Annotated in this window: 59 protein-coding genes (2 of these 59 cut by a window edge); 41 read left to right on the plus strand and 18 right to left on the minus strand. The window is 60.8% G+C overall.

Features of this window, described 5'->3' with window-relative positions:
- The 8 genes from BUC08_RS18795 to BUC08_RS18830 form a co-directional block, all read left to right on the plus strand.
- Positions 1-462 carry the 3' portion of an Lrp/AsnC family transcriptional regulator gene (locus BUC08_RS18795; protein WP_037928364.1) on the plus strand. 15 nt of this gene lie to the left of the window's left edge, so only the last 462 of its 477 coding nucleotides appear in the window; its start codon lies off the left edge, out of view; the stop codon is at positions 460-462.
- Between the two features lie 303 nt (positions 463-765).
- Positions 766-1353 (plus strand): helix-turn-helix domain-containing protein, encoded by a 588-nt coding sequence (locus BUC08_RS18800; protein ID WP_051694551.1) that lies wholly within the window; start codon positions 766-768, stop codon positions 1351-1353.
- A gap of 64 nt (positions 1354-1417) precedes the next feature.
- On the plus strand, positions 1418-3007 hold the full coding sequence (locus BUC08_RS18805) for an ABC transporter substrate-binding protein (RefSeq protein WP_037928367.1): 1590 nt from the start codon (positions 1418-1420) through the stop codon (positions 3005-3007).
- A gap of 78 nt (positions 3008-3085) precedes the next feature.
- On the plus strand, positions 3086-4195 hold the full coding sequence (locus BUC08_RS18810) for a M24 family metallopeptidase (protein ID WP_037928369.1): 1110 nt from the start codon (positions 3086-3088) through the stop codon (positions 4193-4195).
- Positions 4189-5196 carry an ABC transporter permease subunit gene (locus BUC08_RS18815; RefSeq protein ID WP_028956985.1) on the plus strand — a complete coding sequence of 336 codons (1008 nt, stop codon included), beginning with the start codon at positions 4189-4191 and terminating at the stop codon, positions 5194-5196. Before BUC08_RS18810 ends, BUC08_RS18815 begins: the two co-directional genes overlap by 7 nt.
- Position 5197: 1 nt before the next feature.
- Positions 5198-6103: an ABC transporter permease subunit gene (locus BUC08_RS18820; RefSeq protein WP_028956986.1), complete on the plus strand. Its 906-nt coding sequence runs from the start codon at positions 5198-5200 to the stop codon at positions 6101-6103.
- Between the two features lie 3 nt (positions 6104-6106).
- Positions 6107-7084, plus strand: coding sequence for an ABC transporter ATP-binding protein (locus tag BUC08_RS18825; RefSeq protein ID WP_037928372.1), 978 nt, complete (start codon positions 6107-6109; stop codon positions 7082-7084).
- A complete protein-coding gene (locus BUC08_RS18830; RefSeq protein ID WP_037928375.1) occupies positions 7081-8052 on the plus strand; it encodes an ABC transporter ATP-binding protein in 972 nt (323 codons plus the stop codon). The genes BUC08_RS18825 and BUC08_RS18830 overlap by 4 nt, the downstream gene beginning before the upstream one ends.
- Before the next feature lie 154 nt (positions 8053-8206).
- Here the strand turns inward: BUC08_RS18830 and BUC08_RS18835 are convergent, their stop codons facing one another.
- Positions 8207-9682: an NAD-dependent succinate-semialdehyde dehydrogenase gene (locus tag BUC08_RS18835; protein ID WP_037928378.1), complete on the minus strand. Its 1476-nt coding sequence runs from the start codon at positions 9680-9682 to the stop codon at positions 8207-8209.
- A gap of 80 nt (positions 9683-9762) precedes the next feature.
- On the opposite strand from BUC08_RS18835, the gene BUC08_RS18840 reads away from it, so the two are divergent.
- Positions 9763-10551 (plus strand): alpha/beta hydrolase, encoded by a 789-nt coding sequence (locus tag BUC08_RS18840; RefSeq protein ID WP_037928380.1) that lies wholly within the window; start codon positions 9763-9765, stop codon positions 10549-10551.
- A gap of 18 nt (positions 10552-10569) precedes the next feature.
- Here the strand turns inward: BUC08_RS18840 and BUC08_RS18845 are convergent, their stop codons facing one another.
- Positions 10570-11664 (minus strand): Hint domain-containing protein, encoded by a 1095-nt coding sequence (locus tag BUC08_RS18845; protein ID WP_051694553.1) that lies wholly within the window; start codon positions 11662-11664, stop codon positions 10570-10572.
- Positions 11665-11945: 281 nt separating this feature from the next.
- Between BUC08_RS18845 and BUC08_RS18850 the strand changes: the two genes are divergently transcribed.
- From BUC08_RS18850 to BUC08_RS18890, 10 genes are all read left to right on the plus strand, one after another.
- Positions 11946-13178: an aminopeptidase P family protein gene (locus BUC08_RS18850; RefSeq protein ID WP_037928384.1), complete on the plus strand. Its 1233-nt coding sequence runs from the start codon at positions 11946-11948 to the stop codon at positions 13176-13178.
- Positions 13179-13366: 188 nt separating this feature from the next.
- Positions 13367-14443: a hypothetical protein gene (locus tag BUC08_RS18855; RefSeq protein ID WP_037928387.1), complete on the plus strand. Its 1077-nt coding sequence runs from the start codon at positions 13367-13369 to the stop codon at positions 14441-14443.
- Positions 14444-14468: 25 nt separating this feature from the next.
- On the plus strand, positions 14469-15584 hold the full coding sequence (locus tag BUC08_RS18860; RefSeq protein ID WP_037928392.1) for a hypothetical protein: 1116 nt from the start codon (positions 14469-14471) through the stop codon (positions 15582-15584).
- A 70-nt stretch (positions 15585-15654) separates the two neighbouring features.
- A complete protein-coding gene (locus tag BUC08_RS18865; protein WP_037928394.1) occupies positions 15655-17583 on the plus strand; it encodes an AAA family ATPase in 1929 nt (642 codons plus the stop codon).
- Positions 17580-18293: a hypothetical protein gene (locus tag BUC08_RS18870; RefSeq protein ID WP_143186783.1), complete on the plus strand. Its 714-nt coding sequence runs from the start codon at positions 17580-17582 to the stop codon at positions 18291-18293. The genes BUC08_RS18865 and BUC08_RS18870 overlap by 4 nt, the downstream gene beginning before the upstream one ends.
- A complete protein-coding gene (locus BUC08_RS18875; RefSeq protein WP_037928397.1) occupies positions 18290-19654 on the plus strand; it encodes a DUF6638 family protein in 1365 nt (454 codons plus the stop codon). Before BUC08_RS18870 ends, BUC08_RS18875 begins: the two co-directional genes overlap by 4 nt.
- A 3-nt stretch (positions 19655-19657) precedes the next feature.
- Entirely contained in the window at positions 19658-19936 is a 279-nt protein-coding gene (locus tag BUC08_RS18880; protein WP_037928400.1) for a hypothetical protein, read from the plus strand.
- Positions 19937-19949: 13 nt separating this feature from the next.
- A complete protein-coding gene (locus tag BUC08_RS18885) occupies positions 19950-20597 on the plus strand; it encodes a DUF1523 family protein (RefSeq protein WP_037928403.1) in 648 nt (215 codons plus the stop codon).
- A 289-nt stretch (positions 20598-20886) separates the two neighbouring features.
- Positions 20887-21015: a hypothetical protein gene (locus BUC08_RS25145; RefSeq protein ID WP_263596502.1), complete on the plus strand. Its 129-nt coding sequence runs from the start codon at positions 20887-20889 to the stop codon at positions 21013-21015.
- 54 nt (positions 21016-21069) lie between these two features.
- Complete coding sequence (locus tag BUC08_RS18890; protein WP_037928406.1) at positions 21070-21759, plus strand: L,D-transpeptidase; 690 nt, start codon at positions 21070-21072, stop codon at positions 21757-21759.
- Between the two features lie 42 nt (positions 21760-21801).
- Here BUC08_RS18890 and BUC08_RS18895 read toward each other — a convergent pair whose 3' ends face one another.
- Positions 21802-23379 carry a DUF5928 domain-containing protein gene (locus tag BUC08_RS18895; protein ID WP_037928408.1) on the minus strand — a complete coding sequence of 526 codons (1578 nt, stop codon included), beginning with the start codon at positions 23377-23379 and terminating at the stop codon, positions 21802-21804.
- Between the two features lie 144 nt (positions 23380-23523).
- Here BUC08_RS18895 and BUC08_RS18900 point away from each other — a divergent pair, with 144 nt between their 5' ends.
- Positions 23524-24342 (plus strand): sulfotransferase family protein, encoded by an 819-nt coding sequence (locus BUC08_RS18900; RefSeq protein WP_037928411.1) that lies wholly within the window; start codon positions 23524-23526, stop codon positions 24340-24342.
- Here BUC08_RS18900 and BUC08_RS18905 read toward each other — a convergent pair.
- Complete coding sequence (locus BUC08_RS18905) at positions 24339-25007, minus strand: SGNH/GDSL hydrolase family protein (RefSeq protein ID WP_037928413.1); 669 nt, start codon at positions 25005-25007, stop codon at positions 24339-24341. The two genes, BUC08_RS18900 and BUC08_RS18905, sit on opposite strands and share 4 nt — an antisense overlap.
- Positions 25008-25119: 112 nt before the next feature.
- On the opposite strand from BUC08_RS18905, the gene smpB reads away from it, so the two are divergent.
- From smpB to BUC08_RS18920, 3 genes are all read left to right on the plus strand, one after another.
- The gene (smpB, locus tag BUC08_RS18910) at positions 25120-25599 is read left to right on the plus strand and encodes an SsrA-binding protein SmpB (protein ID WP_028957004.1); all 480 of its coding nucleotides are present in this window, start codon (positions 25120-25122) and stop codon (positions 25597-25599) included.
- Between the two features lie 84 nt (positions 25600-25683).
- Positions 25684-26538, plus strand: coding sequence for a 3-mercaptopyruvate sulfurtransferase (sseA, locus tag BUC08_RS18915; RefSeq protein ID WP_037928416.1), 855 nt, complete (start codon positions 25684-25686; stop codon positions 26536-26538).
- Positions 26538-27722: an amino acid aminotransferase gene (locus BUC08_RS18920; RefSeq protein WP_037928418.1), complete on the plus strand. Its 1185-nt coding sequence runs from the start codon at positions 26538-26540 to the stop codon at positions 27720-27722. Before sseA ends, BUC08_RS18920 begins: the two co-directional genes overlap by 1 nt.
- A gap of 150 nt (positions 27723-27872) precedes the next feature.
- Here the strand turns inward: BUC08_RS18920 and BUC08_RS18925 are convergent, their stop codons facing one another.
- Together BUC08_RS18925 and BUC08_RS18930 are read right to left on the minus strand one after the other, a co-directional pair.
- A complete protein-coding gene (locus BUC08_RS18925) occupies positions 27873-29213 on the minus strand; it encodes an ammonium transporter (protein ID WP_037928422.1) in 1341 nt (446 codons plus the stop codon).
- 28 nt (positions 29214-29241) lie between these two features.
- A complete protein-coding gene (locus BUC08_RS18930) occupies positions 29242-29580 on the minus strand; it encodes a P-II family nitrogen regulator (protein WP_028957008.1) in 339 nt (112 codons plus the stop codon).
- Positions 29581-29838: 258 nt separating this feature from the next.
- On the opposite strand from BUC08_RS18930, the gene BUC08_RS18935 reads away from it, so the two are divergent.
- Positions 29839-32031 carry a transglycosylase domain-containing protein gene (locus BUC08_RS18935; RefSeq protein ID WP_174861599.1) on the plus strand — a complete coding sequence of 731 codons (2193 nt, stop codon included), beginning with the start codon at positions 29839-29841 and terminating at the stop codon, positions 32029-32031.
- Positions 32032-32068: 37 nt separating this feature from the next.
- Here BUC08_RS18935 and BUC08_RS18940 read toward each other — a convergent pair whose 3' ends face one another.
- Together BUC08_RS18940 and BUC08_RS18945 are read right to left on the minus strand one after the other, a co-directional pair.
- Positions 32069-32662, minus strand: a complete 594-nt coding sequence (locus BUC08_RS18940; RefSeq protein ID WP_028957010.1) for an MlaC/ttg2D family ABC transporter substrate-binding protein — start codon at positions 32660-32662, stop codon at positions 32069-32071.
- Entirely contained in the window at positions 32652-33446 is a 795-nt protein-coding gene (locus BUC08_RS18945; protein WP_224769703.1) for an MlaA family lipoprotein, read from the minus strand. The genes BUC08_RS18940 and BUC08_RS18945 overlap by 11 nt, the downstream gene beginning before the upstream one ends.
- Before the next feature lie 168 nt (positions 33447-33614).
- Between BUC08_RS18945 and BUC08_RS18950 the strand changes: the two genes are divergently transcribed.
- The 7 genes from BUC08_RS18950 (at position 33615) to BUC08_RS18980 (ending at position 40424) form a co-directional block, all read left to right on the plus strand.
- Complete coding sequence (locus BUC08_RS18950) at positions 33615-35351, plus strand: type I secretion system permease/ATPase (protein WP_037928425.1); 1737 nt, start codon at positions 33615-33617, stop codon at positions 35349-35351.
- Positions 35348-36658 (plus strand): HlyD family type I secretion periplasmic adaptor subunit, encoded by a 1311-nt coding sequence (locus BUC08_RS18955; protein ID WP_037928430.1) that lies wholly within the window; start codon positions 35348-35350, stop codon positions 36656-36658. Before BUC08_RS18950 ends, BUC08_RS18955 begins: the two co-directional genes overlap by 4 nt.
- A 136-nt stretch (positions 36659-36794) precedes the next feature.
- Positions 36795-37253 (plus strand): RidA family protein, encoded by a 459-nt coding sequence (locus BUC08_RS18960; protein ID WP_037928435.1) that lies wholly within the window; start codon positions 36795-36797, stop codon positions 37251-37253.
- Entirely contained in the window at positions 37250-38017 is a 768-nt protein-coding gene (locus BUC08_RS18965; RefSeq protein ID WP_037928437.1) for a glycerophosphodiester phosphodiesterase family protein, read from the plus strand. The genes BUC08_RS18960 and BUC08_RS18965 overlap by 4 nt, the downstream gene beginning before the upstream one ends.
- Positions 38018-38088: 71 nt before the next feature.
- Entirely contained in the window at positions 38089-39276 is a 1188-nt protein-coding gene (locus BUC08_RS18970; protein ID WP_037928438.1) for a GNAT family N-acetyltransferase, read from the plus strand.
- Positions 39273-39569 (plus strand): 4a-hydroxytetrahydrobiopterin dehydratase, encoded by a 297-nt coding sequence (locus BUC08_RS18975; protein WP_037928441.1) that lies wholly within the window; start codon positions 39273-39275, stop codon positions 39567-39569. Before BUC08_RS18970 ends, BUC08_RS18975 begins: the two co-directional genes overlap by 4 nt.
- 3 nt (positions 39570-39572) lie before the next feature.
- Positions 39573-40424 (plus strand): mechanosensitive ion channel family protein, encoded by an 852-nt coding sequence (locus BUC08_RS18980; protein ID WP_037928444.1) that lies wholly within the window; start codon positions 39573-39575, stop codon positions 40422-40424.
- 102 nt (positions 40425-40526) lie between these two features.
- On the opposite strand, the gene BUC08_RS18985 is transcribed toward BUC08_RS18980, so the two are convergent.
- Positions 40527-41015, minus strand: coding sequence for a peroxiredoxin (locus BUC08_RS18985; RefSeq protein ID WP_037928447.1), 489 nt, complete (start codon positions 41013-41015; stop codon positions 40527-40529).
- Positions 41016-41118: 103 nt separating this feature from the next.
- Here BUC08_RS18985 and BUC08_RS18990 point away from each other — a divergent pair, with 103 nt between their 5' ends.
- The 3 genes from BUC08_RS18990 to BUC08_RS19000 all read left to right on the plus strand — a co-directional run bounded on the left by BUC08_RS18990 (position 41119) and on the right by BUC08_RS19000 (position 43799).
- Entirely contained in the window at positions 41119-42321 is a 1203-nt protein-coding gene (locus BUC08_RS18990) for an NAD(P)/FAD-dependent oxidoreductase (RefSeq protein ID WP_037928449.1), read from the plus strand.
- Positions 42318-42869 (plus strand): 16S rRNA (guanine(966)-N(2))-methyltransferase RsmD, encoded by a 552-nt coding sequence (gene rsmD, locus BUC08_RS18995; RefSeq protein ID WP_037928454.1) that lies wholly within the window; start codon positions 42318-42320, stop codon positions 42867-42869. The genes BUC08_RS18990 and rsmD overlap by 4 nt, the downstream gene beginning before the upstream one ends.
- Before the next feature lie 132 nt (positions 42870-43001).
- On the plus strand, positions 43002-43799 hold the full coding sequence (locus BUC08_RS19000; protein WP_037928457.1) for an ABC transporter substrate-binding protein: 798 nt from the start codon (positions 43002-43004) through the stop codon (positions 43797-43799).
- A gap of 4 nt (positions 43800-43803) precedes the next feature.
- Here the strand turns inward: BUC08_RS19000 and map are convergent, their stop codons facing one another.
- The gene (gene map / locus BUC08_RS19005; protein ID WP_037928459.1) at positions 43804-44613 is read right to left on the minus strand and encodes a type I methionyl aminopeptidase; all 810 of its coding nucleotides are present in this window, start codon (positions 44611-44613) and stop codon (positions 43804-43806) included.
- A gap of 69 nt (positions 44614-44682) precedes the next feature.
- Positions 44683-45387, minus strand: a complete 705-nt coding sequence (sfsA, locus tag BUC08_RS19010; protein ID WP_037928462.1) for a DNA/RNA nuclease SfsA — start codon at positions 45385-45387, stop codon at positions 44683-44685.
- 49 nt (positions 45388-45436) lie between these two features.
- Here sfsA and BUC08_RS19015 point away from each other — a divergent pair, with 49 nt between their 5' ends.
- The 4 genes from BUC08_RS19015 to BUC08_RS19030 are packed head-to-tail and all read left to right on the plus strand — an operon-like array spanning position 45437 to position 48394.
- Complete coding sequence (locus BUC08_RS19015) at positions 45437-46159, plus strand: competence/damage-inducible protein A (protein WP_037928465.1); 723 nt, start codon at positions 45437-45439, stop codon at positions 46157-46159.
- A complete protein-coding gene (locus BUC08_RS19020) occupies positions 46156-46878 on the plus strand; it encodes a GNAT family N-acetyltransferase (protein WP_037928468.1) in 723 nt (240 codons plus the stop codon). The genes BUC08_RS19015 and BUC08_RS19020 overlap by 4 nt, the downstream gene beginning before the upstream one ends.
- A complete protein-coding gene (locus tag BUC08_RS19025) occupies positions 46875-47447 on the plus strand; it encodes a peroxidase-related enzyme (protein WP_037928471.1) in 573 nt (190 codons plus the stop codon). The genes BUC08_RS19020 and BUC08_RS19025 overlap by 4 nt, the downstream gene beginning before the upstream one ends.
- Positions 47444-48394: an OmpA family protein gene (locus BUC08_RS19030; RefSeq protein ID WP_234973774.1), complete on the plus strand. Its 951-nt coding sequence runs from the start codon at positions 47444-47446 to the stop codon at positions 48392-48394. Before BUC08_RS19025 ends, BUC08_RS19030 begins: the two co-directional genes overlap by 4 nt.
- A 63-nt stretch (positions 48395-48457) precedes the next feature.
- Here the strand turns inward: BUC08_RS19030 and BUC08_RS19035 are convergent, their stop codons facing one another.
- The 3 genes from BUC08_RS19035 to BUC08_RS19045 form a co-directional block, all read right to left on the minus strand.
- Positions 48458-49363, minus strand: a complete 906-nt coding sequence (locus BUC08_RS19035) for a LysR family transcriptional regulator (protein WP_028957029.1) — start codon at positions 49361-49363, stop codon at positions 48458-48460.
- Positions 49364-49695: 332 nt separating this feature from the next.
- Entirely contained in the window at positions 49696-50634 is a 939-nt protein-coding gene (locus tag BUC08_RS19040; RefSeq protein WP_037928476.1) for a zinc transporter ZntB, read from the minus strand.
- Positions 50635-50637: 3 nt separating this feature from the next.
- Entirely contained in the window at positions 50638-51324 is a 687-nt protein-coding gene (locus tag BUC08_RS19045; protein WP_037928479.1) for an ArsR/SmtB family transcription factor, read from the minus strand.
- Between the two features lie 72 nt (positions 51325-51396).
- Between BUC08_RS19045 and BUC08_RS19050 the strand changes: the two genes are divergently transcribed.
- Positions 51397-51702: an NIPSNAP family protein gene (locus BUC08_RS19050; protein ID WP_037928482.1), complete on the plus strand. Its 306-nt coding sequence runs from the start codon at positions 51397-51399 to the stop codon at positions 51700-51702.
- Positions 51699-52061, plus strand: coding sequence for an antibiotic biosynthesis monooxygenase family protein (locus tag BUC08_RS19055; protein WP_037928485.1), 363 nt, complete (start codon positions 51699-51701; stop codon positions 52059-52061). Before BUC08_RS19050 ends, BUC08_RS19055 begins: the two co-directional genes overlap by 4 nt.
- Positions 52062-52148: 87 nt before the next feature.
- On the opposite strand, the gene BUC08_RS19060 is transcribed toward BUC08_RS19055, so the two are convergent.
- Positions 52149-54179: an NADPH-dependent 2,4-dienoyl-CoA reductase gene (locus tag BUC08_RS19060; RefSeq protein ID WP_037928488.1), complete on the minus strand. Its 2031-nt coding sequence runs from the start codon at positions 54177-54179 to the stop codon at positions 52149-52151.
- Positions 54180-54306: 127 nt separating this feature from the next.
- On the opposite strand from BUC08_RS19060, the gene BUC08_RS19065 reads away from it, so the two are divergent.
- A complete protein-coding gene (locus BUC08_RS19065) occupies positions 54307-54789 on the plus strand; it encodes an RNA pyrophosphohydrolase (protein ID WP_037928490.1) in 483 nt (160 codons plus the stop codon).
- A gap of 3 nt (positions 54790-54792) precedes the next feature.
- On the opposite strand, the gene BUC08_RS19070 is transcribed toward BUC08_RS19065, so the two are convergent.
- The 3 genes in view from BUC08_RS19070 to nth are tightly spaced (each overlapping or abutting the next) and all read right to left on the minus strand, a layout consistent with a single transcriptional unit that may run on beyond the window.
- Complete coding sequence (locus BUC08_RS19070; protein WP_037928493.1) at positions 54793-55389, minus strand: GNAT family N-acetyltransferase; 597 nt, start codon at positions 55387-55389, stop codon at positions 54793-54795.
- The gene (locus BUC08_RS19075) at positions 55389-56378 is read right to left on the minus strand and encodes an adenosine kinase (RefSeq protein WP_037928498.1); all 990 of its coding nucleotides are present in this window, start codon (positions 56376-56378) and stop codon (positions 55389-55391) included. Before BUC08_RS19075 ends, BUC08_RS19070 begins: the two co-directional genes overlap by 1 nt.
- Positions 56375-56576 carry the final stretch of an endonuclease III gene (gene nth / locus BUC08_RS19080; protein ID WP_037928605.1) on the minus strand. 443 nt of this gene lie beyond the right edge of the window, so the window shows 202 of its 645 coding nt (coding positions 444-645); its start codon lies off the right edge, out of view; its stop codon occupies positions 56375-56377. The genes BUC08_RS19075 and nth overlap by 4 nt, the downstream gene beginning before the upstream one ends.

Genomic DNA, 56576 nt, shown 5'->3' on the forward strand with positions numbered 1-56576 from the left:
GCGGTCAATGCCAGGATGCTGAATTTGCTTCAGGAGGATGGCCGCATGAGCAATGCCAAGCTGGCCGAACATCTGTCCATGAGCGAAACACCCTGCTGGCGGCGCCTCAAGCGGCTGGAAGAAAGTGGCATCATCGAGGGCTATCAGGTTCGGCTCAGCCGCAGAAAGATCGGGCTCGGCGTCATGGCCTTTGTGCAACTGCGCTGCTCGGAGCATGACGCGGTGGCCACAGCCGAATTCCAGCGCATTATCGAAACCTCTCCCAATATCCTGGCCTGTCACAATACGACCGGGGCTGACGATTTCCTGGTCATTGCCGTCGCACGAGATCTCGACGACTACAGTGCCTTTGTGGAGAGCACCTTGCGCAGGTTGCCCGGGGTGACCAGCATCCGGTCAAATCTGTCGCTGCGCGAAATGAAATCTTCGAGCCGGTTGCCGATCATGCACGGCGAAACCTGACGCCAATTTGTCCCGGCAATTCCGGAAGGCGAACGCCGGCTTTCTGATCAGCACAACTCCGGATTCCGCACAGCCGATGGATCAGCACGAACAGCCCCGAGCCAGCTTTCGCCAAGATGCCGTGTCATGCGGCACCTGATCAGGAAAATATTTTTGCCTGAGAATAATTTTTATTGTTGACCTAAACCTTTCTGATGGACAGTGTCTGCCAAACGATCATGTGAACCAGTCGTGAGGTCTCCAAAGCCACCCATGCAAAGCAGAGCGGCAACAGATAAGTCTTCCAATCTGCTGGGGGCGCGGATGCGGACGCAGCGGCGGCGGCTGTCGATGACTTTGCAACAGCTTTCTGCGGCGTCGGGGGTTTCAACGGGGTATCTCAGCCAGGTCGAGCGGGGCAATGCCACGCCTTCGCTGGGGACGCTGAACCAGATCGCCACGGCGCTGGCTGTGGATCTTGACCACTTTGTACATTCACCACGCGCGGTCGACAGCCTGACCCGCGGCGCCAATCGCCCGCGGTTTTCCGTGGCCGGGTCGCCAGTGGAATACGAGCAAATCGGCGCTACCTTTTCGGGGCACGAGCTGACCTCTTATGTGATGAACGTGCCGCCGGGGTATGAATCCGAAGTGGTGAACCACATCGGCGAGGAAATCATCTATATTCTGGAGGGTGAAATCTCTCAGATGGTAGGCGAGCGGGAGTATCTCATGCGCGAGGGCGACAGCCTTCACTATCTGGGGGATACGCCACACTGCTGGTCGAACAAGACAGACGTACCGGCCCGCATTCTTTGGGTGGGTCGGATGGAATACGATAAGTCCGGGCAAATCGGGCAATCGGAGGCTGAACAAGCGGACGTCCGCGAGATGTTACCGCTCAGGCGCTGAAATCCGTCGCTGCGGCGGCTCAAGCCCGCCGCAGGATAACAAGCTTCAAACAGGAGAGAATGAAATGTCTTTGAAGAAACTTATGGCCACAGGCCTGTTGCTAAGCACGCTGGGCGTGTCGGCACATGCCCAGTCGCTGGTCTATTGCTCGGAAGGGTCACCGGAAGGTTTCGATCCGGCGCTGTATACGGCCGGCACCACCTTTGATGCGTCCAGCCACCCGATCTACAACCGCTTGTCCGAATTCAAGGTTGGCACGACCGAAACGATCCCCGGTCTGGCAGAAAGCTGGGAAGTGTCGGAAGACGGCAAGAAGATCACCTTTAATCTGCGCAAGGGTGTCAAGTTCCACTCGAACGACCAGTTCACCCCGACGCGCGATTTCAATGCCGACGACGTGATCTTCAGCTTTGACCGTCAGGGCAACGAAGAAAACCCGTATTACACCGTGTCCGGCGGCACATGGGAATACTTCAACTCGATGTCGATGCCCGAACTGATCGAGAGCATCGAAAAGGTTGACGACTATACCGTGGTGTTCAACCTGACCCGTCCCGAAGCGCCGATCATTGCCAACATGGCGATGGATTTTGCGTCCATCCAGTCGAAAGAATATGCCGACGCAATGATGGAAGCGGGCACGCCCGAAATGCTGAACCAGGCGCCCATCGGCACCGGCCCGTTCCAGTTCCAAGCCTATCAGAAAGACGCGGTTATCCGCTATCTGCGCAACGACGAATACTGGGGTGACCCGGCCAAAGTCGAAAGCCTGATCTTCGCCATCACACCTGACGCATCGGTGCGCTACCAGAAAGTGCAGGCCGGAGAATGTCACGTCATGGCCTACCCGAACCCTGCCGATGTGCAGGCGATGAAGGACGCTGAAGACATCGTCGTGATGGAGCAAGAAGGCCTGAACGTCGGCTACCTTGCCTACAACACCAAGGTCGCACCCTTTGACAACGCCAAGGTCCGCAAGGCCCTGAACATGGCGATCGACAAGCAGGCGATCATCGACGTGGTGTTCCAGGGCTCGGGCCAGATTGCAAAGAACCCGATCCCGCCGACCATGTGGTCCTACAACGACGCGATCGAGGACGACAATTACGACCCCGAAGCGGCAAAGGCGATGCTGGAAGCCGAAGGTGTCTCCGACCTGTCGTTGAAGATCTGGGCGATGCCGGTGCAGCGTCCCTATAACCCCAACGCCCGCCGTATGGCCGAGCTGATGCAGGAAGACTTCTCGAAAGTCGGCGTCAATGTTGAAATCGTGTCCTACGAGTGGGGTGAATACCTTGAGCGGTCCAAAGCCGAAGACCGCGATGGCGCGGTTCTGCTGGGGTGGACTGGCGACAACGGCGATCCCGACAACTTCCTTGCCGTTCTGCTGGGTTGCGATGCCGTCGGCGGTTCCAACCGTGCGCAGTGGTGCAACGAAGATTTCGACAAGCTGATTCAGGAAGCCAAAGTGCTGTCGTCGCAAGATGAACGCGCGGCCCTGTACGAGCAAGCGCAAGAGATCTTCAAGGATCAAGCACCTTGGGCGACGATTGCGCATTCGGTTGTCTACATGACCATGCGCCCTGAAGTTGAAGGTTACGTTGTTCACCCGCTGGGTGGCCACATCTTCAACCAGGTTGGTCTGTCGCAATAAGCGACTCTTAACCAAACAGAGGCAGCGCCGCACCGGCGCTGCCTCTTCTGTTTCAGATCGATCAGGAGCAAGCCGCCTGTGCCGGATACACTTTCAAACCGTTTACGCGCCTACGCCGAAGTTGCGGGCCAGCTTGACGTCGATGCCGTGGTATTGGTGCCGGGGCCCAATTTCACCCGCGCGCTTGGTCAAAGCTTCATGAGCCACGAGCGCCCCTTCCTGGTGGTCGTGCCTGCCGACAAGCCGCCTGCTGCACTTGTGCCCAATCTGGAACTGGGAAGCTGGCAATCGACAGGGTTCGAAGGCGCGGTGTTCGACTGGCGCGACCAGACCGGATATCAAGACGCCTTTGCCGGATTGTTGAAGCATCTGAATATCACCTCGCTGGCCGTCGAGGGGCAGGTGATGCGTGTGTTTGTGCATCACGCATTGAAATCCGCCCAACCCGATCTGCGGATCATTGACGGTGAACGCGAAATTTCGGCGTTGCGGATGATCAAGACGCCTCAGGACGTGGCTGCCCTGCGCAAGGCCGTAGAGATTTCAGAGCGCGCCCTGCACCGCACGCTTGAGACGATCAAGCTGGGGCAAAGCGAAAAGCAGATCGAACAGATGCTGGTGCGTATGATGTTCGAAGAAGGCGCAGATAACCTGTCCTTCACGCCGATTGTGGCGGCTGGCGAAAATTCGGCCCGTCCACATGCACACGCGCGGCACGATTATCAGGTCAAGGCGGGCGATGCGCTGCTTTTTGACTTTGGCGCAAAAGCGGACGGGTTCACCGCCGACATCACGCGCACGGTATTTCTGGATCACGTCAGCGACGAGGCGCGGGACGTATATGACACCGTCCTGCGCGCCAATCTTGCTGGCCTTGATGTCACCCGCGCAGGGGTGACTGCCCATGAGATCGATGATGTGGTAACAAGTGTACTTGAAGCATCGCCCTATGCTGACCGCATCCGCACCAAGACAGGTCACGGTCTGGGGCGTGAGGTGCACGAAGCGCCCTATATCATGCGGGGCAACCAAATGGCTTTACCCGCGGGCACCGTTTACACCAACGAGCCGGGTCTCTACGAGCTCGGGAATTTCGGTGTACGGATCGAAGACGACGTATTGGTGACCGAAGACGGATACGAAACGCTGACGCGCTTCCCGAAAGAGTTGATGGTGATCCCATGCTGAATTACATTCTTGGACGGCTTTTGACGTTTATCCCGACCTTCATCGGGGTGACGCTGATTTCCTTCAGTTTCATCCGCGCATTGCCCGGCGATCCTATTCAGGTGATGGCAGGCGAGCGCGGCGTTTCCGAGGCGCGCTACGCCGAACTGGCCGCGCAATACGGATTTGACCAGCCGATCTATATCCAGTTCTGGGACTATCTGACCGGCGTGCTTCAGGGCGATCTGGGCACTTCATTCGTCACCAAACGCCCTGTTTGGGACGAGTTTTTTGCGCTGTTCCCGGCCACGCTTGAGCTGTCGTTTTTTGCGATGCTCTTTGCGGTCCTGTTGGGATTGCCCGCCGGGGTCATTGCCGCCGTGAACCGGGGCAAGCTGTTTGACCGGGCACTGATGTCGACGGCCCTGGTCGGGTATTCGATGCCGATTTTCTGGTGGGCGCTGCTGCTGATCATCGTGTTCTCGGGCAATCTTCAGTGGACACCCGTTTCGGGGCGCATTGACCTGCTGTATTATTTCCCCAACCCCACTGGCTTTATGATCATCGACAGTCTCGCATCGGGGCAGAAGGGGGCCTTTGCCTCGGCCGTGCGCCATCTGGTCTTGCCGACCATCGTGCTGGGCACGATCCCGTTGGCGGTGATCGCGCGGCAAACGCGGTCCGCAATGCTGGAGGTTCTGGGCGAGGACTACATCCGCACCGCCCGTGCCAAGGGCATGTCGCCGGGACGGATCAATGGCATTCATGCCCTGCGCAATGCGCTGATACCGGTGGTCACCGTGATTGGTCTGTCGGTCGGCACCCTGCTGGCGGGCGCTATCCTGACCGAAACCATCTTTAGCTGGCCGGGCATCGGCAAGTGGATGGTCGATAGCATTTTCCGCCGTGACTACCCGGTGGTGCAGGGCGGTCTGTTGCTGATTGCCGTGATGGTCATGATCGTAAACCTAACGGTTGATATGCTGTACGGCGTCATCAACCCCAAAATCAGGAAGCGTTGAGATGGATGACGCCCTTTCCGCCGAAGCCGAGATGGTCCACGAACGGCCCGGACGGCTGCGTGAATTCTGGTTCTATTTCCGCGAAAACCGAGGCGCCCTATTCGGGTTGGCCATTTTTGCGGTCTTTGCCTTTTTGGCCGTGTTCGGCCCCTGGGTTGCGCCACATGACGCCACCCAGCAGTTTCGTGGCGCGACGCTGCAACCGCCGGTCTGGCAGGATGGGGGGACCTGGAACCACATCCTTGGCACCGATCCGCTGGGCCGCGATATGCTGTCCCGCCTGATCGTGGGCGCGCGGTTCTCGTTCTTTGTCGGGGTCTTTGTTGTGACGATCGCGGCCACGGGCGGGATCATCATCGGGTTGATCGCAGGGTTCTCGCCCAGGTGGGTCGACAGCATCATCATGCGGATCATGGACATTGTCCTGGCGTTTCCGTCGCTGCTGCTGGCGCTGGTGCTGGTGGCCATTCTGGGGCCGTCGCTGACCAACGCGATGATCGCAATCGCCATCGTGCTGCAACCGCATTACGTCCGCCTGACGCGCGCCAGCGTGTTGTCCGAGCGGCAAAAGGACTATGTAACTTCGGCGCGTGTGGCGGGGGCGGGCACGCTTCGGCTGATGTTCGTGACCGTGCTGCCGAACTGTCTTGCGCCGATCATCGTGCAGGCGGCGCTGTCGTTCTCGACGGCGATCCTTGATGCCGCGGCCCTTGGGTTCCTGGGGATGGGGGCACAACCGCCAACCCCGGAATGGGGCACCATGCTGGCCGAAGCCCGTGAATTCATCTTGCGCGCGTGGTGGGTCGTCACCTTTCCCGGTCTTGCGATCCTTGTCACCGTTCTGGCCATCAACCTGATGGGCGACGGTCTGCGTGACGCACTTGATCCGAAACTGAAGCGGAGCTAGCGCATGGCCCTTTTGCGTATCAGAAATCTGAGTGTCGAATTCGCCACCGCAACCGGACAGTTCCGGGCTGTGGACGGGGTGGACCAGGATGTAAACGAAAGCGAAATCCTGGCCATTGTCGGTGAAAGCGGGTCGGGTAAATCAGTGTCGATGCTGGCGGTGATGGGGCTGTTGCCGTGGACCGCGACCGTGACAGCGGACGAAATGACCTTTGACGGACAAGACCTGTTAAAGATCGATCCGGCAGCCCGTCGCAAGATCATCGGCAAGGACATGGCAATGATCTTTCAAGAGCCGATGTCGTCGCTGAACCCGTGCTTTACCGTAGGATGGCAAATCCGCGAGGCCCTGCGCAAACATCTTAAGATGGGCCGCCAGGAACGGCAGACCCGTGCCATCGAGCTGTTCGAACAGGTGGGTATTCCCGATCCCGAGAAGCGCCTGTCGGCATTTCCGCACCAGATGTCGGGTGGCATGAACCAGCGGGTGATGATCGCCATGGCGATTGCATGCAAACCCAAGCTGCTGATCGCGGACGAACCGACGACCGCGCTGGACGTGACCATTCAGGCGCAAATTCTGGACCTGCTGGCCAAGCTGCGTGACGAAAACGGCATGGGGCTGGTGTTGATCACACACGATATGGGCGTGGTGGCTGAAACGGCGGAACGCGTCAGCGTGCAATACGCAGGCCAGAAGATCGAAGAGCAGCCGGTGATGCCGCTGTTCCGCACGCCACACCATCCCTACACCTCGGCGTTGCTGGATGCGCTGCCGGAACGGGCGACGGAAAAGCGGCTGCCGACAATTCCGGGCGTGGTCCCCGGTCAGTTCGACAGGCCCGCTGGCTGCCTGTTTTCGCCACGGTGCAAATTTGCGACTGACAAATGTCGCACCGATCCGCCGCCGCCCCTTGGTCCCGACCTTGGATATGCACGGTGTTTCTACCCCCTCAATGTGGACGAAAGGGTTGCGTCATGACGAAACCGGTGATGACAGCAACCGCGCTGGAACGGCACTATGACGTCTCGGGCGGCTGGCTGCGCGCGTCGCGCACGTTGAAAGCCGTGGCGGGCTTGGACTTTGCTCTCTACCCCGGCAAGACGCTGGCCGTGGTGGGCGAAAGCGGCTGTGGCAAGTCGACGTTGGCGCGCATGGTCACGATGATCGAAGAGCCCACGGCAGGTCAACTGACCCTCGACGGCGAAGAATTGGTGCCGGACAACTGGGCATCGCATCGCGAGGCGGTGCAGATCGTGTTTCAGGACCCCTATGGATCGCTGAACCCGCGCCAGCGCATCGGCGCTATCCTTGAAGAACCGCTGAAGATCAATCGCAAGTCGATGTCCAAGGAAGAGCGCCAGAAAAAGGCGCGTGATATGCTGGCCTTGGTCGGATTGCGCCCCGAGCATTATGATCGCTATCCGCACATGTTTTCGGGCGGTCAACGCCAGCGTATCGCCATCGCACGCGCACTGATGCTGGACCCCAAGGTGCTGGTATTGGACGAGCCTGTTTCGGCGCTGGATCTGTCAATTCAAAGCTCGGTTTTGAACCTGCTGGTCGACCTGCAAGAGCGGTTGCAACTGGCCTATCTGTTCATCAGCCATGACCTGAGCGTGGTGCGTCACGTCGCTGACGAGGTGATCGTGATGTATCTGGGGCGTGCCGTCGAAAAGGGCAGCCGGGATGCGGTGTTCAGTGCGCCCTATCACCCCTATGCCAAGGCGTTGCTTTCGGCCACGCCAAAGGCTGATCCGGGTGGGGCAAAGGAACGGATCAAACTGCAGGGCGAATTGCCGTCACCGCTGTCGATCCCGGATGGTTGCCCCTTTGCACCGCGTTGCTGGAAGGTGCAGGACAAATGCCGCGCCGAGCGCCCGGTGTTGCCGGATCTGCCGCACGCTGCAGCCTGCTTTTTCCCCGAGAACGGGGGCGAGCCTGCCTGATTTGGCAAGGCTTTTGCGGCGCGATTAAAAGCCACGCAATCACGTCCGCCACGCGAAATCGCGTTCTTTCGACCAGCAGTCTGGTGGCAGAGATTGGGTAAAAGTAGTTCAGGGGTATCTGAAAATGCTCAGATACCCCTGAACGATGATAATCTTACACGCTCATGCAGATGTATTTCATCTCTTGGTAGTCTTCCATGCCGTGGTGACTGCCTTCGCGGCCCAGACCCGACTGTTTGACGCCGCCAAAGGGGGCCAGCTCGGTGCTGATGATGCCGGTGTTGATTCCGACGATGCCATACTCCAGCGCCTCGGCCACCTTGTACACGCGGCTCAGGTCCTTGGCGTAGAAATAGGACGCCAGACCAAAGATCGTGTCGTTCGCCATCGCGATCACTTCGTCCTCGTTCTCGAACTTGAACAGTGGCGCCAGCGGGCCAAAGGTTTCTTCGGTCGCAACCGCCATATCGGATGTCACACCGGTGATGATGGTGGGCGCAAAGAAGTTGCCTTCCATCGTGTCCTGTGCGTCGCCCAGGATGACGGTCGCACCTTTGGATTTGGCGTCCTTGATGTGTTCGATCACCTTGTCACCGGCTTCGGGGTTGATCAGCGGACCCAGATCCACGCCCGCTTCAAGACCGTCGCCGACTTTCATCTTCGACACGCGGTCCTTCAGCTTTTGGGCAAAGGCGTCGTAGACACCGGCCTGGACGTAGATGCGGTTGGCGCAGACGCAGGTCTGTCCGTTGTTGCGGAACTTGCACATGATCGCGCCCTCGACCGCGGCGTCCAGATCGGCGTCGTCAAAGACGATGAACGGCGCGTTGCCGCCCAGCTCCATCGAGCATTTCATGACCTGTTCCGAGGCTTGTTTCAGCAGGATGCGCCCCACTTCGGTCGACCCTGTAAAGGTCAGCTTGCGGACCTTGGGGTTCTCGCAGAATTCCTTGCCCACGGCAGAGGACGACGACGACGGCACCACGTTGAACACGCCCGCAGGGATGCCCGCGCGTTCGGCCAGCACGCCCATAACGATGGCGCTCAGCGGGGTTTCAGCGGCAGGGCGCGCGACGAATGCGCAACCGGCGGCCAGCGCTGGACCAGCCTTGCGGGTGATCATCGCGTTGGGAAAGTTCCACGGCGTGATCGACGCGGCCACACCGATGGGCTGCTTGATCACAGTGATGCGCTTGTCGCGCTGGTGGCCGGGGATGGTTTCGCCATAGTTGCGCTTGGCCTCTTCGCCGAAGAATTCGATGAAGCTGGCACCATAGGCGATCTCGCCTTTGGCTTCGGCCAGCGGCTTGCCCTGTTCAGCGGTCAGGATGGTGCCCAGGTCGTCCTGATTTTCCATCATCAGGTCGAACCATTTGCGCAGTACGGCGGCGCGTTCTTTGCCTGTCCATCTGGCCCATTCTTTTTGCGCGGATTCGGCGGCGTCGATGGCTTTGCCCACCTGAGCACGCGACAGATCGGCCACCTGGGCGATGACATCGCCACGCGCAGGGTTGGTCACGTCGAAGGTGCCGTCGTCACCGTCGATCCACTGGCCGTTCACATAGGCACGTGTTTCCAGCAGCGAGGGGTCTTTCAACAGGCTTTTCAGGTCGGTCTTTGCACTTGGCATTGCATCTCTCCAGATTTGGTCTCGTGCAGCAAAACCAACTCCTGCTATGAATGTCCAGTTCCAGACGCAAAGGAAGCGATATGCCAGTTAACGACGACGCCTACGCCAACGGTGCCCACATCCCTGACGGGGCCAGTTTTCCGGCCCGCTGGGCGCGTGATGCGACAGCCTTTCGCGACAGCCTGGGCGCGCGCGCGCAGACGTGCCTTCGGTATGGTCCCAGCCCACGCCAGAGCTTTGACCTGTTCCAGCCCGAAGGCACGTCCAAGGGCACGTTGATCTTTGTGCATGGCGGGTTCTGGCGGTTGTTTTCACCCGGCGACTGGTCGCATCTGGCGGCGGGCGCCGTGGCGCGCGGTTGGTCGGTGGCCTTGCCGGGGTACGAGCTGTGCCCAGATTGGCGGATTGCCGGTATCACACAGTCGATTGCGCAAGCCGTTCAGGTGATCGCAGGCCAGACCACGGGGCCGCTGGCCTTGGCGGGACACAGCGCAGGCGGGCACCTGGTGGCCCGGATGTGTGCAGAAGGCATGCTGCCCGTCGATGCGATGGCACGTGTGAGCCATGTCATGCCAATCTCGCCGTTGTCGGATCTTGAGCCGCTGTTGTTGACCACGATGAACGATGATTTTCAGTTGGACGCCGCCATGGCACGTGCAGAAAGCCCGGTTCACCAGCCTGCTCCTGCCTGCGCTGTCACGGTCTGGGTTGGTGGCGCAGAACGTCCTGCCTTTCTGGATCAGGCGCAATGGTTGGCCGAGGCCTGGGGTTGTGATCACCACATCGCGCAGGACAAACACCATTTTGACGTGGTCGATCCGCTGACCGAACCGGACAGCGCCATGTTGGGCCGGTTGCTGGGCATGTAAGGTGAGTGGGTCCAGAGCCTAGGCCATGTGCTCGACCGGCTTCTTGCCGTTCTTGGCCAGACGTTGGGCAAACCGGTCGATCATCGCCCCCTTGGCGAACGGACGGACAGCCGGTTGTGTGTGGGACCTGAGGTCGGGGAAAAGGTTCAGCACCTCGTCCAGCGCCTCTGGCAGTATGGACTTGCGCGCCTCCTGGCCCAGGTACAGCGTTTCGGCGGGGGCTCCGTTGGCAAAGACGATTTCATGGGCGTCGCACATAAAGTGCCAGTAGGTCACGAACCCCATGCTGTTTTCGATGTCGAACCCGCTCAGGTTACACAATTTGTGGGCCGGCATCAGAACTTCGCGCTGGCCGAACATGCGGGTTGCCACCGGGGAGCGGACCATCATGCGATGTTGTCGGGACACCCACAGGGGACGTGTCGGCATCCCACGCCCCAAGGCGTCGGGGGCAATGCGCACCGGGCGCATGTCACCGATGGCGGGCACCATGCGTCCCTTGATCCAGCGGACCGTTTGGGCGCCGCTGTCCAAGGTCGTTACCCTGTCACCCACGTTGAGGGTTTCCACGGCGCGGTCGCCGTCCGGTGTGCGGATCAGCGTGCCTTCGGCGAAACAGACCATGAAATTTGTGGTTTGCCGCGATGCGGTCAAACCTGAATAGTTCGTCCCCTCCAGGCTGTTCAGTTTCAGCGACTGGATCGGTTTCGCTTGCAACGCCGTCTGGTCGCTGTTGGCCGAGAATTCGGGGGCCAGATAGGTGTTGCCATTGGTGTCCTGAAAAATAACGGCAGTGATCCGCGCGGTGGTGCCGTCGGTATAGGTAATTGTGGCGTTGTAGATGGCAGTGCCGTCAAACACCTGGTTTGGACCGCCGTTGATCCTAAAGTTTTCGGACGCGGCGTTGTTGTTCATGTCGTAGGCGTCGTTTGTCCCACGACCATAGCTGTTGGTGCCTGGTGAAAACGACTGCACGTTCTCCCACAGCGGGTCGCGCACGTTCCCAAAGGTCAACCCAACAAGGCTGGACGCGTTCTCTGCGGTTGTGTTGCCCTCGGTCGGGTCGATCAGCGTTTGAACACCCAGGCTGATGACGTTGAACGTGGTGGCCATGTGCGAGACATCCTTTGGCGCGGGGTATTGGTTAACACGTTCCTGCCTTGACCGAGTCGCATGGCGGAGATGGGGCAGAAAAACGGCATCGCTTCAATTTGTCGAAAAATGTGTGAGAAATTTGGGCAATGTCCCGTTTGCGACATCGCAAGGGTAGATAGGGGGCTTTTGCCAGATTTGCGCCTGCCTTATTCTGGTGTCAGACCGCGCGATGGCGTCGCCGGTGTCATTCCCAAAATATGTCCTGAACGCCGGGATCTTTCTGCAAAGGAGGGTCTGACATGACCATTCAAAACCCAATCCCAACCACTGCGCGCCCTGATTTCCACCGCGTGCACAATGGCACCAAGGCACCCTTGCATTTCGCAGGTGCTGAATATGACGCGCGTATCGCCGGCCTGCGGGCGATCATGGCGCAAGCAGGTACATCGGCCGCCGTTCTGACCTCGATGCACAACGTGTCCTATTACTCCGGCTTCACCTATTGTTCGTTCGGGCGTCCCTATGCGTTGGTCGTGACGGATACGCAGGTGGTGACCATTTCGGCGGGCATTGATGCGGGCCAGCCGTGGCGGCGTTGCCATGGCGACGCGATTACCTACACCGACTGGACCCGCGACAACTTTTGGCGGGCGGTGGCACATGTGGCGGGCACCGGCGCGGTGGTCGGGTTCGAGGGCGATCACCTGACGCTGGACCAGCACCGCAAGTTGCTGGCCTTCCTCTCGCCATCACAGGTGGTGGACATTGCCCCGGCGACGATGCGTCAGCGGATGCACAAAAGCGCCGCCGAGTTGGAGTTGATCCGCGCGGGCGCGGCTGTGGCCGATGTGGGCGGCTATGCCATCCGCGATGCGGTACGCGCGGGCACGCGCGAGATTGACGTGGCCATGGCCGGCCGCGATGCGATGGAGTTGGAAATAGCCCGCCGGTTTCCCGACGCAGAATACCGCGACACATGGGTCTGGTTCCAATCCGGCCTGAACACCGATGGAGCGCACAACCCAGTCACATCGCGACAGTTGGAGCACGGCGATATCCTTTCGCTGAACGCCTTTCCTATGATCTCGGGCTATTACACCGCGCTGGAACGCACGATGTTCGTGGGCGAGGTCGACGATGCATCGCTGGCGATCTGGCAGGCGAACGTCGCTGCGCATGAATATGGCATGAGCCTGCTGAAACCCGGCGCCACCTGCGCCGAGGTCACGCATGCGATCAACGATTTCTTCGCAGAACGCGGCTTGCTGCAATATCGCACGTTTGGTTACGGCCATTCGTTCGGCGTGCTGTCACATTACTATGGCCGCGAGGCGGGGCTGGAACTGCGCGAGGATGTGGACACGGTGATCGAGCCGGGCATGGTGATCTCGATGGAGCCGATGCTGACCTTGCCGCAAGGTGCTCCGGGTGCGGGCGGATACCGCGAGCATGATATTTTGATCATCACCGAAGACGGTGCCGAGGATATTACAAAATACCCATATGGCCCGGACTTTAACGTGGTCGGTTAGGTCGATACCCCTGCGAAAAGGCGCAAGGCCTGCTCTGGCCTTGCGCTTTACCGCGTGCAGACACGCTTGGTTCTTTCCTTTGAACGCCGGATTTGCGAGAGTTTTTGCAAAATCGGGCTTCTGCCTGATGTAAATGCAAGTAACATTGCCTATATAGATGGCAACACATTGATACGAGGGAGAATTTGATGGCGAACTTTGATGCACAGGTGCGCGAGTCCCAAAGCCAGGTGGCCGAAGCACAGGCCAAGATCAGCGAGCTGACAAGCCGCATCGAAACCGCCCGCGCCAAGTTGAAGGCCGGCGACGACGCGATGATCGACATCGAGAACGCCACGCTGGAAGACGTGCACGCCCACACCGACGTGATGAACGCGAACATCGCCGAGCTGATCATGGGTCTGGACGATGTGACCTCGGCCTTCTCCAAAGACTTTGACGAGATGCGCAACAAGACGGGCTGGGAAAGCTTTGTCGGCATCTTCTCGCGCGGCAAATCCGACAGCATGCGTCAGGAACGGGTACGTGCGGCGTCGATCGACGACAAGCTGCAGGACCTGATCTCCAAATCGGACGTCATCGTGCAATTGCTGCAAGGGCAGTTGAACATGCTGGAAGAGCAAAAGGTCAAGGTCGAGAGCAACCTGACCGAAACGCTGGACGAGCGTGAATTCACGGTGCAGGAACTGACCGCGCTGCAAAACGACATCAAGGCGATGGACCCGAAAATCATCGGTCTGGAAAACCAGATCGCGTCGGAAACAGATGCGGCAAAGCGGACCAAGCTGGAGACCGAACTGGCCGATCTGAACAGCCAGTACAACCAGATGGTGCAGACCGAACAGGTCAAGCTGGCCAAAAGTCAGACGCTGGAACGCTATATCGAAAAAGGCAAAACCTGGATCGACTCGCTGCAAAACCAGGCAGCGACGCAGATGGTGCTGATCAACAAGCTGCAAACAGACACCAAGCAGCGTGTGGTTCTGTACGACGCGTTGACCAAATCGCTGAAGACGGCGCAACAGCAGGACGTGGCACACCGCATCAACGAAATCGGCGTGAAAACCGACCAGGAGGCACAAACCGCCATGGCCGGTATCGGTGCTGCCACCAACGCGCGGATGGCCGACATGCTTGAGGCGCACGAGGATCACATGGTCTTTGCCCGCGACGTGCTGGAACAAAAGGCCAAGGCTGACGAACGCTTTGCCCGCCGGTTTGAGGCCATCGTGAAAAAGCACGACAGCAATGCGTATGGCGGGTGAGCGGGCGAAAAGGACAGCCTGAGCAATGACCGCCCTGAATGACACCGTCGGCCTGACCGACCTTTTCGCCTCGCGCCGCTATTTCCGCAAGTTCGAGGGGATCATGGCCCACATGACCCGCGTCGCGGGCGTGATGGAGGCCGAAGGCACGCTGACCCGTGACGAAGTGAACATCCTTGTCGGCTATGCCGCGGCGCTGAACTATACGTTCAAGGCGCTCAGCCTGAAATACCTGTTGGTCGGGCGCGATACCGGGCGGTTCTTTGGATCGCTTGCCATCGACGCCACCGAAAGCGGCTTTCCAACGGCGGACGAGCTGATCACCATGGCATCGGACGCGCAACAGGCCGAGAAACACCTGTTGGGCATGCCCTCGGCGGCTGAGCTGAAGACGCAGATGGTGCAGGTGATCCTGGGCGAACGCACGGTGCCGACCAAGCTGCAATTCGCGCTGTCGCAACGGCTGTATTACGAGGAACTGCTCAAGGGCAAACTGTTCTGGCCGCGCAATGATCCGGCGATCGACTGGCTGGGCAACATGGGCGAACGGCGGCGGTTCCGTATGCACTGGGCGGTGTATGACAGCCAGGTGAACCTGCCGGTGATCTACATGATGGAGCTTGAGGACACGGGCCGCACTGCCCTGCCCAAGGATCAGCGCCGCTGGCCCGAGGTGCAGGCGCACCTGATGGCGCAGTCGCTGGGGGGGCTAAAACTGATGACCATCGCCAAGGGCTTTGACGAGGATTTCAACGACCTGCACCCCAAACGTCTGCGTCGGTTTCACGTGGGGCCGATGTATTCGGATGCGTTCACCAAACAGTCGGGGCCGATTGGCGACGTGCTGTCACAGGCGCGTGCGCCGGACGGGCAGGACTGGGCGCTGGTCTGGACCGAGGAAGATTTGCAATCTGACCGCGTGGTTGAAGAGCGCGCAGGCTGGTTTTCGTCCGTCGAGCGCGAGATATTCAAGCTGGACCCCTTTGCCGGGCGCGGCGCCGATACGGGCACCACGCGGATGGAACGCAGCATCATCCTGCCTCAGCGGCCCTATCAGGTGTTGGAAGAATTGAACCCGCCGGGGTTCCGGTCAGTAGCCAAGTTCGTGGTCAGCGATGCGGGGCGTGTGCTTCGGTACTAATCGGGGCGTTTTTGGCGCTCCGGCCCTCCGGGGGGAGTTTATTTTGCAAGATGAAGATTGAGGAAACGAGATGAGCCAGACAGCCGACCAGATGGAGCTGCGTGAGGAAGAGATCACCGCGCATTACGCGATGGCCCTGGCGATGTTGCAGGGATTCGACCACGCGCCGCGGATTGGCAAGGCGGCCGAGGCCCCGCAGCAAGAGGCGTCATCCGGCATCGGCACGCGGCGGCGGTTTCGTACCACGACACCCGGCCTGGTGACACGGCGCAGCACGGTGACGGGTGCGGTGCAGTTGATCGCGCGGGTCGAGGGGGAGGACGATGCGCTGATGTCGCCCTTGCAGGCGACTGTGCTGAACGGGCTGCGGCGGGCGATTTCCATCGCCTTGGCGGTGGCCGAGAATTACGCCGACGTGTCGGGGCTGGGGGATTTGAAACGTGCGAACCTTGAGGGCAATTTGCCCGACGCGCGCAAAGTCGAGTTTTCGGAGCTGCTGGCGGGCGAGGCATTGGTCACGCTTTATGTGTTTGGCAATGCCACTGCGTACCTCATGTCTTCGCACCAGTCCGAAGTGACCGTCGAAGTGGGCGATGTGCAGGAAATGCTGACCGACAACGGCCAGACCGCCCTGCACGGTGCGCTGTGGGAGCTGGATCAGGACATCGCCGCCCACGCCACCGACGACGCGCGTCTGGTGGCGACGGTTGCCGCTTTTGCCGAGGCGCTGATGGAAAAGGTCGCCCTGCGCGCGCAAGAGGCCCCGCGCCTGTCCGGCTTTACCAACGCCGTCTGGCGGGTCGAGGCGGATGATTTCACCATTGCGGGCTTTACCCCCGCGACCAAGGCGAAATCGACCAAGCTGACGATGACCTTCAAGAAACCCAACGAGGTCGTGGGCAACCATATCGCCAAATATCAGGCGATGAAGCTGGCCAAGATGCTGATGGCCTATGACTTTGAACGCAAGCTGAACCCCTTTGCCGAACTGGGCGGGTTCATCTTTACTTTTATGGGCGATGGCAAGCCGGGCACGGGCAAGACGACGCTGATCCAGATGATGGCGGGGCTGATCAACGATTATTGCGCGGTTGCGGGCTATCCCTTCCGCTATCAGAACCTGAGCACCGACAACATCGACAGCTATCAGGGCAAGTCGGGCCAGAACGCCAAGGCGTTTATCAACACAATCATCGACTCCAATGCCATCGGCTTTGGCACCATCGACGACATCGACCAGCTTGCCGGCAAACGCGGCGACAGGCAGTCCAGCGCGGGGCAGCTTGAGATCACGGCGGTGCTGATGGAAAGCTTTGCCGGGGCCAACACCGTGGTGCGGGGCAACTGCACCTTTGGCATGTTCTCGAACTATCCCGAGAACGTCGACGATGCCCTGCGCCAGCGGGCAGGCGCGCGGTTTCTGGTGGACGGGCCGCAAACGCGCGAGGATTACATCGACATCCTGTACCTGCTGATGGGCAAGAACCACGATATTCCGGTCGGCGCACACGAGGTGTTCTCGGCGCAGGAGATCAAGAAGGCCGTGGCCGCATCCTTTGAAAGCCACAGCCGCCCGCACGAGGCGGGGTTGATGCAGGTGTTTGACCGCGTGCACGACCAGATCGGCGAGTTGGACACGATTGCCAAGCTGGGGACCTATCTGAAAGGCATTCAGGAGGCGGATGAGCGGTTCACGGGCCGTGCGATCAAGAACATCACCGACGCGGTCAAGGTGCGGGCGATGGATTTTGAACTGCCGGATGAGTGGATGGAGAACCCCGAGCTGTTCCTGTTCAAAAGCTATGACGCCAAGAAGGACATGATCGCCGAGCTGCGCCAGCCGATCACCGTGGAAATGGTGATACAAGAGATCAACCGCTATGCGGATTCCGAGTTCCGCTATGCGGACAAGTCGGACGAGGTGGCGATTGACGCGATGGTGCGGGAGTTTGGGCGGCAGGAAGCGGCGAAGAAGCGGTATTTGGAGGGGAAAGGGTGAAGAATTTACCGCATTGGTGCACTGGGCCGGCTGAAATCCTCAAGCATGGCTTTTCATTATTGTCGGAAGACACTGATTCCAACCGCCGACTTGCAATGATATGTATAGACAATGCAGTGGAGCTTACGGCAAAGACATTTCTTTCCTTACCCAAGAGAATCACGGCTGTAGAGATTTCACGCAAGCAAAGAGACGCTTACTCTGCGACATTTCCAGACCTGCTTGATGGCTTGGAAACACATGCTGCTGCGAAAGTAATCGGCCTGAACTTAGGTGAAGTAGAGTGGTTTCATCGGCTTAGAAACCAACTGTATCATCAGGGGGATGGGCTTACCGTTGAGCGAGCAAAAGTTGAAGCTTACGCAGAGATAGCCGAGCAATTGTTCAACTCGCTTTTTGAAGTGTCATTTTCGTTTTCAAATACGCGGGCTACAACTAAATTAGGAGAGTTCTTTGCACTTTGGATACGTATCGAAAAAGCGATTGTCGGTCGCAACATGTTGCGCCAAGGAAATCTCGACGGGTACGCTCGGGAAATGTTGGCAGAGCCGTCTAACTCTCATTCTGAGAATTGGATGAAATATAGATTCCTTAGAGAGCTAAGAAATAAGGTGGCCCACGGTGAGGTGGCCGCCGAGGAAGCAATAAGCGACGAGGTTATAGCTGACGCCGAAGTCATTGCTGATATTTTAGAGGCACAAAGAAAATGAACCGCCTCATCCGCCTCGGCCTCATGTTTGGCAACCTCTACCCTGTCACCAGCCCCGCGCTGGTGGAACGCTATAACCGCGCGCTGGAGCATCTGACCGGCAAGCGTACCACGCTGAGCGATTTCTACATCGACCTGTCCGGCTTTTCCCCCGAAGTGGGCGCCGATCTGGGCGATCCGCTGTACCTGAACAAGGGCGGCGTGAACCGGCAGTTTATCCTGCTCAGCACCGACCAGAAGCGCGCGCCGCTTCTGGATGCGAAATTCTCGACCTCGCGCACCATCCTGCGGCGGTTCATCGAGGACAACGAGGCGGCGCTGTTTGCGCTGACCGCACGGGATGCGGTGGCGGGCGAGCTGGTGAATTCGGTTTATGACGTGTCCAACCCGCAGCGCCTGTTCGACATTCGCGCGATCAGCATTGATGCGGACACCACCGCAGGCACCGTGCGCAATGCCGAAAAACTGGCGGGCAAGGTTGACCGATTTCTGGAAGGCGAAGACGCGTGGTTTGACGATGTGCTGATCGCCGAGATGATCGGCCTGGCTGCGCAAACCGGTGACGTGACCCGCAACCCGGTGAAGCTGAAAAAAACGCGGTTCGAGCAGGGCAATTTCTGGACGGCGCATTTTGGCGGGCTCTACGTGTTCCAGAAGGTCGAGCATCCGGCGGTGATTGCCAGTGGGGATGCCGCAGCACTGGGTGAATTGCCCATCAAGCATGTGTTCGAGACCACCCAGCGCAACCAGATCGCGCGGTTTCTGGAACTGAACGGGCTGGCCGAACCCATCGTGGCGGCGCGGGGCATCGATTCCGCCGCGATCCTGCGCCAGAAGATGGATTTCATTCTGGTCGATGCGGTCACCTCGGCGGGCGTCGACCTGTCGGGGACCACCCGCGCCGACATGCGGCGGCTGGCGCGCAACCATGCCGAACACCTGCCCGAGGAATTTCACGCGCTGGCGTCACTGGTCAACTGGGCCGAGAACGGCGGCGCGTGGCCGCGCATCACCTCGGACCATCCGGCCTATTTCTACACGCTGCGGGCGGCGGCGCATGCCGATGCCGATCTGGTCAACATGATGCTGGCCGAGCTCACCCCAAAGGACGTCCGCCAATTGTTCATCTGTCACAAGCAGTTGTTCTATGACACCTATGCCCGCTGGCCCGAACCCAAGAAGGAATATGTCGCGCAGTATCTCGCGGCCGAATATCAGGCGGACAAGGTCGGCACGCGCGATGCGCTGTTCGGCCATGACGCGCCGATGGAAGAGCCGCCCGTTTCCGCCACCCGCACCCAGCCGCAGACGATGGACGATCTGATCGCCCGCGTTGGCCCCTGGGGCGCAGTCAGGAGATAGACCATGTTCGCCTTGCTTCGTCTGATCGGTATCGGCTTTGTGGTGCTGACGATCATCTATATCGCCCTGTCGCTCTATTCGCGCAGCGTGCGCAAAGGCAAGCTGCGGGCGGAATGGCGCGAACAGGCGCTGGCCGGTGTGGCCGAACAGACCGAAGAGGCGTTTGTAGATATCGGCATGATCGAATACGACAATTCCTTGCGGCGCAAGCTGATCCTTGGCGTCTACGTGGTGCCCACGGTTCTGGTGGGCGTCATTATCTATCTGACCAATTTCGCCTGAACGGAGGCCCCCTATGCGCTACCTCAAATGGTTTTTCATCATCGTGTTCTGGGTCTTTGTGGCGGCCTTTTTCCACTATACCCTGCCGCAAAAGGACATCGTGCGGATCGTGGATACGTTCGAGCAGCGCATTGATCCGGGCGAAAACCGCTGGTTCTGGGCGCAGGCCGATGTGGGCACCGACGGCACGCTGGTCAACCGCGATGTTCTGTTCATTCAGGCCGTGCGCACCAACGGACGGGTGATCGTTTACCGCAACGAAGACACTGGCTGGAGCTGGCCGCCCTATTTCAAGTTCGACACCAAGAACCTGCAGACCGAAGCGGCGGATCTGAAATCGACAAAGGCCAATCCGCAATATGCCATCATCAAGCATTATGGCTGGCGGAACGAATTCTACTCGATCTTTCCCAACGCCATCTCGGTCACACCGGTGGACGGGCCGGATGCGTCCAAGGGCATTCCGTTCCTGAATATCTTCATCCTGACGCTGTTCTTCATGGTGGTCTATTTCATCTGGGTGCGCTGGCGCCGCTTCCGGCAGGCGCGGATCGACCCGCGGCTGGAGGAATTGCAGGACAACTGGGAGGCCGCAGGCGATGCGATGGCCGACCGTCGCAGCCGGTTCTCGCGCTGGCTGGATTCGTGGAAGTCAAAATAAACATGATCGGCTGTTCCGTTGCGTTGATCATCTCTATGTGATCGCGCCAAGGGTGGACTTGACGCGGTGCATCCGCCATTTCGGGCGATATGACGGTTTTGCGCGCTCTTTTCCTGGCCTTGACGGTCCTCGTGGTGATGCCATGGGGTGCGTTTTCGACTGTCTATCCGACATTGGCCCAACCCGCGCACGCAAGCGCCTCGGATGCATCGCAAGTGTCCGCGGTGCCCGCATCGGTCGAGCGTCCGCGCAAACGGCGACGCTGCCGGGGTCGCCCTGTGCGCAGGACATGCGTTTGCACGATGGCGTGACGCTGAACGCGCCCGCCCGTGACGCCGAGGTGCCCGTGCCACAGGACCGGGTGTTGCGCAGCAGCGTGCCAAAGCCGCCCCCGCAAGGCCCGCCGCGCCTGATCTGACCGGACCACCGGCGCAGCCCGCGCCATCCCCGATCAGTTCAAAGGATACCCCAAATGTTAACCAGACGTATGTTCGTCGCCTATGGCGTGGCAGCAGGCCTTGGTGCCTGCACCCAACCCGAACCCACACCGGTGGCCGCTCCGGCGCCGGTGATCCCGCCGTTGCCTGCCTTTTATCAGGCGATCCCGGATGAACCCTATCCTGTGCCCGCGGTGCCCGAAGGCGTCCTGAAGCCCGAATATTGGCGACAGGAGGTCACCAATCTGTGGCCGCAACACGCCCGTGGCACCATCGTCGTCGATCCCGATGACGCGATGCTGTATTTCATCGAAAGCCCGGAAAAGGCGACCCGCTATGGCGTCAGCGTGGGGGCCGCAGGCTTTGACTGGGAAGGCACTGCGCGGTTGCAATTTCGCCGTGAATGGCCGGTGTGGAAAGTGCCCGCCACAATGATTGCCCGCAAGCCCGAGCTGGCCCCCTATTCCGTGGCCAAGGGCGGCATGCCCCCCGGTCCGGGCAACCCGATGGGCGCGCGGGCGCTGTACCTGTTCGAAAACGGTGTGGATACACTGTACCGCATCCACGGCGACGCCGATCCGCGTGAACTGGGGCGGAACGTGTCCTCGGGCTGTATCCGGATGCTGAACCAGGACGTGATCCACCTGTATGACCGCGCATTGCACGGGGCAGATGTGATCGTGTTGCCCTCGATGAAACCCAAAGGGACCGATGCGGTTTATTAAAGCAATACGCGGTGCGCGCAGGGATGACCTGTGCGCGCCGCGTCAGTCCGCGAACAGGTAGTCGGCGTTTGCAATCTCGCGGCCCTTGTCTTCGCCAATGCTCAGAAAGGTCGCAAGGGCGCGGGCGTTCTGATCGACGGGGGCACCCTCGCGCATCCGGCTCATGTTCTCGAATTCGGCATCGCGGATGCGGTCGCTTTCAAACACCATGTCGTTGCGGATCGTGGGCAGCAGCCGTTCCAGTGTTTCCGCGCTGGTCTGTTCGCCCGCCAGCCCGACGCGCATTGCGTGGCCGATCAGATAGTCGTCGCTAAACTTGCACTGGATTTCCAGCATGCGCGTGATCGACCGATCCCCTGCGAAATCCTGCAACAGGTCCAACTCGCCCGGGTCCATGCACACGATCAGCCGGTCGGTTTCGTAATAATCAAACAGCATCCGCATCAGCGCACGCCTGTGGCGGGTACGTTTTCCCAGCGTTTTCTGGATGCCGCCCAGATCCGGCAGCGGTGTGTCCTCTTCGTTGAACAGGTACTCGATCGCAGGCACGTTGGTGACCTGTCGTATGCGCTCAAGCACACGTTTGGCGACATGCCATTTCTTGCAGATGACGATCATCAGTTCCCGCTCGCGGCCAAGCGTTGATTCCGTTTCCCAGAATCGCGTGGCAAAGCGCCGCCCGATCCGGCCGCGCCCGCTGAGGAATTTGAACAGGCTGCGTCCTTCGTTCGAAATCTGGAAGTGTACCCCCTCTGCCGCATACAAAAGCCCCAAGCGACGCTTGAGATCGCGCGCTTCGGGGCTGATCTTGCGGGCGAAGAGAAAGTCCTGGCTGAGCAACAGGTCGTAATGGTCGTCATAGAAAACGACGGGCATGCCGTAATCGGTGAACATCAGGAACGTCAGCGTGCGGGTGCGGATTTCTTTCTCTGGGACCACATGGCGTACGATGGTCTGAAAGAAGGTTTCGTCGGGAATCCAGGTGGTGCGGAAAAACCGCATGACATCACGGCGCTTCTTGGTGAACTCCAGCACCCATTCCACCGTGCGGCGGCGCAGGCACCACCACTGGCTGCCGATCTGCACCTGGATGTCGCCGGGGATCTCGCGGGTCAGGCCAAAGCGTTTTTGCAAATGATAGCTGGTGTAGAACAGCCATTTCTGCCTGCGTTCGTTGAAGAAGTGGCGGTAAATCAGCCGCTCTTCTTTCATCCCGGTCTTGATCCAGTCGCTTTCGAAATAATCGAAGCTCTCGATAAAGTCGGCGTCGTTGTCGTCCAGGAACTGGTGCGTGTATTCGGCGGATTTGATCGCCATGCAATCGCCCGACAGCATGTAGAAATGCGTGGCGCGGGGGAATGCCTTGACGGCGGATTCGACCGCATAGAGCGTCGCCTGCACCAGCGACCATTCCCCCCAGCCGCATTTGATCCGCTTGTGGGCAAAAACCACGTTGGGATTGTCGTCCAGCGCCGCGCGGATTGTCCTGAAATGTTCGACACTGGCCGAGGCGTCAAAGTGGATCGCCATATAGTCGCCAGCCGCAGTCAGACGCTCCGCCTGCTTGATGATGGCATCGGGGTCCTTGTGACACAGCAATATATAGGCGATTTTGGCCATACCGGAAATTTACAAGCCCTTTACCTGATGTTGTTTACCTAGATAGAGGTGAAGGGTCATTGAATAAACAGCATTTATTTGCTTTTTTGCTGCGACAGACAACTGCTGCCATTTGAAACAGCAGGGAATCAGAGGACGACAGGTATGGGTTTCCCCGGAACGTGGATGACGGAAAGCGAAAGCGTGGTGTACCGCGTGGTGCCCAAATGTGCCTGTTCGACCATTGGTCAGATCATGTACTATTCGGATCATGGTGAATTTTACGACGGTGACATTCACGACTCTCAGGGCGGTCTGCACAAATGGGCGCTGGAGGACAGCCAGGCACCGATCACTGCGAACGTGCAAAACCACACGTCCTATGCGTTCACCTGCGTGCGCAATCCCTACACCCGCATCCTGTCTTCGTTCTTCGACAAGATCTGTGGCATCCAGCGCAATGGCAAACGGTATCGCGGCAACCTGGTGCCCCTGTTGATCCAGAAATACGGGATCGAAGTGGGCGGCGACGACGGCAAGCAAGAGTTTGACCAGATCGCCAGCTTTCGCCGGTTCCTGCTGTTCACCCGTGACACCATCCGCTTTCGCAAGCCGATGGAGCCGGACATCCACTGGTCTGCGATGTCAGGCCACGTGTCGACCTACATCGTGAATGGCGGGCGATACGACAAGATTTTCTGGACCGAGAAATTCAACGAAGGCATGCAAGAAGTGCTGGATGCCATCGAGACACCACAAAAGGTGAACTTGGCAGAGATTCCGCGCTTCAACGAAAGCGAGGGGCACGGCCCCAAGCGGTTGCACCCGGTCGAGGATTACTTTGACGATCTGTCGATGCATCTGGTCTATGAAATCTACAAGCGCGATTTCGAAGTGTTCAAATACGACTTTGAAAACCCCGCCAACAAGATGCCGATTGCCGAGATCGACCTTGATGAAGTCCACAAGAAACTGGGCGACTAGCCGCCTGTTTGTGCAATGATTTTCGCCACGCGTTTGCCGGCCGCCGCAGCACCTTTGTAGCTGGGATGGATCATGTCGGCGGCGTGGAAAGAGCGGTCGCCGTAGGGCACCATGTCGGCCATCGGCACGAACCATACACCCTGATCGCGCTGGGCCATGCGCGCGATGCGTGCGTCCAACTCGTCCCCTTCGTCGCGGCAATGTTCGATCGGGGACCCGCGCCCGGGGCTGCGCAGGTATCCCACATAGATCACCTGTGCACCGCCGCTGCGTATTTTGGACACCAATGACGGAATTTCACCGCGCGTTCCGTCCTTGGAAATCATCTTGGTCATTTTGCGGTCGCAGCGCGAACAATTGCAGCCCAGCCACAGGTCATTGCCACCGCCGTTCATGATGACCCATTTCCATGGGCCGGGCCGATACTGGCGCGCGATATTGAACCCCATCGCACCGGTCAGCGGCAGCTTGTAGATCATCCGCGCGCCCATCACCGACCGGTTCGTCACCCGCTGCCCCAGTTCATGCGCAACCACGTCGGGAATCGACCGGTCCGACTGCGAATAGGTGGCAAAAAACGAATCTCCGATGGCCAGAATCCGCGCCTGATCCGCGCCCACAGGCGTGGACAGCAGCATCAGGACCATCAACAAGAGCGGTTTCATCGGGATTCCTTCGTGCAAGATATACCGCTTCTTTGCATCACAGTTCTGAGAAATTGTGAATGTGGTGCGACGATATTGTGAAATGCGCCGCTTCGCCCTACATCCCCATTCTATGGCACAGGTAAAGAACGCAGACCCGAATTACAAAGTGATCGCCGAGAACCGGCGGGCACGGTTTGACTATGCCATCGAGGAGGACCTGGAATGCGGGATCATCCTCGAAGGGTCCGAGGTCAAATCCATGCGTCAGGGCGGGTCGAACATCGCGGAAAGCTATGCTGCCGTCGAGGATGGCGAGCTGTGGCTGGTGAACAGCTATGTCGCCCCCTACGATCAGGCCAAGACATTCCGCCACGAGGAGCGCCGCCGCCGCAAGCTGCTGGTCAGCCGCAAGCAGATGTCGCACCTGTGGAATGAAACCCAGCGCAAGGGCATGACGCTGGTGCCTTTGGTGCTGTACTTCAATCATCGTGGCATGGCCAAGATCAAGATCGGCATCGCCAAGGGCAAGAAGAACCACGACAAGCGCGAAACCAGCGCCAAGCGGGACTGGAGCCGTCAAAAGGCGCGCTTGCTCAAGGATCACGGCTAACAACGCGGTCTCCGGCGATCTGTCTTGCGAAGACGGCCCTGCGAGGGTAGGGAAAACACGTTTATTCACGCACGGAGGCCACCCATGTCTGACGACCCCAAAACGCTTGTCTCGACCGAGTGGCTGGCCAAGCACATCAAGGACCCGGATTTGCGGATTCTGGATGCGTCCTGGTATCTGCCCGACGCCAAACGCGACCCCAAGGCCGAATATGAAGCGGCCCACATTCCCGGTGCGCGTTTCTTTGACATCGACGATATTTCCGACGCGCGGTCCGACCTGCCACATATGGCGCCCCCGGTGGAAAAATTCATGTCCCGGATGCGGGCCATGGGTGTGGGCGACGGCCATCAGGTTGTGGTCTATGACGGCGCCGGCATCATGTCCGCGCCGCGCGTCTGGTGGCTGTTCCGCCTGATGGGCCACGAGAATGTGGCCGTTCTGGACGGCGGCTTCCCCAAATGGCAGGCCGAAGGGCGCGCCGTCGAGGATCTGCCGCCCGTGGTCAAGGACCGCCACCTGACCGTGCGTTTCCAGAACCACCTGGTGCGCGATGTCACGCAGGTGTCGCAGGCGTCCAAGCTGGGCGACGCGCAGATCGTCGACGCCCGCAGCGCCGCGCGTTTCCGTGGTGACGCGCCCGAGCCGCGCGAAGGCCTGCGGGCGGGGCATATCCCCGGATCGCGCAATGTGCCGTTCAACACGCTTTTGAACGACGACAACACCCTGAAATCCCCCGCCGATTCGCGTGCGGTCTTCGAGGCAGCGGGCATCGACCTGTCCCGCCCGATGATCACCACCTGCGGATCGGGCATCACCGCATCGGTTCTGGCGCTGGCGCTGGAACGCATCGGCGTTGATGCATGGTCGCTTTACGATGGATCCTGGGCCGAGTGGGGGATGTTCCCCACCGTGCCCGTCGCAACCGGAGACGCATGATGTTCGAAACTCTCAAGCCGCAGGCCCCTGACAAGATCCTGTCGCTGATGGCGCAATACAAAGAAGACCCGCGCACCACCAAGATCGACCTTGGTGTGGGTGTCTACAAGGACGCCTCGGGCCTGACGCCGGTGATGCGCGCAGTCAAGGCGGCCGAGCACAAGCTTTGGCAAGAGCAGGACACAAAGACCTACACAGGCCTCGTTGGCGATCCTGCGTTTTCGGACGCGATGATCAAGCTGGTTCTGGGCGATGCCGTGCCGCGCAACACGGTTGCGGCGGCGGCGACCCCCGGCGGTACGGGCGCGGTGCGTCAGGCATTTGAACTGGTCCAGATGGCCAACCCCAAGGCGCGGGTGTTCGTATCTGATCCGACATGGCCGAACCACCTGTCGATTCTGAAATACCTGGGCATCGAAGCCGTGCCCTACCGCTATTTCGACAGCGAAACGCGCAGCGTGTCCTTTGACGCAATGATCGAGGACCTGAAAACCGCGACCAAGGACGACGTGATCCTGTTGCACGGCTGCTGCCACAACCCGACCGGCGCCAACCTGACGATGGACCAGTGGGGCGAAGTCATCAAGGTGCTGCAAGCCACCGGTGCCACGCCGATGATCGACATCGCCTATCAGGGCTTTGGCGACGGTCTGGACGCCGATGCGGCGGGCACACGTGCAGTGGCGGCGGCTGTGCCGGAATGCCTGATTGCGGCAAGCTGCTCGAAAAACTTTGGCATCTACCGCGAACGGACCGGCATTCTGATGCTGGTGTCGGCGAATGCGGAAGCGCAGGCGTTGAACCAGGGCACGCTGGCCTTCCTGAACCGCCAGAACTTCAGCTTCCCGCCCGACCACGGCGCACGGCTGGTGACGATGATCCTGACCGACGATGAACTGCGCGCCGATTGGCAGGCGGAGCTGGAAGAGGTCCGCCTGGGTATGTTGAACCTGCGCAAGCAGCTTGCGGGTGAGTTGAAACGTCTGTCGAATTCGGACCGCTTCGATTTTCTGGCCGAACATCGCGGCATGTTCTCGCGGCTGGGCACCACGCCCGAGCTGGTTGAGAAACTGCGGGTGGATCATGGAATCTACATGGTGGGCGACAGCCGTATGAACATCGCCGGTCTGAACGAAAACACAATTCCGGTGCTGGCACGGGCGATCGTCGACGCGGGCATCTGATCCACCTCTGATGTGGCAAATTTGAAAGGGCGGTCCTGCGGGGCCGCCCTTTTTTGTTCGGGCTGTGCCGCCGTTCTGCAAAAGAAAAGCCGGGCGCATCGCTGCGCCCGGCTTGTTTTCTCAAGGCTGATCGGTGGGAAGAAGGAGACCTCAGCCTTTGGAGAATTCGGGATAGGCTTCCATGCCCATTTCCGCCATGTCCAGACCGGTGATCTCGTCCTCTTCCGAGACACGGATGCCCATGGCCACTTTCAGGATGAACCAGACGATGCCCGATGCGATCACGGTGAACAGACCCACCACGACGATCGAATACAGCTGTGTCGCCAGCGAAGCGTCCGAGTTGGTCAGAACCACCGCGATTGTACCCCAGATGCCGCAGAACAGGTGCACAGGGATCGCGCCGACAACGTCGTCGATCTTCAGCTTGTCCAGGAAGGGTACCGCAAAGACCACGATGATACCGCCGATGGCACCGATCAGTGTCGCCGCGCCCAGCGAGGGGGTCAGCGGCTCGGCCGTGATCGACACCAGACCGGCCAGCGCGCCGTTCAGGATCATGGTCAGGTCAGGCTTCTTGTACAGGATCTGCGTCAGGATCAGCGCCGCGATGGCACCACCGGCAGCCGCCGTGTTTGTGTTTGCAAAGATACGGCTGATGTCAGCCACGTCGCCCACGGTGCCCATCGCCAGCTGCGAGCCGCCGTTGAAGCCGAACCAACCCAGCCACAGGATGAACGTACCCAGTGTTGCCAGTGTCAGGTTCGAACCGGGCATCGGAATGGTACGGCCGTCTTTGTATTTGCCGATACGCGGACCCAGGATCAGCGCGCCAACCAGAGCAGCCCAGCCACCGACCGAGTGCACGACAGTCGAACCCGCGAAGTCGAGGAAGCCCATGGCATCCAGGAAGCCGCCGCCCCATTTCCACGACGCCTGAACCGGATAGATCACGGCTGTGAGGGCGATGGTGAAGATCAGGAAGGGCCACAGCTTGATGCGCTCGGCCAAGGTGCCCGAAACGATCGACGCGGTTGTTGCGCAGAACATCAGCTGGAAGAAAAAGTCGGAACCGGTCGAGGCATAGTCATATGCATCTGCATCGGCCGCCGTAACGCCCACAGGCTCAAGCCCGGCAGTGCCGAATGCGCCCAGAACGCCGTCAATGCTCCAGCCGTCGCCGGGATACATCAGGTTATAGCCCAGCAGGTAGTAAAAGATCGCCGCCAGCGAGAACAGCGCGATGTTCTTGGTCATCTGCATGGTGACGTTCTTCGAGCGGACAAGCCCGCCTTCGAGCATGGCAAAGCCTGCGGCCATCCAGAACACCAGGAAGCCGCCCACAAGGAACAACAGCGAGTTCAGGATATAGACAGTGTCAGTCGACGCGTTCACGCCGACTGCGGGTTCTGCGTCCTGGGCAAAGCCCAGCGTCGGCAGCAGCGCGACAGACGCGGCGGCTGCAAGGGTAAAGGTTACGGTACGTTTCATTGTTGGAATGTCCCCGGTTGCAATCGCGTTAAAGCGCGTCTTGGTTTGTTTCGCCGGTGCGCACGCGCACGGCCTGTTCGACATCGAGCACGAAAATCTTGCCATCACCGATTTTGCCGGTGTGGGCCGTTTTCTTGATGGTCTCGACCACCTGATCGGCGGACGCTGCATCAACGACGATTTCCAGTTTGATCTTCGGCACGAAGTTCACGGCGTATTCAGCACCGCGATAAATTTCGGTATGGCCGGACTGAGAGCCAAAGCCCTTGATCTCGGTTACCATCATGCCGCGAACGCCTGCTTCGGTCAGAGCCTGACGGACATCCTCCAGCTTGAATGGTTTGATCGTTGCTATGATCAGTTTCACGCATTTTCCCCTTGTCGCTTGGCCGCATTTCCAGCCGTTTTCCTGATGGCAACAGAGGGAACCCAGGGCTTTTGGGGAAGGTCGGGCGCACATTTGCACCGGATGAATCCGCAATATGTGCGTAAAAAATGCGCAAATTTAATATTTCGATGAAAAATTAATCGAAAAAATGATGGCCTTAACTGAACAGTTCCCCGTGTATCTCGGAGCGCAGACAGGTATTGTGTGCGAAACAAACAAGGCCGAGCAGGGGTCTAGATGAAGAACACGACACGCGGCAAGCGTCCTTTGGTGGCAGACAAACGGTCTGGTGCCGCCTCCAGGAAAAAACCGACCACACCACGCAAACCCCCGGTGAAACGCCGCAAGCCGTCGCCGCCCCGGCGTGGTGGCATTGTCGGGTTGTTCCTGTGGATCATCCGATTCATCGTGCGCCTGTTCTGGGCGGTGACCTGGCGCGGCACGCTCGCCCTGGTTGTCGTGATCGGCCTGTGGGTGGGCTATACCGCCACGACCTTGCCCGACCTCGAAGAGTTGTTGGACGGTCGCGCTCGCGGCTCGGTGACGCTCAAGGACTACCAGGGCGCTACATTTGCGTGGCGCGGTGACCAGTTCGGCGGCGTCGTGACCGCGAAAACGGTGTCCCCGAACCTTCTGCACGCGATTGTCGCCACCGAGGACAAGCGTTTCTACAAACACATCGGTGTCAGCCCGCGCGGCATCGCCAGCGCCATCCGCATCAACCTGCGTGAAGGACGCGGCCCGCTGGACGGGCACGGCGGTTCGACCATCACACAGCAGGTGGCAAAGTTGCTGTGCCTGGGCACACCCTATGATCCGACCACCGGGCAATCCGAGAAGGAATATGAACAGGAGTGCCGTCGCGGGACCCTGCAACGCAAGATCTACGAGGCCGTCTATGCGATGGCGATGGAAGCCAAGTATTCCAAGGATGACATTCTGACGATCTACATGAACCGCGCCTTTCTGGGCGCCGGTGCCCGTGGGTTCGAGGCGGCAAGCCAGCGTTACTTTGGCAAGTCGGCGGCCAACGTGAGCCCCGCCGAGGCCGCGATGCTGGCCGGTCTGCTGGTCGCGCCCACCCGCTTTGCCCCCACCAACGACCTGGCGCGGTCGCAGAACCGCGCGGCGACGATCATCCGCCTGATGAACGAACAGGGCTATCTGACCGCTGACCAGGCCGCCGACGCACAGGCCAATCCGGCTGAACTGAGCGAGGCCGCAGCGGCACGTGCGGGCGGGTATTTCGCCGACTGGGTGATGTCGTCAGGTCCCGAATTCTTTACCCGTCAAACCACCGAGGACGTGATCATCCGCACCACGCTGGACCAACGCATCCAACGCGCAGCCGAAGAGGGCTTGCGGTGGATCTTTGAAAACAAGGTCCGCGAGGGCTCCAACGCGCAGGCCGCGATTGTCGTGATGGACGCCGACGGTGCCGTGCGCGCCATGGTGGGGGGCCGCGAGAACCAGGTGGCCGGTGCCTTTAACCGTGCCACGCAGGCGCTGCGCCAGACCGGTTCGGCCTTCAAGCCATTCGTTTATGCCACCGCGCTGGACCTGGGATATTCGCCGCTTGATACCGTCGAGGATGCACCTTTGACGATCAATATCCCCGGTTCCGGCCCATGGTCCCCCAAGAACTATACCAACCGTTACCTGGGCACCGTGACACTGGCCAAGGCGCTTGAGGAATCGCTGAACATTCCGGCCGTGAAGATTTCAGAGTATGTGGGCCGCGATCTGGTCCGGCGTGTCGCCAGTGGCTTTGGCATCGACAGCGATCTGGCAGCGGGGCCTGCGCTGGCGCTGGGCGCATCGGAAAGCACGCTGATCGAGATGACAGGTGCCTATGCCGGTTTTCTGAATGGTGGATCGTCGGTCACGCCCTACGGTCTGACCGAACTGCGCCTGCTGGGCGATGATGAACCCCTGATGGGCACCGGTGGCGGGATCGGCGAGCGGGTGATCCAGGAAGAGGCTGCGCGTCAACTGGTCTGGATGATGGAAAAGGTTGTCAGCGAAGGCACCGGCACGCGGGCGCAATTCGGCGGACGCGAGATTGCAGGCAAGACCGGCACAACCCAAGCGGCGCGGGATGCGTGGTTCATTGGGTTCACTGGCAACTATGTGGCCGGTGTCTGGATGGGCTACGACGACAACACGCCGCTGACAGGGGTCACAGGCGGCGGGTTGCCCGCAGAAATCTGGCGCGAGGTCATGGTGCGTGTGCACGAAGGTGTGCCAGACACGCCGCTGCCGATGGACGCGCCGCGCGGGGCACAGCATGTCGTGGATACACCGGTTGAACAGCCGCGGCCATCGACGACTGAAAACATCATCAACAACCTGCTGCGGGACATTCTGGGGGGTGGTGGTGGCAACGCGTCGCCGCCGTCTCAGCCGAAAATCAACGGCGGGGAGCGGTAACGCCCCCCGAAAGGGCGTTACCGATTCGATTTGTGGCTCAGCCCATGCGGGCGAGGTCTGCGATCATCTTGTCGATATTGCCGCCGTTGCGGTCCAGCAGGGAACCGATTTCGGTGCGTTCCGTCAGCAGCAGGTTCACGCCTTCGATGAACATGTTGTAGAACAAGTTGCGTCCCGATTTGTCCGACACCAGGAAAGTGACCTCAAAGGGCGCTTCGCCACGCAGGTAGGCCGTTGTCTTGATCTCGTAGCCTGCCTTGATCTGGCGCGCGGATTTCACCTCGATCCGGCCGCCGATGAATTCGCGGAACCGCTTGCCGTACTTGCGTGAGATATAGCCGGCGAACACATCGCCGAACTGGCGTTTCTGCGCCGCGGACGCACTGCGCCCGTCCACGCCCAGGGCATATTGGGCCATGATCGGCACATCGCCGTATTTGGCGAAGATATTCTTGAAATCGCCGATCATCGCCGCTTCGGACTTGCCCGAACCGATCACCCGGTTGATCTCGGCCACCAGCCCGTCAACGAGCGTGCGGGCCTGTGCTTCGGTCAGGGCCCAGACCGGACCGGCCACAAGGGCACCGCCGGAAGCTGCAAGGAATGTGCGTCGTGTCAGGTTATTGAGCATATGGGTCCTCGTAAATGTCAGAGTACGGGTCGTCAGAGTATGGATCGCCGCCACTGGCACCGTCACCCGACCCCAGTTCAAAACGCCGGTTCTGTAGATAGATCAGGCGCGTTTGGGCATAGCTGTCTGCACTTTCGTACAGGATCGAATCGACCGTTTCGGAATACCGTCCACGATCCCCCAGCCGCGAGGCCAGTTTGGCGCCGGTGCTGTAATATTTCTCGGGGCTGGGCAGCGAATAGGTCAGCGGGTTGGTAAACAGATCGACAACACGGCCCGCCGCGTCCCGGCGGGTTCCGGGGCCGACGATCGGCATTTCGACATACGGCCCCTCACCTACGCCCCAGACATAGAGCGTTTCGCCGAAATCGGTGTCATGCTGGGGCACGTTGAACTCGGTGGCGGCATCGACCAGCCCGCCAAAGCCCAGAACCGTGTTGGTCAGGAACCGTACCGTGGACAGGCCCGCACCGCGAAAATCACCCTGCAGCAGCGAATTCACCATGACACTGGGCTGTGCCAGGTTGGTGGCAAAATTTCCGATGCTGTCTTCGATCTCATCCGGGACAGCCTGCGAATAGCCGCGCCCCGCAGGCCGCAAGACAGCCTTGTCCAGGCTGCGGTTGAACGCATGAACCTTGCGGTTCCTGGCCTCGTTGGGGTCATAAATGCCGTCACGGCTGACCGCCGCAGGGTCGGGCGCAGCGCAAGCTGAGACAAGGGCCAGAGCCAGTACGACAATCGGCAGGCGCGCCACAGAGGGCAGGAAGCGATAAACTGGCAATGGAAATCTCCGTTTTTTAACTTTAGACCGTACCTAATACTTTCATGGGCGATGCCCAGACGTGTAACATGCGAATTATATCTTTGTGGCAGTTCAGCGACAGGGACTCTAAAGTCTTTACGCCCGAAAGGGCATAGCAATCGCCGTATATCAGGCGAAAAGGTGCCGATGCAAAACCGGGTCCAGAAACTTGGGGTGGCCGAACTGCGGCGTGCCCGTTCCGAAAGCCGAAGCCTGTATTGGCTGGTGGGTGTGTTCAGTCTGTTTGCCAACCTGCTGATGCTCACGGGGCCACTTTACATGCTTTCGGTCTATGACCGCGTGCTGGGCAGCCGCTCCGAGGCGACGCTGATCGCGTTGTCGCTGCTGGTTCTTTTCCTCTATGGCGTCATGGGCATTCTGGACTACACCCGCAGCCGGATCATGGCCCGCGTTGGCGCACGATTCCAGATGCGGCTGGACCGTCGCGTGTTCGATGCCGTGGTGCGCAAATCCGCCGTGGCACCCGACCTGCAAACCCAATCCGGCCTTGCCGATCTGGAAGCCGTGCAACGGTTCCTGACGTCTCCGGTTCTCATCGCGTTTTTTGACCTGCCCTGGACACCGATCTTTATGGCCGGGATTTTCATGTTCCACCCTATGCTGGGCTGGCTGGCGGTGGGCGGCGGCGTGCTGCTGATCATCATCGCATTCCTGAACCAGTGGCTGTCGCGTGAACCGCAACTGCGCGCCGGTATCGCGGGCCAGCAAGCCGGGTCGATGTCGGACCAGCTTCGGATCGAGGCCGAGATGGTACAGGCCATGGGCATGCGCGATGCCGCCTTTACCCGCTGGTCCAAGACGCGGACCCGCGCCTTGCAGGAACAGATCGCGGCAACCGATGTGGGCGGTACGTTTACCTCGATGACCAAAACCCTGCGCCTGTTCCTGCAAAGCGCGATGCTGGGTCTGGGGGCTTATCTGGTGCTACAGAACGAAATGACGGCCGGTGCGATGATCGCGGGTTCGATCCTGCTGGGACGGGCGCTCGCGCCGATCGAGATGATGCTGAACCAGTGGTCGCTGGTCCAGCGTGCGTCAAAGGGCTGGGACAACCTGGCCGAGCTTCTGGGCACGGTCCAGCCCGAGCAGCCGCGCACCGCATTGCCAAAACCAAAGGCGCGGCTTGTGGCCAAATCGCTGACCGTGGTGCCGCCGGGCGAAAAGCAGGCATCGTTGCGCGGCCTGAACTTCGAGCTGAAGCCGGGTGAGGCGCTGGGCGTGATCGGGCCTTCGGGTGCCGGTAAATCGACGCTGGCGCGCTGTGTGACCGGCGTGTGGCGGCCTGCGGGCGGGTCGATCCGTTTGGACAGCGCCGCGCTGGATCAATACGATCCTGACGTTCTGGGCCAGCATATCGGATACCTGCCGCAGCGGGTGCAGTTGTTTGATGGCACCATTGCCGAAAACATCGCCCGTCTGGCCGAGGTGCCCGATGATGCCGCCGTGGTGGCCGCCGCCAAAAAGGCGGATGCCCACGAGATGATCCTGGAATTTCCGGAAGGCTATGACACCCGCATCAACGCAGGCCAGCAGCGCCTGTCAGGCGGCCAGATCCAGCGCATCGGGCTGGCCCGTGCGCTTTATGCCGATCCGGTGATCATGGTGCTGGACGAGCCGAACTCGAACCTCGACAACGACGGCACCGAGGCGCTGAACCGCGCCATCCGCGCGATGAAGGCGGACGGGCGGTCGATCATGATCATGGCGCACCGGCCTTCTGCTATTGAAGAATGCGAAATGCTGCTGATCCTGGATCAGGGGATGCGCGTGGCATTCGGTCCCAAGGACGAAGTTCTGCGGTCGAACGTCCAGAACCACCAGCAAATCACGCAGGCACCCCGCCGCGCGGGAGGAATCGCATGACCGAGGCCACGGAAAAAGCATGGAGCGCACGCGCCCCGGTTCTGTTCGGCCTGTTCGGCCTGATCGTCTTGTTCGGTGGTTTTGCCCTGTGGGCGACGCAAACCAACATCGCCGGGGCGATCATCGCTTCGGGCCGGATCGAGGTCGACCGCAACCGCCAGATCGTACAGCACCCGACCGGCGGTGTTGTCGCCGAAATCGCCGTACAGGAAGGCGACACCGTCAAAGCGGGCGATCTGCTGCTGGCGCTGGATGACCGGCAGGCGCAGTCGCAACTGGCGATCATCGAAGGCCAGCTTTACGAACTGATGGCGCGGCGCGGGCGGCTGGAGGCCGAGCGCGACCAGACAGACGAAGTGGTCTTTGAAGAAGAGTTGATGCAGGCGGGCGCAGGCAACCCCGATCTGGAAGAATTGATCAGCGGCCAGCGCAACCTGTTCTTTGCCCGCCGCGACAGCGTGGCCGGTGAGACCGAGCAATTGCAAAAACGTCAGGGCCAGATCCAGAATCAGATTGACGGGATCGAAGCGCAGGAAAAGGCACTGGCGCTACAACTGGGCTTTATCGAGGAAGAGCTGGCCAGTCAGCAGGCGCTGCTTGAAAAGGGGCTGGCACAGGCCACGCGGGTTCTGGCGCTGCAACGTCAACAGGCCAGCCTGGACGGACAATTGGGCGAACTCGCGGCCAGCAAGGCACAGGCCGAAGGGCGCATCACCGAGATTGACCTTGAGGTGCTCAAGCTGGGTGCCGCGCGGCGCGAAGAGGCGATCACCCGCCTGCGCGATCTGCGCTACCGCGAGCTGGAACTGGTGGAACAGCGCGCGTCCCTGTTGCAGGACATCGACAAGCTGCAAATTCGCGCGCCGGTGTCCGGGATCGTCTATGCGATGCGGGTCCAGACACCGCGCTCGGTGATCCGTGGCGCCGATCCCGTGCTGTTCCTGATCCCGCAGGATCGGCCATTGGTGATCGTGGCACAGGTGGACCCGATCCACATCGACGAGGTGCACGTGGGCCAGCAGGTCAACCTGCGGCTTAGCGCACTGGACCAGCGCAACACCCCCGAACTGGTGGGCGAGGTGGCGTTGATCTCTGCCGACGCCTTCGAGGATGAAACGTTGGGACGGACCTATTACCGCGCCGAGATCACGCTGAACCCGGGCGAGTTGACCAAGCTGAAAGAAGGTGACGTGTTGATCCCCGGCATGCCGGTCGAGACTTTCATCCGCACCGCCGACCGCACCCCGATGGCCTACCTGATCAAACCCTTTGCCGACTATTTCAAACGGGCCTTCCGCGAGACCTGAGCGTTGCAAACGGGGGCCAGCCCCCCGACGATGCGCGCGGTCCCGCGGAGTTTATCCGGCAAGATGAAGCTTTGGGCCTTTTGCTTTTGCGGGCGAAGGACTAGCGTCGCGGCGAAAATCAGCATTGGAGAACGCGATGAGCTTTGCAAAGAAACTGGCAGACCTGGGTGTGGAACTGCCGAATGCACCGGCCCCTGCGGCGAACTATGTGCCCTTTGTTCAGGTGGGCGATATGGTTTACGTGTCGGGTCAGATTTCCAACGGGCCTGATGGGTTCATCACCGGCAAGCTGGGCGCGGATATGGATGTGGAGGCGGGCGCTGCTGCGGCGCGGACCTGCGCGATCAGCCTGTTGGCGCAGGTCAAGGCGGCGTGCGGCGGCGACATCGACCGTCTGGTGCGGGTGGTCAAGCTGACCGCATTTGTCAATTCGACGCCAGAGTTCACCGAACAGCCCAAAGTGGTCAACGGCGCATCGGATTTCCTGGTCGAAGCACTGGGCGATGCAGGGCGGCACTCGCGTTCGGCGGTTTCGGCGGCGTCCTTGCCCCTGGGCGTGGCAGTCGAGATCGAAGGCATCTTTCAGGTCAAATGACCATGCGACTGCCGCAGGGGTTTCTGACCGTGCCGATTGCGCATCGGGCCCTGCATGATGTGGCCGATGGCCGCCCCGAAAACAGCCGCGCGGCGATCCGCGCGGCGATTGCTCATGGCTATGGCATCGAAATCGACCTGCAACTGAGCGCCGATGGCCGTGCGATGGTGTTCCACGACTATGCGCTGGACCGGTTGGCCGAGGCCAGCGGGCCGCTGCGCCTGTGCGATGCGGCGATGCTGGGGCGGACGGTCTTGCGTGGCTCGGACGAGGGCATTCCCGATCTGGCCGAAGTGTTGGAGATCGTCGCGGGCCGTGTGCCGTTGCTGATCGAGATCAAGGACCAGGACGGCGCAATGGGCCCCGATGTGGGGCCGCTGGAGGACGCGGCGGCAAAGGAGTTGCGCGGCTATCGCGGCCCGGTGGCGGTGATGTCATTCAACCCCCATTCCGTGGCGCGCATGGCAGAGGCTCTGCCGGATGTGCCACGCGGGCTGGTGACCAGCGCCTATACCCCCGAGGAGTGGCCGCTGAGCCTCGCGGTGTGCGAGCGGTTGCGCGACATACCGGATTACGCCCGCGTTGGTGCCTGTTTCATCAGCCACGAGGCCGAGGATCTGCATCGCCCCCGCGTCGCCGCGTTGAAGGCCGCCGGTGCGGATGTGCTGTGCTGGACGATCCGCACCCCGGAAGCCGAGGCCGAGGCCCGCCGCGTGGCGCAGAACGTGACCTTTGAGCAGTATCTGCCGCGCCTGAAAGGTTGATCCGGCGTCATCGCACCACACATAGAACCTGTGGCCGAACCCACCACGGCAAGAACAAGAGTTAGGCGGACATGGACGGGCAAGAGGTAGAGATCAGGGTCGTACCCACGCTGGCACAGATCGACGCCGCGGCGTGGGACGCCTGCGCCTGTCCCGAGGCTGTGGACGGCGAACGGCCGAACGATCCGTTCACGACCTACCGATTCCTGCGGGCGCTGGAAGACAGCCGGTCTGTCGGCACCGGCACCGGATGGCAGCCGCAATACCTTGTGGCATCCATCGGCGGTCAGGTGATCGGCTGCGCGCCCATGTACGTCAAATCGCACAGCCAGGGCGAATACATCTTTGACCACAACTGGGCCCATGCCTACGAGCGGGCAGGCGGGCGCTATTACCCGAAACTCCAGATCGCGGTGCCACATACACCCGCCACCGGGCGGCGGTTTCTGGTGCATCCCGACTTTGCCGAGGCGGGGTTTGCCGCTTTGGTTCAGGGTGCCGTGCAACTGGCGCAGAGCAACGGCATCTCGACCCTGCACGCCACATTCTGCACCGAAGCCGAGGCCGAGCTGGGCGTTGAAATGGGTCTGATGCGCAGGGTTACGCAGCAATTTCACTGGCACAACGACGGCTATGCCAGCTTTGACGATTTCCTGGCGACCCTGTCCAGCCGCAAGCGCAAGAACATCCGCAAGGAACGCGCGCAGGCGCAGGATTTTGGCGGCGAGATCGAGGTGCTGACGGGCGACGCGATCCAGCCGCACCATTGGGATGCCTTCTGGGAATTCTATCAGGACACCGGCGCGCGCAAATGGGGCACACCCTATCTGACGCGGGATTTCTTCAACCAGGCGCAGGCGCATCTGCGTGACGACATCTATCTGGTGCTGGCACGGCGCGACGGGGCATATGTGGCAGGCGCGCTGAATTTCATCGGCGCACACGCGCTTTATGGCCGCTATTGGGGCTGCACAGAGCATCACCCCTGTCTGCACTTCGAGCTGTGTTACTATCAGGCCATCGACATCGCCATCGCCCAGGGGCTGAACACGGTCGAGGCCGGCGCGCAGGGCGAACACAAACTGGCGCGGGGGTATCTGCCGACACAGACCCATTCGCTGCATTGGGTGGGGGACCCGGGTTTCTCTGACGCCATAGCGTCCTATCTAAAGGCCGAAGGCGAAGCCGTGGCCGAAGAGATCGAGATTCTGACGGATTACGGCCCGTTCAAGAAAATACAAATCGAGGAACAGGAATGACTGAAAAATTAAGCACCGAGACCCGCAAGACATTGCTTGCGCCGTTGAAGGAAACCGGATGGGAGATGGTCGAAGGTCGCGATGCCATCGCCAAGACATTCAAGTTCAACGATTTCGCAGATGCTTTCGGCTGGATGACCCGCGCCGCGTTCTGGGCTGAAAAATGGGATCACCACCCCGAGTGGGATAACACGTACAATACTGTTAACGTGGTGCTGACCACGCATGATGTTGACGGTCTCAGCACATTGGACGTCAAGCTGGCGCGTAAAATGGACAGCCTCGCAGGATAAGCTATGTTTCAAGATTTAATGAATACCGAGATTTTTGGCGGCAACACGATTGCCGATTTCCTGACACTGAACATGCTGGCGTCGATTGCCGGATCGGTTGTCGGGGCGATTGTCATCATCATTGTCGGCTGGGTCATTGCCGCATGGCTGGGCAGCCGTGTGCGCAAGATCGGCACGGCGCACGCGCATCTGGACAACACGCTGTTCAACTTCCTGGGCTCGATCGTCCAATACGTCATTATCGGCTTTACGATGCTGATCGTGCTGAACACCTTCGGCATCCAGACCACGTCGATTGTCGCCGCGGTCGGTGCGGCCGGTCTGGCGATTGGCCTGGCCTTGCAGGGCACGCTGTCGAATGTGGCGGCGGGGGTCATGCTGATCCTGTTCCGCCCGCTGAAAATCGGTGATTTCGTCGATGTGGCGGGGCAAATGGGCACGGTCAAGGACGTGACGCTGAACTTTACCGAACTGGCCAGCCTGTCAAACACCCAGGTGATCATCCCGAACAAGGAAGTCTGGGGCAACGTGATCGAGAATTACTCGGTCTATCCCACCCGCCGTGCCGAATGGTATTTCGGGGTGGGCTATGGTGCGAACCTGAAGGATGCCGAGGAGACGATCCGCGACACCATCATGGCCGATCCGCGCGCGCACAAAGAACCCGAACCGTTCATTCAGGTCGGCAACCTGGGCGACAGCTCGGTCGATTTCCGGGTGCGGGTGTGGTGCAATGCGTCGGATTACTTTGCCTTTACCAACGACATGAACCGCAAGGTCAAGGAAGCGCTGGACGCCAAGGGCGTCGATATTCCGTTCCCCACGCGCACCATTTATCAGGCGGCTGCAGAATAGGCACGGCAATGCTGACATGAAAAAGGCCCCCGTTGCGCGGGGGCCTTTTGCGTTGGGGTAACCCATGGGTGACCTGCGTCGAGGGTAACCCATGGATTACCTTTACATGCTGTCCAACAGGCCTTCGCCGCCGGAAACGTCACAGACGCCGGAGTTTTCTTCGGCCTGGAACAGGGTCACCTTGCCGTCGTCGACCAGCATCGCATAGCGTTTGGACCGCGCGATCAGGCCGGCGGGCGGCGCGTCAAAGTTCATGCCGATGGCCTTGGTGAATTCGCTGCTTGCGTCCGACAGCATGGTGATGCCAGCAGCGGTGGCGCCGGTGGCTTCGCCCCAGGCTTTCATCACGAAAGGATCGTTGACCGACACGCAAATGATTTCGTCCACGCCCTTGGCGTCGAACTGGTCCTTTGTGCGGATGAACGACGGCACGTGGGCCGAATGGCAGGTGGGGGTGAATGCGCCCGGAACGGCAAAAATTACCACTTTGCGGCCTTTGATCTTGTCGGCCAGATTGACCGGGGCGGGACCTTCGGCCCCCATTTGCACCAAAGTTGCGTCGGGCAGCTGGTCGCCTTGAGAGAGTGCCATTTTAGGCTCCTTTCGGGAATTGTGTTGTCGTCGTTACCCGATATAGGGTCCGACAGGGACTTGGGCTATCAAATTCGCCCGAAATGTCAGGGAAGGGATCTGTATGCACGTGATTGTTATTGGAGCCGGTCAAGCCGGATCATCCTGTGTGGCCAAGCTGCGCAATGGCGGCTTTGAGGGTCAGGTGACATTGATCGGCGCAGAAAGCGTGCCGCCCTACCAGCGTCCGCCATTGTCCAAGGGGTACCTGCTGGGCGATATGACATTGGAACGGATGTTCCTGCGTCCCGAGAGTTTTTACGCCGAGAACAACATCGACCTGCGCATGGGCGTCCGGGTCGAGGCGATTGATCCCGTTGCACAAACCGTGACCGTGCCGGGCGAGGTGCTGCATTATGACCAGCTTGTTCTGACCACCGGGTCAGACCCGCGCCGCTTGCCCGCTGCCATTGGCGGCACCTTGGACGGCGTCTGCACCGTGCGTGATCTGATGGACGTGGACAGCATGGCACCGCGCTTTACCGCGGGTGCACGGGTGCTGATCGTGGGCGGCGGCTATATCGGCCTCGAGGCTGCGGCTGTGGCCTCCAAGCTGGGGTTGCAGGTGACCCTGGTCGAGATGGCCGACCGTATTTTGCAACGGGTGGCATCGCCGGAGACCAGCGATTATTTCCGCTCCCTTCACGCCGGTCACGGCGTCGATATTCGCGAAGGCGTCGGTCTGGACCGGCTGCTGGGCGAGGGGGCTGTGCGTGGTGCGCGGCTGACCGACGGCAGCGAGATCGAGGTTGATTTCGTGATCGTCGGCGTCGGTATCGCGCCCGCCTCGGCGCTGGCCGAAGCGGCTGGGGTGGCGATGGACAACGGCATCAAGGTCGATGCGCATGGCCGCACCTCCGATTCGCATATCTGGGCCGCGGGCGATTGCGCTTCCTTCCCCTATCGCGGCAACCGTATCCGGCTGGAAAGCGTGCCCAACGCCATTGATCAGGCCGAGGTGGTGGCCGAGAACATCATGGGGGCCGACAAGGAATACGTGGCAAAGCCGTGGTTCTGGTCGGACCAATACGATGTGAAACTGCAAATTGCCGGGCTGAATGTGGGCTATGACCGCGTGGTGACCCGCAACAGCGGTGATGCGGTGTCATTCTGGTACTATCTGGGCGATCAGCTTTTGGCGGTGGATGCGGCCAACGATCCACGCGCCTATATGATCGGCAAGCGGCTGATCGAGGCGGGCAAGACCGCAGACCCTGCCATCGTGGCCGACCCTGATGCCGACCTGAAACCGCTGTTGCAGGCATGAGGATCATCGCAGGCACATGGCGCGGCACGGCGCTGGCCCATGTGGGCAAGGGCGACACCGGCGCGCATTTGCGGCCAACGTCCGACCGTGTGCGCGAAAGCCTGTTTTCGATCCTGACCAGCCGGGGCGTGATCAACGGCGCGCGGGCGCTGGACCTGTTTGCAGGCACCGGTGCACTGGCGCTCGAGGCCCTGTCACGTGGTGCTGTGCAGGCGGTGCTGGTTGAGAATGGCCGTGTCGGGCAGCAGTTGATCACCGAGAACATCAAGAAACTGCACGCCGAGGACACCGCCACGCTGATGCGCAATGATGCCACGCGGCTGGGTGCGTGGATCGCTGCCCCCTTTGACCTGGTGTTCCTTGATCCGCCCTATGGCAAGGGCATGGGCGACAGCGCCCTGCGCTCTGCCGTGGCCGGTGGCTGGATCGCCAAGGGAGCCTGCGTGGTCTGGGAAGAGAACGCGCCGATGCCTCCGCCGCCGGGATTTTTCCAGGTGGACGCACGCCGTTTCGGCGACACCCACGTGACGCTGCTGGAAAAGGGTTAACGCGCACACTTGCGTGACAAGCGGAATTCATGCTGCATAAGGAAATAGATCAACACTTACTGGCCCTTGCAGGTGCCACCCAAGAGGGTTAGCCCCCACCACTCAGACTCCTCGCTCAAGGAACGTTGCAGCATGACCCGACTACTCGCCGCGCTGGCTTTGGTGCTGACGGCCTGTGCCGCGCAGGCCGAAACCTTGAAGCTGGCGGTGACCACGTCCTTTGCAGCGTCCGGTTTGCCTGATGTTCTGTTGCCTGCGCTGAAACTGGGCACCGGCATCGACGTTGAGTTGATGGTGGGCGACACGGAAAATACGCTGGCATGGGGCGAGACGGGGCAGGTGGACGCGCTCCTGATTCAGGGCCAAAGGGATGAGGAAACCTTTGTCGCGGCCGGGTTTGGTACACATTGTCGTAAGATTATGTACGATGATTTCGTCTTGCTTGGACCAATCGACGACTATGCGGGCATTGCGCAATCGGTTTCCGTGACCGAAGCGTTGCAACGCATCGCCAAGAGCGAACGTCAGTTTGTCAGCATGGACGATGACAGCGACCTGTACAAAAAGGAACAGGCGCTTTGGGCCGACGCGGGGCTGATGCCGCAGCAATTTCCCAACTGGTACGCGATGGCGAATGCCGGACCCAAGGCCGGCCTGACCGCCGCTGTGGACCGCGAGGGTTATATCCTGATGGACCGCCAAAGCTGGCTGCAATTCGGGGGCAAAACCGAACTGGCCCTGCTGTTCTCGGGCGATCCGGTGTTGTTCAACCAGTACACTTTCGTTCCGGTAAACCCCGAGCGCCATCCGCATGTGGCCCGTGATCTGGCGGATCGGGTCGAGCGTTGGCTGACCGGTGCGCAGGCGGCAGAGCTGATCAACGGCTATACCATCGAGGGACAGCCGCTGTTCACCTTTAACGCCGAGTGAGGGTTTAGTAGGTCGGGTGAAACTTGCCCGCTTCGGACAGGGTGAAAATCTCGACCCCGGTTTCCGTCACACCCACCGAATGCTCGAACTGGGCCGACAGCGATTTGTCGCGTGTCACGGCGGTCCAGTCGTCGGCCAGCGTCTTGGTCTCGGCGCGGCCCAGGTTCACCATGGGTTCAATCGTGAAGAACATGCCCGGTTCCAGCCGCGCGCCTGTGCCCGGACGACCATAGTGCAGCACATTGGGCGGCGCATGGAACACGCGGCCCAGCCCGTGACCGCAGAAATCGCGGACCACCGACATGCGGTGCGCCTCGACAAAGCTTTGGATGGCGTGGCCGATGTCGCCAAAGGTGTTGCCCGGCTTGACCGCATCAATCCCCCGCATCAGCGCGTCGTGGGTGACCTGGATCAGGCGTTCGGCCTTGCGGGGCAGTTTGCCGGCGACGTACATGCGGCTGGTGTCGCCGAACCAGCCGTCGACGATCACGGTCACGTCGATGTTCAGGATGTCACCATCCTTCAGCGTCTTGTCACCCGGGATGCCGTGGCACACCACGTGGTTCACGCTGATACAGCTTGCGTGTTCGTAGCCTTTGTAACCGATGGTTGCCGATTTGGCGCCGGCCGCATCGACCATGTCGGTGATGATCCGGTCAATCTGGGCTGTTGTCTGGCCGGGAAAGACGTGTTCGGACATCGCGTCAAGAATGCGCGAGGCCAATGCGCCGGCGGCGTACATGCCTGCGGAATCGGACGGATCGTAGATGCGTATGCCGTCCTTGGTCAGACGGCCCCGGTTTTCTTGTTTCAACAGAAGTCTCCGTTGGCCTTGGTTGTTTCCACAATTATAATGCAGGTGCAGCAAAATTGCCAGTCTTGCTTACATGTCTAGCGCTAAAGGTTGAGCAATCGTGATAGCTTGGGGTGTAATATGGGTGCCGATACACAGGGTTTCCACCCCTGCGTGACGTGCGGTGGCGTAGGCTGCCGCATAGGTCGGGTCGATGTCATCCGCCAGTGAAAAGCGGCTGCAGTCGGTGCGCTGCACCAGATACAGCATTATGGCGCGATGGCCGTCCTGCGCCATGCGGGTCAGTTCGGCCAGATGTTTGGCCCCGCGCGCGGTGACGCTGTCGGGAAACTCGGCCAGTCCGGGCTGGCGGTTCAGGGTCACCGATTTGACCTCGACATAGGCGTCGGGCAGGCCCGGTGCGCCAAGCAGAAAGTCGATGCGGCTGTTGGTGCCGTATTTCACTTCGGCGCGGCAAGTGGTGTAGGCGGCGAGCGGCGCGATGGCTTGGGTCTCAAGCGCGGTGCGTAGGGCGCGGTTCGGCACCGACGTGTCGACGCCGGTGAAATGCCCGTTCTCGTGATCGACCAGCCGCCAGCCGAATTTCAGCTTTTTCCTGGGGTCGTCATTGGGTTCAAGCCAAATTTTCATACCCGGTTCGGCCAGTCCCATCATCGAGCCGGGATTGGCGCAATGGGCGGTCACCTCGGTGCCGTCCTCCAGCACACAATCGGCAAGAAAGCGTTTATATCGCCGGATCAGCCGGGCCGGAACAAGTTGGGTTTGAAAGCGCATGTGGGCGGGCCTATACCTTGGGCAACACAGGCTTAAGGGAACCACCCGGATGACACAACCAACCGCAGCCATGCTGGTGATCGGCGACGAGATCCTGTCGGGGCGCACCCGCGACAGCAACATGTATCATCTGGCCGGACGGCTGACCGAACGCGGGATCAACCTGTGCGAAGTGCGTGTGGTCAGCGATGATGCAGAGGCGATCACGGGGGCGGTCAAGGCGTTGTCGGGAGCCTATGATCACGTGTTCACCAGCGGCGGGATCGGTCCGACCCATGACGATATCACTGCCGATTGCATCGCTGCGGCCTTTGGTGTGCACATCGACGTGCGCGACGATGCGCGGGCGTTGCTTCAGGCGCATTACGACCGGCAGGGAACAGAATTCAACGCCGCACGGCAGCGTATGGCCCGCATTCCCGATGGTGCGACGCTGATCGAGAACCCGGTGTCGGTGGCCCCCGGCTTTACCATGGAGAACGTGCATGTGATGGCGGGTGTGCCGGCGGTGTTTCAGGCCATGGTGGAAAGCATCCTGCCAACCCTGACGGGCGGCGCCCCCCTGATCAGCCGCACGCGGCGCATTGATCGTGGCGAAGGCGACATTGCCGGTCCCCTGGGGGAACTGGCGCAGGCCTATCCGGCGCTGTCGATTGGCTCTTATCCATTCCAGAAGGATGGACGTTACGGCGCGAACATCGTGCTGCGCGGCACCGATGCGGCGTTGCTGGACGAAGCCATGGCGAAACTTGATGCGGCGTTTCCGGCATGACAACCGCACAACAGCTTTATGACGTATGCGACGCGACATGGCCGCCGGCGCGGTTCATTTCCTGCGGGCCATGGACCCTGCGCGAGGGGCAGGGCGGCGGCAAGCGTGTTTCGGCGGCCTCGGCCAATGGACCCGTGACCGAGGCCGACATTGACACGGCCATCGCGGGACTGGCCGAGCTGGACCAGAAACCGCTGTTTCAGGTGCGCGATGGTGATGATGCGCTGGACGCGATGCTGGAGGCGCGCGGGTTTGTCGTGATTGACCCTGTTGTGCTGTACATCACACCGGTTGAGACGCTGACCGACAAGCCGATCCCGAAGGTCACCGCCTTTTCCATTTGGGAGCCGCTGGCGATCATGGAGGAAATCTGGGCCAAGGGGGGCATCGGCCCCGCCAGGCTGGCCGTGATGGCACGCGCCAAGTTGAAAACAGGGATACTGTCACGCTGGAACGAACAGCCCGCGGGCGTGGCCTTTGCCGCCATTCACGACGGTGTATGCATGGTCCATGCGGTCGAGGTGTTGGAACATCAGCGCCGCCAGGGCGTTGCCGATTGGATGATGCGCAAGGCGGCGTTCTGGGCGCAGGAAAATGGCGCGCACAGCTTGTCTGTCTTGTGTGTGGCGACCAACGTGGCGGCGAATGCGCTGTATCAAAAAAGCGGTTTTGTCGAAGTCGGGCGCTATCATTACAGACATCTGGAGGACGCATCATGAGCGACAAGACACAACCCACCGCGCTGGACCTGCCGATGGTCGACCCGCTGCCCGCAGCGACCCAGAAATATTTCGATGTGTGTCAGGACAAGCTGGGCATGGTTCCCAACGTCTTGCAGGCCTATGCATTTGACATCGACAAGCTGAACAGCTTCACGGCGCTGTATAATGACCTGATGCTGGGCGATTCCGGTCTGACCAAGCTGGAGCGCGAGATGATCGCGGTTGTCGTCAGTTCGATCAACAAATGCTATTACTGCCTGACCGCCCATGGCGCTGCCGTGCGACAGCTGTCGGGTGATCCGATGCTGGGCGAGCAAATGGTGATGAACTGGCGCGCTGCCGATCTGGAACCGCGCGTGGCGGCGATGCTGGCGTTTTCCGAGAACCTGACCGTTGCCAGCGCCAGGATCACCGAGGCCGACCGCCAGGCCTTGCGTGATCACGGGTTCAGTGACCGCGACATCTGGGACATTGCGTCGGTTGCGGCCTTTTTCAACATGACCAACCGCGTGGCCAGCGCGACCGACATGCGTCCCAACGACGCCTATCATAGCCAATTTCGGTGAGATTGCGTCTCGCGATCATAGCTGTGGCCTCGCTGGGTCTGACAGCGCCGGTTTGGGCGGTTGAGCTGACCTTGCCCACGAACGCCCGCGAAACGGTCGAGCGGAACACGACGCTGGACAGGTACCTGGCGCCGACAGGGGCGTTTGATTATGGCACGGGCGTGCCGACACTGGCCATCGAGGGCGAGGTGCGCCGTCAGGCCTGGCGGATCGCGTCGCCGGGGTTGACGACATTGCAGGTTCTGGTGCCGCTGCGCACGCAACTGAAATCCGCAGGGTTCGAGGTTGTGCTGGACTGTGACCAGATCAGCTGTGGCGGTTTCGATTTCCGGTTCAACACCGAGGTGCTGCCCGCGCCGAACATGCGGGTCAACATGCGCGCCTATCGCTTTGTCACGGCGGTTCAGGGGCCGGTGTCGGACCCGTCGCGAATTGTCACGTTGATGGTGTCCACCACTGCAACGGCGGCCTTCGTGCAGATCATCGAGGCCGGCGCGCTTGAGCCGGAACAGGCGGTTGCGACCACGGACGAACCGATCCAGACGCCACAGGCCGAGCCCGAAGCGGCCACGGATTTTGACGCGCAGCTGATTGCGGATGGTCATGTCGTGCTGCAAGGGCTTGAATTCGACACTGGCACCTCGGCGCTGGGCAAGGGGCCGTTTGCATCGCTGAAATCCCTGGCGGATTTCCTGCTGGCCCACCCGGAGATCATCGTGGCCGTTGTCGGTCACACCGACAGTGTTGGCAGTCAGGACGTCAACGTCACCCTGTCGCGCCAGCGCGCTGCGGCGGTGCGGCAACGGTTGATCGATGCCTTTGACGTTGACCCGGCGCAGGTTCAGGCCGAGGGCATGGGCTATCTCGCACCGATCGCGTCGAACCTGACCGCCGGGGGCCGCGAGCAGAACCGGCGTGTCGAGGCGGTGCTGCTGTCAGAACGCTGAAGCGTAGAAAACCCCGCACGAGGGCGGGGCTTTCCACGAGGGAGGTTTGTCCGGTGGTTGAATTTACCAGTCCGAAGGGCCTTTGTCGGCAAACTCATGGACCAGAAAGTCGATGAACGCGCGCACTTTGGGCTGGGTGAAGCGGCCGGGAGGATAGACCGCATAGATGCCTTGTGTGTCCATCGGCAGGTCGGGCATTGCATCCTCGACCAGGCCTTTTTCCATAGCGTCCGAATACAGGAACGACGGCAGATAAGCGATGCCCAGCCCCGAGATGGCAGCGTTCAACAGCGATTGCCCGTCGTTCACCGACAGCCAGCCCGCCGTGCGCACCTGACGTTTCTCGCCCGAGGGCGCGGTCAGCTTCCACACGTTGCCCGAAGACTGGTTGGAATAGTGCAGCAGCTTGTGGTTGTTCAGATCGTCGATCTTTTCGGGTTTGCCGTATTTCTGGAAATAGGCAGGCGAGGCGATCATCCGTTTGGTGGTTTCCGTCAGCTTGCGGGCGCGCAGGGTGCTGTCTTCCAGCTCGCCGATGCGCACGGCCATGTCGAAACCTTCCGAGATCAGTTCGACATAGCGGTTGTTCAGCACCATGTTGACGGTGATGTCGGGGAAATCTTCAAGGAAAGAGGACAGGGCAGGCGACAGGTGATTGACGCCAAAGTCAGTCGCCACGCTGATCCGCAACAGGCCGGACGGGGCAGATTGCATCGACGTGACCAGCGCATCCGCTTCGCCTGCGTCGTTCAGCACGCGGCGCGCGCGGTCGTAATATGCCAGCCCGATTTCGGTCGGGGACACGCGGCGCGTGGTGCGGTTCAGCAGCCGCGCACCAAGGCGTGCCTCAAGCGAAGAGACGTGTTTGGAGACGGCCGATTTGGAAATGCCCATCTTCTTGGCCGCATCGGTAAATCCGCCCTGATCCACGACAGTGGCAAAAGCTTCCATTTCAGTAAGGCGGTCCATGCCATCCCCTTTTCTCGGTATTCGGTTTCTGAGAGTGGGTATCGCTGCCAATCGCGGCAAGATCGGGGCACGGGTGGGATAATCTTGAGGTAATTCCATCAATCGTTTCAGGCGCGGAAACATGAAAACGCTGTGTTTCCGGCACGCGTAATTCCTGTATCACGCTGAATTATATATTAAAATTATACATACTGCGTTGCGCGTGCAGATCTACCCAAGCGCTACCGGCTGAATAATTGATCTCTTCAGGGTTGAAACAATCGCACATTGCCGGATTCGATTTTGGCGGCAATTTGCGCCAGCCGCCATCGCCTGAAGCGCGATTCCGTCTGTCAGATCCACTTGAGCCAGCGCATCACGACCAGTGACACCACCGAGACGGCAGCCATGGAAATGCACAGAATCGTAAAGGCTGCGGGGTTGTCGACACCGGGCATTCCGCCCACGTTGACGCCGAACAGGCCGGTGATGAACCCCAGCGGCAAAAAGATCGCGGCGACGATGCTCAGGATATAGCTGTTGCGATTCTGGGCCTCGGCGGCGCGGGCGTTGTGGTGGTCGTTGATTGCGGTCAGACGGCCCTGAAGCGAATCCAGCTCTTCCACGGTCAGCATCGCAAGGTTGGCCAGTTCGCGGCGGTGCAGGGGGCTGTTGCCTGCGGGCGTGTCGGTGGCGGCCAGCGCCATCAGCGCATCGCGTTGCGGTCCCAGATAGCGGCGCAGGCGGATCGCGGTGCGGCGCAGTTCGGCCAGATTGTCGGGCAGCGGTGCGTCGTCGTCATCGTGGATGGCGTCCTCCAGGTCGTCGACTTGATCCGCCAGTTCGAACACGGTGTTCTGCACACGTTCGGTCAGGCGGCTGGCCAGCGCTTCGACAAAGGCGGCGCTGCTGTCGGGGCCTGTACCGGCTTCCAGCGCCTTGCGAATATCCTCGATGGCAAAGACGCGGCGCATGCGCACGGTGACCACGGTTTGATCGGTCACCCACATCCGCACGGCGACCATCTGGTCAGCAGGTCCGTCAGAGTTCAGGTTCACGCCGCGCAGGTTCAGCATCAACCCGTCGTCATGCACATCACAGCGTGGTCGGGTTTCGGTTTGCAACAGGGCACCTGCGGGGATCGGGTGCAGATGCGCGTTGGCCCATTGCGGCAGTTCAGGGTCTTTCAGGTCGAAATGGAACCAGCGATAACCGCTGACGCCGGTGGGCGATGTGTCGGTCGTGGGGGTCGCGGTTCCGTCGGACAGGATGTCGTAGATATAGAGGGGCATGGGTCAGTCCTGTTTCGCAAATGTGGCGTCAAAGGCGGCGCGGCCTTTGGGGGTAAAGCGGATGATGCGGGTGTCCGGCACACGCGCGGCCCAGCCAACCGTTTCGAAATGGGTCAGCAGCGCGCGCCCCAGCTTGCCCGCAAGATGCGAGCGTCGCGCGCTCCAGTCCAGACATTCGCGGCACATGGGTGCGCGGGATTTTGCAAGGGTTTCAAGGGGCAGGCCAAGGCGCTGCATCAGCTCGGCGCCCTTGGCAGTCAGGTCCAGCCCGTTCGCACCCGTGGCGATGTGTCCGCCCGATACCAGCGCGCGAAACATCTGCACGCCGGTGTCGCCGGCCAGATGGTTGTAGCAGACCCGCGCGGTGCGCAATTCAATGTCTTTTGGTCCCTGACGGGTTCGCAGGTGGCCGTGGTTCGCCGCCAGCCCCATCATCGCCTCGATGGTGTGCGCAACCTCTTCGCTGGCCAGCACGAAATAGCGATGCCGCCCCTGTTTGCGGCGCAGCAGCAGCCCGCCCTGTTCCAGCTTGGCCAGATGCGACGAGGCGGTGGCCGCGGTCACCCCCGCTTCGGCGGCCAGTTCGGATGCGGTCAGCGCGCGGCCCGACATCAGCGCCGTCAGGATGTTGGCACGCGCGGGGTCGCCCATCAGCGTGGCGATCTGGGTGAAATCGGGGCCTTCTTTCATAGTTCGATGCTAATCAAAGCATCACCGCCGGGCAATCGCCTATCACGGGATCAGCAAGAAGGAGACCAAACCATGCTGACATGCGTGATCCGCTATCAGATCGATCCCACGCAACACGATGCCTTTGCGCAATATGCGCGCAACTGGGGGCAGGCGATCCCGCGGTGTGGGGCCGACCTTGTGGGCTATTTCACCCCGCACGAGGGGTCGTCAACGCTGGCCTATGGGATCTATCATGTGAAATCGCTGGCCGACTACGAGGCCTATCGGGCACGATTGGCCAGTGATCCGCTGGGGCAGGAGAATTATGCCTTTGCGCAGGCGCAGAAGTTCCTGCTGCGCGAGGACAGGACGTGGTTGAGAAAGGTATCGGGATGATTGCGGTTATATTCGAAGTTGAACCGGCAGAGGGCAAGCGCGCTGCCTATCTGGACATCGCCGCGGCGATGCGTCCGCTGGTGGACGAGGTCGAGGGGTTTCTGGGTGTCGAGCGGTTCGAGAGCCTGACGACACCGGGCAAGCTGTTGTCGCTGTCGTTCTTCGAGGACGAGGCGGCGGTGGAACGCTGGCGGACCCTGACCGCGCATCGCGGGGCGCAGAGCAAGGGGCGGGGCGGTGTCTTTGCCGATTACCGCCTGCGCGTGGCGCATGTGATCCGGGATTACGGGATGTTTGACCGCACGGATGCGCCAGAGGACAGCCGCGCGGCGCATGGTGGATCGGGGCAAGGCACCTGACGGTGCAGGCGATGTTTCGCGCCTTGCACCTTGTGGCGCGGTGAGGGGGCTTTCGGCCCCCTCATTTCATAAACCGGAAGAATGCGCTCAGAGTGTCGCGGCGAGCCGTGTGCCCTGGTCGATGGCGCGTTTGGCGTCCAGTTCGGCGGCCACGTCGGCCCCGCCGATCACGTGGCATGTAGTGCCCTGTTGTTCCAGCGCGTCGGCAAGGCTGCGGTCGGGGATTTGTCCGGCGCACAGAACGATGGTGTCGGCGGCAATCGTCTGCGGGTTTTCGCGGGCTTCGCCGAACGAGACATGCAGGCCGTCGGCGTCGATGCGTTCATAGTTTACGCCGCCGACAAAATTGACCTCTTTCATCTTCAGCGCGGCGCGGTGAATCCAGCCGGTTGTCTTGCCCAGACGTTTGCCGTGCTTTTCCGCCTTGCGTTGCAGCAGGGTGATGGCGCGGGCGGGGTGGCCGGGTTTGGGGCCATCGGGGTTCAGGCCGCCGCGGTGCTCTGCGGGGTCGGCGACGCCCCATTCGCGCATCCATTCCGGCAGGTGTTCGGTGGTGCTGTGGCCGTCTTCTTCGGACAGGAATTCGGACACGTCAAAGCCGATGCCGCCCGCGCCGACAACGGCGACCGATTTGCCAACAGGTTTCTTGTGGCGCAGCACGTCGATGTAATCCATCACGTTTTCCCCGTCCTGACCGGGGATCGCAGGATCGCGCGGCAGGACGCCGGTGGCGATGACAACCTCGTCAAACCCTTTCAGCATGTCCGGCGTGGCGGTGGTGCCCAGTTTCGTGGTGATGCCCAGCGTGTCGACCATGGTGCGGTACCAGTCGACCAGCCCCCAGAACTCTTCCTTGCCGGGGATTTGTTTGGCCATGTTCAACTGCCCGCCGACCTCGTCCGATTTGTCGAACAGGGTCACGCTGTGCCCGCGTTGGGCGGCGGTGATGGCGGTGGACAGGCCGGCAGGACCTGCGCCGACGATTGCGATGGATTTGGGGGCGTCGGTCGGCGTGATCGGCAGCTCGGTTTCGTAGCAGGCCAGCGGGTTCACCAGGCACGAGCTGATCTTGCCGCCAAAGGTGTGGTCCAGGCAGGCCTGATTGCACGCAATGCAGGGCGCGATTTGCGCGGCCTTGTCTGCGGCGGCCTTGGCCACGAAATGCGGGTCGGCCAGCATCGGGCGGGCCATCGACACCATGTCAGCGCAGCCCGTCGACAGGACCTCTTCCGCGACCTCGGGGGTGTTGATGCGATTTGAAGTGATGATGGGAATGTTCACCTGCCCCATCAGTTTCTTGGTGACCCATGCAAAGGCCGCGCGTGGGACCGATGTGGCGATGGTGGGAATGCGCGCCTCGTGCCAGCCGATGCCGGTGTTGATGATGGTGGCCCCTGCTTTTTCGATCTCCTTGGCCAGTTGCACGACCTCGTCAAAGGTCGAGCCATTGGGCACAAGGTCAATCATCGACAGGCGGTAGATGATGATAAAGTCATCGCCCACGGCTGCGCGGGTGCGGCGGACCACTTCGATCGGCAGGCGCATGCGGTTTTCGTATGATCCGCCCCAGCGGTCGGTGCGCTTGTTGGTGTGGGTCACAAGGAACTGGTTCAGGAAATAGCCTTCGGACCCCATGATCTCGACCCCATCATAGCCGGCCTCGCGCGCGCGGGCGGCGGTGGCGACGATGTCGCTGATCTGTTTTTCGATGCCTTCCTCGTCCAGTTCGTTCGGCGGGAAGGGCGAGATCGGGGATTTGACCGGGCTGGGGGCCACGCAGTGCGGGCTGAACGCGTAGCGGCCCGCGTGCAGGATCTGCATCGCGATCTTGCCGCCTGCTTCGTGCACGCGGTCGGTGACGACGCTGTGGTTCTTGATGTCCTCATCGGTGGCCAGCATGGCGGCACCGGGTGCGACCGACCCTTCCATGTTGGGGCCGATACCCCCCGTCACCATCAGGCCCACGTCGCCGCGCGCACGTTCGGCGTAGAATTCGGCAACGCGGTTCCAATCCTTGGTTTCCTCAAGGCCGGTGTGCATGGACCCCATGAGCACGCGGTTCTTCAAAGTGGTAAAGCCAAGGTCGAGCGGGGCGAGCATGTGGCGGTAAGCTGTCATGGAATCCTCCGACGGTGTGATTTTGCGCTATTTCGCCCCAGTTGGGCGGGAAAGTCATGTGCAACGCGGCGTAAGGCAATATATCACGACTTCAATATTGACCCGGCCCAAGCTGCAGGAGAGCACGATGACACCAGATGAAATTAACGCGCTGCCATATCGGCGCAATGTGGGCGTGATGCTGGTCAATGCGGCGGGGCAGGTCTGGGTCGGGCAGCGTCATGACCGGTTCCGCGAATTCTGGCAGATGCCTCAGGGGGGCGTGGACAAGGGTGAGGATGCGCGCGCCGCCGCCCTGCGTGAGTTGGAAGAAGAGACCGGCATCCCGTCGTCACTGGTCGAGGTCGAGGCCGAGACCGATGGCTGGTTGCCCTATGATCTGCCGCACGAGGTGGTGCCGGACATCTGGGGCGGCAAATATCGCGGGCAAGAGCAGAAGTGGTTCCTGTTGCGGTTCAAAGGGTCGGATAAGGATGTGAACATCGCCACCGAGCATCCGGAATTTGTCGCATGGAAATGGGTCGCGCCCGCGCAGGTGGTGGACGGGATCGTGCCGTTCAAGCGGGATGTTTATGCGGCTGTGTTGGCGGAGTTCGAAGCCTATCTGTGACGTTTAGGGCGCAAAGATCGGCACATGCGGGGCCAGGGCGGTGTCATACCCTTTGGACACGCGCGGGTCTTCGGCGATTTCGATCTGCTGGCGGATGGGGACAAACCCGGCACGGCGGTAGAATCCCAGCGCCTGAGGGCTGTCCAGCGTGCAGGTGTGGACGTGAAGCCGGCTGATGGCGCGCGCCCATGCCTGATCGATTGCCACGTCCATCAGGAATCGCCCCGCACCTGCACCAATCAGGTCAGAGGTGACACCGAAGAACGCCAGTTCACATTCACCCGCCGTACGGAAATCCAGTTCCAGAAGGGCGGCGTCGGTGCCGTCCTTGGACAGGGTCCAGATGGCAACATCGTCGTGGTGGACGATTGCGGCCAGGTCCTTGTCGGACATGAAGCGCCGCGAGAACCACAGCCAGTCTTCGCCCACCGCCTGAAAGATTTGACGATACCAGTCCAGATCGGGCGTTGCGACGCGGCGCAGGGTCCAGCCGTGGGGGGCGGCGCGTCCCGAAAGGTCGGCGCGGGCGCGCATTTCCAGATGGGTCACGACCGTGGCGACCTTGCCCGGGGGCACGTCGTGCATGCCGTCGGCCAGCATCAGACCAGACCTTCCTTGCGGAATATCTCCATCATGTCTGCTTCGGGACGGGGGCCGATGTGGCTGATAACTTCGGCGGCACAGGCGTTGCCCATGCGTCCGCAGGTCGCCAGGTCGCGGCTGGTGGACAGGCCATACAGGAAGCCGGCGGCAAACTGGTCGCCCGCCCCTGTGGCGTCGACCGGCACGATCTTGGTCACCGGCACGTCCACCCGTTCGCTGTTGCGGATCAGAGTGACGCCATCGCCCGAGCGGGTGCAGACCACGGTGGGGCACATGGCGGCGGTCTTGGTCAGCGCCGCCTCGAGGTCGTCTGTCTCGAACAGGGATTTGATCTCGGCGGCGTTGCCGATGACGTAGTCCAGTTCCTCGCCGATCATGCGCAGAAAGTCCGCGCGGTGGCGGTCAACGCAGAAGGGGTCGGAAATGGCGATGCCGGCCATGCCGCCCGCTGCGCGGGTCAGCCGCGAGGCTTGCAGGAACGCCTGTTTGCCTTCGTCCTTGTCGAACAGATACCCTTCGAGAAACATGATCTTGGCAGCCGAGGCGACAGCGTCGGGCACATCGGCCGGGCCAAGGTCGGTCGAAATGCCCAGATAGGTGTTCATCGACCGTTCGCCATCGGGAGATACGAAAATCATCGAGCGTGACGTGGGCAGAGTGCCACCCACCACCGGAGCGTTGACGAACTCGGCGCCGCCGTCCGTCAGGGCGTCGGCATAAAACCGGCCCAGCGTGTCATCGTTCACCCGCCCGATAAATGCGGTTTTCATCCCCAGCGCCGCGACTCCTGCCACGGTGTTGGCCACCGATCCGCCGGGGGTCTGCAAGCGATCCTTCATCGCACCATAAAGCACCTCGGCGCGTTCGCGTTCGATCAGCTGCATGATGCCCTTTTCGATGCCCATGTTGCCCAGAAACTGGTCGTCGGCATGCGAGATGACATCGACAACGGCATTGCCGATGCCAACGAGTTCGTATTGCGTCATTGGGTCTTGTCCTCGAATTGGCAGAGATCGCGGATGATGCAGGTGGGGCACTGCGGCTTGCGCGCCTTGCAGTGATAGCGTCCGTGCAGGATCATCCAGTGGTGGGCGTGTTGCTGGAATTCAGCGGGAATGTTGTCTTCGATGGCGCGCTCGACCGCGTCCACGGTTTTGCCCGGGGCGATGCCGCTGCGGTTGCCC

The sequence above is a fragment of the Pseudosulfitobacter pseudonitzschiae genome (assembly GCF_900129395.1).
GTDB lineage: Bacteria > Pseudomonadota > Alphaproteobacteria > Rhodobacterales > Rhodobacteraceae > Pseudosulfitobacter > Pseudosulfitobacter pseudonitzschiae.

Coding starts and splice junctions, on each gene's coding strand:
- BUC08_RS18800 (WP_051694551.1), top strand. CDS start 766: ATGCGGACGCAGCGGCGGCGGCTGTCGATGACTTTGCAACAGCTTTCT.
- BUC08_RS18805 (WP_037928367.1), top strand. CDS start 1,418: ATGTCTTTGAAGAAACTTATGGCCACAGGCCTGTTGCTAAGCACGCTG.
- BUC08_RS18815 (WP_028956985.1), top strand. CDS start 4,189: ATGCTGAATTACATTCTTGGACGGCTTTTGACGTTTATCCCGACCTTC.
- BUC08_RS18820 (WP_028956986.1), top strand. CDS start 5,198: ATGGATGACGCCCTTTCCGCCGAAGCCGAGATGGTCCACGAACGGCCC.
- BUC08_RS18825 (WP_037928372.1), top strand. CDS start 6,107: ATGGCCCTTTTGCGTATCAGAAATCTGAGTGTCGAATTCGCCACCGCA.
- BUC08_RS18830 (WP_037928375.1), top strand. CDS start 7,081: ATGACGAAACCGGTGATGACAGCAACCGCGCTGGAACGGCACTATGAC.
- BUC08_RS18835 (WP_037928378.1), bottom strand. CDS start 9,682: ATGCCAAGTGCAAAGACCGACCTGAAAAGCCTGTTGAAAGACCCCTCG.
- BUC08_RS18840 (WP_037928380.1), top strand. CDS start 9,763: ATGCCAGTTAACGACGACGCCTACGCCAACGGTGCCCACATCCCTGAC.
- BUC08_RS18845 (WP_051694553.1), bottom strand. CDS start 11,664: ATGGCCACCACGTTCAACGTCATCAGCCTGGGTGTTCAAACGCTGATC.
- BUC08_RS18850 (WP_037928384.1), top strand. CDS start 11,946: ATGACCATTCAAAACCCAATCCCAACCACTGCGCGCCCTGATTTCCAC.
- BUC08_RS18855 (WP_037928387.1), top strand. CDS start 13,367: ATGGCGAACTTTGATGCACAGGTGCGCGAGTCCCAAAGCCAGGTGGCC.
- BUC08_RS18860 (WP_037928392.1), top strand. CDS start 14,469: ATGACCGCCCTGAATGACACCGTCGGCCTGACCGACCTTTTCGCCTCG.
- BUC08_RS18865 (WP_037928394.1), top strand. CDS start 15,655: ATGAGCCAGACAGCCGACCAGATGGAGCTGCGTGAGGAAGAGATCACC.
- BUC08_RS18875 (WP_037928397.1), top strand. CDS start 18,290: ATGAACCGCCTCATCCGCCTCGGCCTCATGTTTGGCAACCTCTACCCT.
- BUC08_RS18880 (WP_037928400.1), top strand. CDS start 19,658: ATGTTCGCCTTGCTTCGTCTGATCGGTATCGGCTTTGTGGTGCTGACG.
- BUC08_RS18885 (WP_037928403.1), top strand. CDS start 19,950: ATGCGCTACCTCAAATGGTTTTTCATCATCGTGTTCTGGGTCTTTGTG.
- BUC08_RS25145 (WP_263596502.1), top strand. CDS start 20,887: ATGCGTTTGCACGATGGCGTGACGCTGAACGCGCCCGCCCGTGACGCC.
- BUC08_RS18890 (WP_037928406.1), top strand. CDS start 21,070: ATGTTAACCAGACGTATGTTCGTCGCCTATGGCGTGGCAGCAGGCCTT.
- BUC08_RS18895 (WP_037928408.1), bottom strand. CDS start 23,379: ATGGCCAAAATCGCCTATATATTGCTGTGTCACAAGGACCCCGATGCC.
- BUC08_RS18900 (WP_037928411.1), top strand. CDS start 23,524: ATGGGTTTCCCCGGAACGTGGATGACGGAAAGCGAAAGCGTGGTGTAC.
- BUC08_RS18905 (WP_037928413.1), bottom strand. CDS start 25,007: ATGAAACCGCTCTTGTTGATGGTCCTGATGCTGCTGTCCACGCCTGTG.
- smpB (WP_028957004.1), top strand. CDS start 25,120: ATGGCACAGGTAAAGAACGCAGACCCGAATTACAAAGTGATCGCCGAG.
- sseA (WP_037928416.1), top strand. CDS start 25,684: ATGTCTGACGACCCCAAAACGCTTGTCTCGACCGAGTGGCTGGCCAAG.
- BUC08_RS18920 (WP_037928418.1), top strand. CDS start 26,538: ATGTTCGAAACTCTCAAGCCGCAGGCCCCTGACAAGATCCTGTCGCTG.
- BUC08_RS18925 (WP_037928422.1), bottom strand. CDS start 29,213: ATGAAACGTACCGTAACCTTTACCCTTGCAGCCGCCGCGTCTGTCGCG.
- BUC08_RS18935 (WP_174861599.1), top strand. CDS start 29,839: ATGAAGAACACGACACGCGGCAAGCGTCCTTTGGTGGCAGACAAACGG.
- BUC08_RS18940 (WP_028957010.1), bottom strand. CDS start 32,662: ATGCTCAATAACCTGACACGACGCACATTCCTTGCAGCTTCCGGCGGT.
- BUC08_RS18950 (WP_037928425.1), top strand. CDS start 33,615: ATGCAAAACCGGGTCCAGAAACTTGGGGTGGCCGAACTGCGGCGTGCC.
- BUC08_RS18955 (WP_037928430.1), top strand. CDS start 35,348: ATGACCGAGGCCACGGAAAAAGCATGGAGCGCACGCGCCCCGGTTCTG.
- BUC08_RS18960 (WP_037928435.1), top strand. CDS start 36,795: ATGAGCTTTGCAAAGAAACTGGCAGACCTGGGTGTGGAACTGCCGAAT.
- BUC08_RS18965 (WP_037928437.1), top strand. CDS start 37,250: ATGACCATGCGACTGCCGCAGGGGTTTCTGACCGTGCCGATTGCGCAT.
- BUC08_RS18970 (WP_037928438.1), top strand. CDS start 38,089: ATGGACGGGCAAGAGGTAGAGATCAGGGTCGTACCCACGCTGGCACAG.
- BUC08_RS18975 (WP_037928441.1), top strand. CDS start 39,273: ATGACTGAAAAATTAAGCACCGAGACCCGCAAGACATTGCTTGCGCCG.
- BUC08_RS18980 (WP_037928444.1), top strand. CDS start 39,573: ATGTTTCAAGATTTAATGAATACCGAGATTTTTGGCGGCAACACGATT.
- BUC08_RS18985 (WP_037928447.1), bottom strand. CDS start 41,015: ATGGCACTCTCTCAAGGCGACCAGCTGCCCGACGCAACTTTGGTGCAA.
- BUC08_RS18990 (WP_037928449.1), top strand. CDS start 41,119: ATGCACGTGATTGTTATTGGAGCCGGTCAAGCCGGATCATCCTGTGTG.
- rsmD (WP_037928454.1), top strand. CDS start 42,318: ATGAGGATCATCGCAGGCACATGGCGCGGCACGGCGCTGGCCCATGTG.
- BUC08_RS19000 (WP_037928457.1), top strand. CDS start 43,002: ATGACCCGACTACTCGCCGCGCTGGCTTTGGTGCTGACGGCCTGTGCC.
- sfsA (WP_037928462.1), bottom strand. CDS start 45,387: ATGCGCTTTCAAACCCAACTTGTTCCGGCCCGGCTGATCCGGCGATAT.
- BUC08_RS19015 (WP_037928465.1), top strand. CDS start 45,437: ATGACACAACCAACCGCAGCCATGCTGGTGATCGGCGACGAGATCCTG.
- BUC08_RS19020 (WP_037928468.1), top strand. CDS start 46,156: ATGACAACCGCACAACAGCTTTATGACGTATGCGACGCGACATGGCCG.
- BUC08_RS19025 (WP_037928471.1), top strand. CDS start 46,875: ATGAGCGACAAGACACAACCCACCGCGCTGGACCTGCCGATGGTCGAC.
- BUC08_RS19035 (WP_028957029.1), bottom strand. CDS start 49,363: ATGGACCGCCTTACTGAAATGGAAGCTTTTGCCACTGTCGTGGATCAG.
- BUC08_RS19040 (WP_037928476.1), bottom strand. CDS start 50,634: ATGCCCCTCTATATCTACGACATCCTGTCCGACGGAACCGCGACCCCC.
- BUC08_RS19045 (WP_037928479.1), bottom strand. CDS start 51,324: ATGAAAGAAGGCCCCGATTTCACCCAGATCGCCACGCTGATGGGCGAC.
- BUC08_RS19050 (WP_037928482.1), top strand. CDS start 51,397: ATGCTGACATGCGTGATCCGCTATCAGATCGATCCCACGCAACACGAT.
- BUC08_RS19055 (WP_037928485.1), top strand. CDS start 51,699: ATGATTGCGGTTATATTCGAAGTTGAACCGGCAGAGGGCAAGCGCGCT.
- BUC08_RS19060 (WP_037928488.1), bottom strand. CDS start 54,179: ATGACAGCTTACCGCCACATGCTCGCCCCGCTCGACCTTGGCTTTACC.
- BUC08_RS19065 (WP_037928490.1), top strand. CDS start 54,307: ATGACACCAGATGAAATTAACGCGCTGCCATATCGGCGCAATGTGGGC.
- BUC08_RS19070 (WP_037928493.1), bottom strand. CDS start 55,389: ATGCTGGCCGACGGCATGCACGACGTGCCCCCGGGCAAGGTCGCCACG.
- BUC08_RS19075 (WP_037928498.1), bottom strand. CDS start 56,378: ATGACGCAATACGAACTCGTTGGCATCGGCAATGCCGTTGTCGATGTC.